The sequence below is a fragment of the Streptomyces sp. NPDC007901 genome, from assembly GCF_042959465.1.
Classification (GTDB): Bacteria; Actinomycetota; Actinomycetes; order Streptomycetales; family Streptomycetaceae; genus Streptomyces.
This window is the reverse complement of record NZ_JBIBKW010000011.1, coordinates 287,712-343,334: the sequence shown is the minus strand read 5'-3', so window position 1 is coordinate 343,334 and position 55,623 is coordinate 287,712. Positions and strand designations below refer to the sequence as shown.

Annotated in this window: 52 protein-coding genes, 1 pseudogene and 1 riboswitch (1 of these 54 cut by a window edge); of the genes and pseudogenes, 29 read left to right on the top strand and 24 right to left on the bottom strand. The window is 71.3% G+C overall.

Annotated features, from left to right (window positions below):
• Positions 1-356 precede the first annotated feature (356 nt).
• The 3 genes from ACFZDK_RS33070 to ACFZDK_RS33060 form a co-directional block, all read right to left on the bottom strand.
• The gene (locus tag ACFZDK_RS33070) at positions 357-1,034 is read right to left on the bottom strand and encodes a helix-turn-helix domain-containing protein (protein WP_390977575.1); all 678 of its coding nucleotides are present in this window, start codon (positions 1,032-1,034) and stop codon (positions 357-359) included.
• A gap of 58 nt (positions 1,035-1,092) precedes the next feature.
• A complete protein-coding gene (locus tag ACFZDK_RS33065) occupies positions 1,093-1,653 on the bottom strand; it encodes a GH25 family lysozyme (RefSeq protein ID WP_390977574.1) in 561 nt (186 codons plus the stop codon).
• A 100-nt stretch (positions 1,654-1,753) separates the two neighbouring features.
• Positions 1,754-2,797, bottom strand: coding sequence for a Ca2+-dependent phosphoinositide-specific phospholipase C (locus ACFZDK_RS33060; protein WP_390977573.1), 1,044 nt, complete (start codon positions 2,795-2,797; stop codon positions 1,754-1,756).
• 244 nt (positions 2,798-3,041) lie between these two features.
• Between ACFZDK_RS33060 and ACFZDK_RS33055 the strand changes: the two genes are divergently transcribed.
• Positions 3,042-3,941 (top strand): PfkB family carbohydrate kinase, encoded by a 900-nt coding sequence (locus ACFZDK_RS33055; RefSeq protein WP_390977572.1) that lies wholly within the window; start codon positions 3,042-3,044, stop codon positions 3,939-3,941.
• Positions 3,942-4,333: 392 nt separating this feature from the next.
• On the opposite strand, the gene ACFZDK_RS33050 is transcribed toward ACFZDK_RS33055, so the two are convergent.
• The 5 genes from ACFZDK_RS33050 to ACFZDK_RS33030 are packed head-to-tail and all read right to left on the bottom strand — an operon-like array spanning position 4,334 to position 8,524.
• Positions 4,334-4,984, bottom strand: a complete 651-nt coding sequence (locus tag ACFZDK_RS33050; RefSeq protein ID WP_390977571.1) for a VWA domain-containing protein — start codon at positions 4,982-4,984, stop codon at positions 4,334-4,336.
• Between the two features lie 14 nt (positions 4,985-4,998).
• Positions 4,999-6,177, bottom strand: a complete 1,179-nt coding sequence (locus tag ACFZDK_RS33045; protein ID WP_390977570.1) for a hypothetical protein — start codon at positions 6,175-6,177, stop codon at positions 4,999-5,001.
• On the bottom strand, positions 6,174-7,388 hold the full coding sequence (locus ACFZDK_RS33040; RefSeq protein WP_390977569.1) for a protein phosphatase 2C domain-containing protein: 1,215 nt from the start codon (positions 7,386-7,388) through the stop codon (positions 6,174-6,176). The genes ACFZDK_RS33045 and ACFZDK_RS33040 overlap by 4 nt, the downstream gene beginning before the upstream one ends.
• Positions 7,385-7,801: a hypothetical protein gene (locus tag ACFZDK_RS33035; protein ID WP_390977568.1), complete on the bottom strand. Its 417-nt coding sequence runs from the start codon at positions 7,799-7,801 to the stop codon at positions 7,385-7,387. Before ACFZDK_RS33035 ends, ACFZDK_RS33040 begins: the two co-directional genes overlap by 4 nt.
• 9 nt (positions 7,802-7,810) lie before the next feature.
• Positions 7,811-8,524 carry a hypothetical protein gene (locus tag ACFZDK_RS33030; protein ID WP_390977567.1) on the bottom strand — a complete coding sequence of 238 codons (714 nt, stop codon included), beginning with the start codon at positions 8,522-8,524 and terminating at the stop codon, positions 7,811-7,813.
• Positions 8,525-8,729: 205 nt separating this feature from the next.
• Between ACFZDK_RS33030 and ACFZDK_RS33025 the strand changes: the two genes are divergently transcribed.
• The 3 genes from ACFZDK_RS33025 to ACFZDK_RS33015 all read left to right on the top strand — a co-directional run bounded on the left by ACFZDK_RS33025 (position 8,730) and on the right by ACFZDK_RS33015 (position 12,216).
• Positions 8,730-9,464, top strand: a complete 735-nt coding sequence (locus ACFZDK_RS33025) for a helix-turn-helix domain-containing protein (protein WP_390977566.1) — start codon at positions 8,730-8,732, stop codon at positions 9,462-9,464.
• 80 nt (positions 9,465-9,544) lie between these two features.
• Complete coding sequence (locus ACFZDK_RS33020) at positions 9,545-11,896, top strand: AAA family ATPase (RefSeq protein ID WP_390977564.1); 2,352 nt, start codon at positions 9,545-9,547, stop codon at positions 11,894-11,896.
• Positions 11,897-11,928: 32 nt separating this feature from the next.
• A complete protein-coding gene (locus ACFZDK_RS33015; protein WP_390977563.1) occupies positions 11,929-12,216 on the top strand; it encodes a hypothetical protein in 288 nt (95 codons plus the stop codon).
• Here the strand turns inward: ACFZDK_RS33015 and ACFZDK_RS33010 are convergent.
• On the bottom strand, positions 12,206-13,000 hold the full coding sequence (locus ACFZDK_RS33010) for an FHA domain-containing protein (RefSeq protein WP_390977562.1): 795 nt from the start codon (positions 12,998-13,000) through the stop codon (positions 12,206-12,208). The two genes, ACFZDK_RS33015 and ACFZDK_RS33010, sit on opposite strands and share 11 nt — an antisense overlap.
• 179 nt (positions 13,001-13,179) lie before the next feature.
• On the opposite strand from ACFZDK_RS33010, the gene ACFZDK_RS33005 reads away from it, so the two are divergent.
• On the top strand, positions 13,180-14,838 hold the full coding sequence (locus tag ACFZDK_RS33005) for a protein kinase (protein WP_390977561.1): 1,659 nt from the start codon (positions 13,180-13,182) through the stop codon (positions 14,836-14,838).
• A 4-nt stretch (positions 14,839-14,842) separates the two neighbouring features.
• On the opposite strand, the gene ACFZDK_RS33000 is transcribed toward ACFZDK_RS33005, so the two are convergent.
• The 4 genes from ACFZDK_RS33000 to gcvT all read right to left on the bottom strand — a co-directional run bounded on the left by ACFZDK_RS33000 (position 14,843) and on the right by gcvT (position 19,162).
• Positions 14,843-16,210 carry an L-serine ammonia-lyase gene (locus tag ACFZDK_RS33000; RefSeq protein WP_390977560.1) on the bottom strand — a complete coding sequence of 456 codons (1,368 nt, stop codon included), beginning with the start codon at positions 16,208-16,210 and terminating at the stop codon, positions 14,843-14,845.
• A gap of 56 nt (positions 16,211-16,266) precedes the next feature.
• Positions 16,267-17,544, bottom strand: coding sequence for a serine hydroxymethyltransferase (gene glyA, locus ACFZDK_RS32995; RefSeq protein ID WP_390977559.1), 1,278 nt, complete (start codon positions 17,542-17,544; stop codon positions 16,267-16,269).
• 14 nt (positions 17,545-17,558) lie between these two features.
• Positions 17,559-17,936: a glycine cleavage system protein GcvH gene (gene gcvH / locus ACFZDK_RS32990; protein ID WP_365692053.1), complete on the bottom strand. Its 378-nt coding sequence runs from the start codon at positions 17,934-17,936 to the stop codon at positions 17,559-17,561.
• A 98-nt stretch (positions 17,937-18,034) separates the two neighbouring features.
• Positions 18,035-19,162, bottom strand: coding sequence for a glycine cleavage system aminomethyltransferase GcvT (gene gcvT, locus ACFZDK_RS32985; RefSeq protein ID WP_390977558.1), 1,128 nt, complete (start codon positions 19,160-19,162; stop codon positions 18,035-18,037).
• Between the two features lie 165 nt (positions 19,163-19,327).
• Positions 19,328-19,425: riboswitch (glycine riboswitch) on the bottom strand.
• Positions 19,426-19,587: 162 nt separating this feature from the next.
• Here gcvT and ACFZDK_RS32980 point away from each other — a divergent pair.
• From ACFZDK_RS32980 to ACFZDK_RS32935, 10 genes are all read left to right on the top strand, one after another.
• Complete coding sequence (locus ACFZDK_RS32980) at positions 19,588-20,268, top strand: AAA family ATPase (protein WP_390977557.1); 681 nt, start codon at positions 19,588-19,590, stop codon at positions 20,266-20,268.
• 67 nt (positions 20,269-20,335) lie between these two features.
• Positions 20,336-21,127: an enhanced serine sensitivity protein SseB C-terminal domain-containing protein gene (locus ACFZDK_RS32975; protein WP_390977556.1), complete on the top strand. Its 792-nt coding sequence runs from the start codon at positions 20,336-20,338 to the stop codon at positions 21,125-21,127.
• A gap of 199 nt (positions 21,128-21,326) precedes the next feature.
• Entirely contained in the window at positions 21,327-22,082 is a 756-nt protein-coding gene (locus ACFZDK_RS32970) for an enhanced serine sensitivity protein SseB C-terminal domain-containing protein (RefSeq protein WP_390977615.1), read from the top strand.
• A 354-nt stretch (positions 22,083-22,436) separates the two neighbouring features.
• Positions 22,437-23,435: an ABC transporter permease subunit gene (locus tag ACFZDK_RS32965; RefSeq protein ID WP_390977555.1), complete on the top strand. Its 999-nt coding sequence runs from the start codon at positions 22,437-22,439 to the stop codon at positions 23,433-23,435.
• A gap of 37 nt (positions 23,436-23,472) precedes the next feature.
• Positions 23,473-25,248 carry an ABC transporter substrate-binding protein gene (locus tag ACFZDK_RS32960; RefSeq protein ID WP_390977554.1) on the top strand — a complete coding sequence of 592 codons (1,776 nt, stop codon included), beginning with the start codon at positions 23,473-23,475 and terminating at the stop codon, positions 25,246-25,248.
• Between the two features lie 72 nt (positions 25,249-25,320).
• Positions 25,321-26,328 carry an ABC transporter permease gene (locus ACFZDK_RS32955; RefSeq protein ID WP_355717000.1) on the top strand — a complete coding sequence of 336 codons (1,008 nt, stop codon included), beginning with the start codon at positions 25,321-25,323 and terminating at the stop codon, positions 26,326-26,328.
• On the top strand, positions 26,325-27,416 hold the full coding sequence (locus tag ACFZDK_RS32950; RefSeq protein WP_390977553.1) for an oligopeptide/dipeptide ABC transporter ATP-binding protein: 1,092 nt from the start codon (positions 26,325-26,327) through the stop codon (positions 27,414-27,416). Before ACFZDK_RS32955 ends, ACFZDK_RS32950 begins: the two co-directional genes overlap by 4 nt.
• Entirely contained in the window at positions 27,413-28,837 is a 1,425-nt protein-coding gene (locus ACFZDK_RS32945) for a dipeptide ABC transporter ATP-binding protein (RefSeq protein ID WP_390977552.1), read from the top strand. The genes ACFZDK_RS32950 and ACFZDK_RS32945 overlap by 4 nt, the downstream gene beginning before the upstream one ends.
• Positions 28,838-28,937: 100 nt before the next feature.
• Complete coding sequence (locus tag ACFZDK_RS32940) at positions 28,938-30,329, top strand: M1 family aminopeptidase (RefSeq protein WP_390977551.1); 1,392 nt, start codon at positions 28,938-28,940, stop codon at positions 30,327-30,329.
• A 54-nt stretch (positions 30,330-30,383) separates the two neighbouring features.
• Positions 30,384-31,043 (top strand): TRIC cation channel family protein, encoded by a 660-nt coding sequence (locus ACFZDK_RS32935; RefSeq protein WP_390977550.1) that lies wholly within the window; start codon positions 30,384-30,386, stop codon positions 31,041-31,043.
• On the opposite strand, the gene ACFZDK_RS32930 is transcribed toward ACFZDK_RS32935, so the two are convergent.
• Positions 30,952-32,172: an alpha/beta hydrolase-fold protein gene (locus ACFZDK_RS32930; protein WP_390977549.1), complete on the bottom strand. Its 1,221-nt coding sequence runs from the start codon at positions 32,170-32,172 to the stop codon at positions 30,952-30,954. The two genes, ACFZDK_RS32935 and ACFZDK_RS32930, sit on opposite strands and share 92 nt — an antisense overlap.
• Positions 32,173-32,337: 165 nt before the next feature.
• Between ACFZDK_RS32930 and ACFZDK_RS32925 the strand changes: the two genes are divergently transcribed.
• Positions 32,338-33,189: an acyl-CoA thioesterase domain-containing protein gene (locus ACFZDK_RS32925; protein WP_390977548.1), complete on the top strand. Its 852-nt coding sequence runs from the start codon at positions 32,338-32,340 to the stop codon at positions 33,187-33,189.
• A 195-nt stretch (positions 33,190-33,384) separates the two neighbouring features.
• A complete protein-coding gene (locus ACFZDK_RS32920; protein WP_390977547.1) occupies positions 33,385-33,768 on the top strand; it encodes a hypothetical protein in 384 nt (127 codons plus the stop codon).
• 73 nt (positions 33,769-33,841) lie between these two features.
• Here ACFZDK_RS32920 and ACFZDK_RS32915 read toward each other — a convergent pair whose 3' ends face one another.
• The gene (locus tag ACFZDK_RS32915) at positions 33,842-34,471 is read right to left on the bottom strand and encodes a TetR family transcriptional regulator (protein ID WP_390977546.1); all 630 of its coding nucleotides are present in this window, start codon (positions 34,469-34,471) and stop codon (positions 33,842-33,844) included.
• Positions 34,472-34,593: 122 nt separating this feature from the next.
• Here ACFZDK_RS32915 and ACFZDK_RS32910 point away from each other — a divergent pair, with 122 nt between their 5' ends.
• The 4 genes from ACFZDK_RS32910 to ACFZDK_RS32895 all read left to right on the top strand — a co-directional run bounded on the left by ACFZDK_RS32910 (position 34,594) and on the right by ACFZDK_RS32895 (position 37,373).
• On the top strand, positions 34,594-34,761 hold the full coding sequence (locus ACFZDK_RS32910; RefSeq protein ID WP_355717023.1) for a hypothetical protein: 168 nt from the start codon (positions 34,594-34,596) through the stop codon (positions 34,759-34,761).
• Positions 34,762-34,794: 33 nt separating this feature from the next.
• Complete coding sequence (locus ACFZDK_RS32905; RefSeq protein ID WP_390977614.1) at positions 34,795-35,073, top strand: DUF4190 domain-containing protein; 279 nt, start codon at positions 34,795-34,797, stop codon at positions 35,071-35,073.
• Positions 35,074-35,229: 156 nt separating this feature from the next.
• Complete coding sequence (locus tag ACFZDK_RS32900; RefSeq protein ID WP_390977545.1) at positions 35,230-36,393, top strand: aminotransferase class V-fold PLP-dependent enzyme; 1,164 nt, start codon at positions 35,230-35,232, stop codon at positions 36,391-36,393.
• A gap of 122 nt (positions 36,394-36,515) precedes the next feature.
• A complete protein-coding gene (locus ACFZDK_RS32895) occupies positions 36,516-37,373 on the top strand; it encodes an intradiol ring-cleavage dioxygenase (RefSeq protein ID WP_390977544.1) in 858 nt (285 codons plus the stop codon).
• 72 nt (positions 37,374-37,445) lie between these two features.
• On the opposite strand, the gene ACFZDK_RS32890 is transcribed toward ACFZDK_RS32895, so the two are convergent.
• Complete coding sequence (locus tag ACFZDK_RS32890) at positions 37,446-37,997, bottom strand: hypothetical protein (RefSeq protein ID WP_390977543.1); 552 nt, start codon at positions 37,995-37,997, stop codon at positions 37,446-37,448.
• Between the two features lie 250 nt (positions 37,998-38,247).
• On the opposite strand from ACFZDK_RS32890, the gene ACFZDK_RS32885 reads away from it, so the two are divergent.
• Positions 38,248-39,231: an FG-GAP-like repeat-containing protein gene (locus tag ACFZDK_RS32885; RefSeq protein WP_390977542.1), complete on the top strand. Its 984-nt coding sequence runs from the start codon at positions 38,248-38,250 to the stop codon at positions 39,229-39,231.
• A 74-nt stretch (positions 39,232-39,305) separates the two neighbouring features.
• Here the strand turns inward: ACFZDK_RS32885 and ACFZDK_RS32880 are convergent, their stop codons facing one another.
• Positions 39,306-40,937 carry a multicopper oxidase domain-containing protein gene (locus ACFZDK_RS32880; RefSeq protein ID WP_390977541.1) on the bottom strand — a complete coding sequence of 544 codons (1,632 nt, stop codon included), beginning with the start codon at positions 40,935-40,937 and terminating at the stop codon, positions 39,306-39,308.
• Positions 40,938-41,160: 223 nt separating this feature from the next.
• The gene (locus ACFZDK_RS32875; protein ID WP_390977540.1) at positions 41,161-41,814 is read right to left on the bottom strand and encodes an N-acetylmuramoyl-L-alanine amidase; all 654 of its coding nucleotides are present in this window, start codon (positions 41,812-41,814) and stop codon (positions 41,161-41,163) included.
• Between the two features lie 60 nt (positions 41,815-41,874).
• Here ACFZDK_RS32875 and mnmA point away from each other — a divergent pair, with 60 nt between their 5' ends.
• Positions 41,875-43,014, top strand: a complete 1,140-nt coding sequence (gene mnmA / locus ACFZDK_RS32870) for a tRNA 2-thiouridine(34) synthase MnmA (protein ID WP_390977539.1) — start codon at positions 41,875-41,877, stop codon at positions 43,012-43,014.
• Here the strand turns inward: mnmA and ACFZDK_RS32865 are convergent.
• The gene (locus ACFZDK_RS32865; RefSeq protein ID WP_390977538.1) at positions 42,990-43,316 is read right to left on the bottom strand and encodes a DUF427 domain-containing protein; all 327 of its coding nucleotides are present in this window, start codon (positions 43,314-43,316) and stop codon (positions 42,990-42,992) included. The genes mnmA and ACFZDK_RS32865 overlap by 25 nt on opposite strands.
• Before the next feature lie 158 nt (positions 43,317-43,474).
• Between ACFZDK_RS32865 and ACFZDK_RS32860 the strand changes: the two genes are divergently transcribed.
• Both ACFZDK_RS32860 and ACFZDK_RS32855 read left to right on the top strand, forming a co-directional pair.
• The gene (locus ACFZDK_RS32860) at positions 43,475-44,014 is read left to right on the top strand and encodes a TIGR00730 family Rossman fold protein (RefSeq protein ID WP_390977537.1); all 540 of its coding nucleotides are present in this window, start codon (positions 43,475-43,477) and stop codon (positions 44,012-44,014) included.
• A 7-nt stretch (positions 44,015-44,021) separates the two neighbouring features.
• Positions 44,022-44,729, top strand: a complete 708-nt coding sequence (locus ACFZDK_RS32855) for an SDR family oxidoreductase (RefSeq protein ID WP_390977536.1) — start codon at positions 44,022-44,024, stop codon at positions 44,727-44,729.
• Between the two features lie 118 nt (positions 44,730-44,847).
• On the opposite strand, the gene ACFZDK_RS32850 is transcribed toward ACFZDK_RS32855, so the two are convergent.
• The 4 genes from ACFZDK_RS32850 to ACFZDK_RS32835 all read right to left on the bottom strand — a co-directional run bounded on the left by ACFZDK_RS32850 (position 44,848) and on the right by ACFZDK_RS32835 (position 49,017).
• On the bottom strand, positions 44,848-46,071 hold the full coding sequence (locus ACFZDK_RS32850; RefSeq protein ID WP_390977535.1) for a cytochrome P450: 1,224 nt from the start codon (positions 46,069-46,071) through the stop codon (positions 44,848-44,850).
• 157 nt (positions 46,072-46,228) lie between these two features.
• Complete coding sequence (locus ACFZDK_RS32845) at positions 46,229-47,431, bottom strand: cytochrome P450 (protein ID WP_390977534.1); 1,203 nt, start codon at positions 47,429-47,431, stop codon at positions 46,229-46,231.
• 177 nt (positions 47,432-47,608) lie between these two features.
• Positions 47,609-48,382: an IclR family transcriptional regulator C-terminal domain-containing protein gene (locus ACFZDK_RS32840; protein ID WP_390977533.1), complete on the bottom strand. Its 774-nt coding sequence runs from the start codon at positions 48,380-48,382 to the stop codon at positions 47,609-47,611.
• Between the two features lie 353 nt (positions 48,383-48,735).
• Entirely contained in the window at positions 48,736-49,017 is a 282-nt protein-coding gene (locus tag ACFZDK_RS32835; RefSeq protein ID WP_390977532.1) for a hypothetical protein, read from the bottom strand.
• Positions 49,018-49,173: 156 nt separating this feature from the next.
• Between ACFZDK_RS32835 and ACFZDK_RS32830 the strand changes: the two genes are divergently transcribed.
• From ACFZDK_RS32830 to ACFZDK_RS32820, 3 genes are all read left to right on the top strand, one after another.
• Positions 49,174-50,175, top strand: a complete 1,002-nt coding sequence (locus ACFZDK_RS32830) for a methionine synthase (protein WP_390977531.1) — start codon at positions 49,174-49,176, stop codon at positions 50,173-50,175.
• A 13-nt stretch (positions 50,176-50,188) separates the two neighbouring features.
• Complete coding sequence (gene ligA, locus ACFZDK_RS32825) at positions 50,189-52,384, top strand: NAD-dependent DNA ligase LigA (RefSeq protein WP_390977529.1); 2,196 nt, start codon at positions 50,189-50,191, stop codon at positions 52,382-52,384.
• A 212-nt stretch (positions 52,385-52,596) separates the two neighbouring features.
• Positions 52,597-54,828, top strand: coding sequence for an EAL domain-containing protein (locus ACFZDK_RS32820; RefSeq protein ID WP_390977528.1), 2,232 nt, complete (start codon positions 52,597-52,599; stop codon positions 54,826-54,828).
• Positions 54,829-54,953: 125 nt separating this feature from the next.
• Here ACFZDK_RS32820 and ACFZDK_RS32815 read toward each other — a convergent pair.
• Positions 54,954-55,447: pseudogene (locus ACFZDK_RS32815) on the bottom strand (TetR/AcrR family transcriptional regulator).
• An 89-nt stretch (positions 55,448-55,536) separates the two neighbouring features.
• On the opposite strand from ACFZDK_RS32815, the gene ACFZDK_RS32810 reads away from it, so the two are divergent.
• A protein-coding gene (locus ACFZDK_RS32810) for a DUF4267 domain-containing protein (protein WP_390977527.1) crosses the window boundary here: on the top strand, positions 55,537-55,623 show its start. 285 nt of this gene lie beyond the right edge of the window; the window shows 87 of its 372 coding nt (coding positions 1-87); it begins with the start codon at positions 55,537-55,539; its stop codon lies off the right edge, out of view.

Sequence of the window (55,623 nt, the reverse complement as noted above, 5' to 3'; positions counted from 1 at the left end):
CTCCGCCGCTACTGCTGCGCCGGAACTGCCGGGTGGGGGTGGTCCGTTCCGTGTCTGTCTGTCGGCTGCCTGCTTCGCCAGTCGGTCCGTTGCCCGCTCCGCCGCTACTGCTGCGCCGGAACTGCCGGGTGGGGGTGGTCCGGTCCGTGTCTGTCTGTCGGCTGCCTGCTTCGCCAGTCGGTCCGTTGCCCGCTCCGCCGCTACTGCTGCGCCGGAACTGACGGGCGGGGGTGGTCCGGTCCGTGTCCGTCCGTCAGCCGCCGGCTGCCTGCTTCGCCAGTCGGTCCGTTGCCCGCTCCGCCGCTACTGCTGCGCCGGAACTGACGGGCGGGGGTGGTCCGGTCCGTGTCCGTCCGTCAGCCGCCGGATGCCTGCTTCGCCAGTCGGTCCGCTGCCCGCACGGCCAGTGACTGGCGGCCCGTGACTATCCAGCCTCGCGCTCGCCACTGTTCGAGGACTCGGCTCACGGTGCGCCGGGAGGTCAGCAGCAGCCCGGCGAGGTCGTCCTGGGAGAGGCTGAGGCCGATACGGTGGCCGGGGCCGTCCGGTTCCGGGAGGCCGCACCGGTCGACGAGGTCGAGGAGGAGGGCGGCGAGGCGGGCGGGGACCGGTTCGGTGATGCCGGCGCGCTGGGCGTCGGCCTCGCGCAGCCGTCGTACCAGAGTCTGCTCCAGGGCCGCGGCGATGCCGGGGCGGGCGCGGGCCAGGACGTGGAAACGGCTGGCCGGGAGGTGCAGGAGGTCGGCGGCGGTGGCCGTGACCAGGGTGGCGGAACGGCGGCCGTTCTCCACCGAGGCCTGCTCGCCGAGGAGTTCGCCCGGGCCGCGCAGCGCGAGCAGGGCGCGGTAGCCGGCCTGCGACTGGGCGACGACCTTCACCCAGCCGTCCAGCAGTACGACCAGATGATCGGACCCCTCGCCCTGGGTCAGGAACTGCCGGTCGGCTGCGAGCGGCACCCGCGTCGCCGCCCGCAGCAGCGCCGCCCGGTCACCGGCGTCGAGGGCCGCCCAGAAGGAGGCGGGGCTGCTCACCACGGTTCACAGTGTGGCCCGGGCACCCCGCCCCGAAACCTGCCGGACGGTCCGTGGGCTCTCAATCCTCTTTCTTCGCCCAGGACTTGAGGGCGTCCTTGTCGTCGAAGTCCGCCACGTTCTTGTCGTGCGGGTCGCTGGTGTACTGGTGGAAACGCCACTTGGCCTTGATGCGGGGGTGGCCGGCGCTGACGTAGTCGGCGATCCAGAGGCCGTCGCCGGCATACGAGGTGGTGTCGATGTTCAGCCAGAAGTTCCGGTTGGTGTAGAGCACGACCCGGTGGTTCGGGCGGAGTTCCCTGACCTTGCGGATGAAGGTGTCCTTCTCGGCGTTGCTCGCGTGGGTGCCGTCGGCGGTGGTCTCCCAGTCGACGGCGAGGATCTCGCCGGCCTTCTCGGGAGCGTGTTTGACGAAGTACTCGGCCTGGGCGGTGAGGTTGCCGGGCCAGAGGAAGTGGTAGAAGCCGACGACCAGTCCGGCGTCGCGCCCGGTCTTGGTCTGGGCGGCCAGTCTGGGGTTGACGTACGAATGCCCCTCCGTCGCCTTGATGAAGACGAAGGAGAGGTCATCCGTGTCGTAACTGGAGGACTGGTACGCGCTCACGTCGATTCCGTGCAGCATGTGGGAGGCTCCCTGGGTGCCAGTGGGGTGACACGCGTTGCAGTTGCGTATTCCGTATTCCCCACCTTGGCATGGGAGATCCGCGCGGGCGCGGGAATTGTCAGCTTCGGGCCGCCACCTCACCGAGCACGGCCGCCGACTTGGTCGACCAGTCCGAGGTGATGATGCTCGCGTGGTCGGCGGCGAGCAGGGCCAGCCGGGCCGCGACCTCGGCGTCGGTCGGGCCGGTGGAGGAGATCGCCGGTGACACGCCGGCGGCGTCCGTCATGATCAGGATGTAGTGGTTCGCGGAGTAGAACGACGTGTCGTAGGCATTGTCGACGTAGGTGGCCGCGTCGCCGTCGAAGATCACGAACCAGGGCCGGATGGAGGAGTCGTAGCGGCTGGTGCGCGGGTCGCCGGCGGCCGCGCCCAGCACGGCCGGGAAGGCCTGGGCCTCGGAGATCTCCCCGGCGGCGGACAGGTCCCGCAGATGGTCGCCGTACTCCTGGTCGGTCCAGTAGTGGTCGAAGGGGTTGGCCTGTTCGACCGTGCCCGGGATCAGTTCGAAGATGAACTTGCCCTTGAGCTGGTCACGGGTGGGCCAGGCGTCGGCCTTGGCGGCCGCGTCGAGCGTGGAGTACGAGGAGCCGAGCAGGTCGGCCGGCTTGTACACGCTGCTGCCGAGCTTCTGGGAGACGAGCGTGTCGAACTCGTCGGGGCCGAGGCCGACGTTGTTGTTGAAGCCGACCTTCAGCTCGACCTTGACGACGACGGGCGCGTGGTCCGGGTGCAGCTGCTCCCAGGCGGCCATGTTGTCGAGGCAGCTGCCGAGGTCCTGGTTGCGGTTCTGGCTGTACAACTCGGCGGGGGTGTCGGCGTGTTCGCAGTTGTTGTCGTTGCCCCACGGATTGCTGTGACTGACCCGCCACCGCTTGCTGATGCTGTCCGCGTACACGTCCAGCTCCAGCAGCGAGGCCCCGGAGTCCAGCGCCTGCGCCCAGTAGGTGTACTTGTCCTTCTCGTACGCGTTGTGCGTACCGATGCCGGTGGTCGCGGAGAACTTCGCCGCGTCCGGGTCCGTGTCCGCGTGCGCGGCGGAGCCCGCCATCGCGAACAGGGCCCCGGCCGCCACGACCGCCGCCAGCCGTCTCCGTACCCGCATGACCCAACTCCCTCGGTTCGGTGGTGAGTTGGCGGCAGCGTACGAGCCGGCGGTTACTTATCGGTAGCCCCTGGGGGAACAGAGGTCCCGGGAACGCGGGGGAGGCTCAGGAGGTCGCGAAGTCCTCGTCCGTGAGGCCGAGCCGGGCCCGTACCCGCTGCCGGTCGTTGCCAGAGGGTGCGACCGCGACCTGTGGACTTTTATGTTTCCTGGCCAGGGAAAATGGGCTGCGTACACTGGCCGCGTGGCGAGGACCGAGGGGCTCTTCGTGGGCCTGTGCACCCTGGACGTCATCCAGCTGGTGGACCATGTGCCCGGGCCGGACGAGAAACTGACGGCCCGTGACCAGGTGGTCGCCGCGGGCGGCCCCGCCACCGGCGCGGCCGTGGCCTTCGGCCGGCTCGGTGGCCGGCCCCGTCTGCTCACCGGCATCGGCTCGCATCCGCTGGCCCTCGGCATCAGGGCGGATCTCGACGCGCAAGGGGTGCGCGTCACGGACCTGGCCGCCGGGCGCGCGGAGCCGCCCGCGGTGTCCTCGATCCTGGTCACCGCCTCGACCGGAGCACGCGCCGTCGCCTCGACCAACGCCACCGGGCGACAGCTGTGGCCCCCGGCCGATCCGGGTGAACCGGACGACCTGGACGCACTGGTGGCGTCCTGCGACATCGCCGAGTTCGACGGGCACCACATGGAGCTGGCCGTCGCCGTCGCGGCCGCCGCCCGCACCGCCGGCCGGCCCACCGTCCTCGACGCGGGCAGCTGGAAGGACGGCACGGACCGGCTGCTGCGCTCGATCGACGTCGCCGTGTGCTCCGCGGACTTCCACCCGCCGGGCACCGCCACCCCCGCCGACACCCTGGAGTTCCTCAGGGACCACGGGGTGACCTGGACGGCCGTCACCGACGGCGGGGCGCCGATCGCGTGGGCGGGTCCCGGGGGCGGCGGCCTCGTCGACGTCCCCGAGACCCGGGTGGTGGACACCCTGGGCGCGGGTGACGTCCTGCACGGCGCCCTCACCCATCACCTCGCCGCACCCGCCACCCTCGACGGCCCGGCCTTCAGCGAGGCCCTGGCACGGGCCGCGGCGGTGGCGTCCCGCGCGTGCGCCTCCTTCGGTACGCGGGCGTGGCTGACGGAGGGCTGACCGGCATCCGCCGGCCGGCCCTGCCGTCTACCACCTGATGACCGGACCCCCGGTGGCAGTGGCAGGGGGAGTGGCACTGGGACTGAAACCGGGACCGGGACCGGGACTGGCACTTGAACTGGCACTGGGACTGGGACTGGGCAGATCGGTGGGTGAGGCCGAGGGCGAACGGTGCGGCGACGGCGCCTCCGAGGTGCGGGAGCGTCCGTGGGTCGGGGCCACGGTCCTCATCGGGTGCGAGTCGCCGCCGTTCCCCTTCGCCGCGGAGTTGAGGACATTGCCCGTCACCTCGATCGCGGCGCCGCAGGTGAGCAGCGCCACGGCCAGCGCGGTCAGTCCGACGGAGGCGCGCGGTGCCCAGGACGACGCGGCACGCGGGTCGACGTCCCTCATCAGTCGACGTATTCCTGGGCGACCTGGACGTACTCGAAGCCCTTGACGTCGGTGGCGATCTGCATCTGACCGGTCTTCGAGGAGGCGATCAGGGTGTTGAGCAGACCGGTGATCGCCGCGCTCAGCGCCGACTCGGTGTCCGAACCGTCGGCGATGAACAGCGCCTTGGTCGCCACCTGCTCCAGCACGTCGCGCTTGGCGCCGCCGAAGCCGTAGGCGATCACGTGCGGATGGCGCGGCCAGTCCCGGTCCACCAGCATGCGGAAGGAGTGCTGCCAGCGCGCGTCGGTCGGACCGCCGTCGGTCAGGAAGAAGACCGTCGGCCGCAGCACGCTGAAGTGCTGCGCCCTCAGGTCGCTGACATCCTGTTCGATGCACTCCCGCACCCGGTCGAAGGTCTTGCCGTACTCCGTGCGCCCGCCGCAGATCACCTCGGGCATGGCCGGCACCTGCTCCATGTCCGACATCGGGATCACCACGTGCACATCGGTGGAGAAGGCGACCACACAGACCCGGGCGAACTCCGAGACGCGGGGATTCGTCGCCAGGTTGTAGTGGAGACGGGAGAGGGTCGCGTTGAGCACCGCCTCGTGCGGCTTCATCGACGAGGACGCGTCGATCACCACATAGGTGGGAAGGCAGAGTGACATGGTGCACCTCTGGGCTAGTGGTTGGAGGCGATGACGAAGAGCAGGATCACGGCCACGACGAGCACGACGATCCACACGTCGTGCGAGGTGGACGTGGGCTTCTCCACGGTGGGTGCCGTGGGCGCCGACGCCGCCTCGACGGGCGCCGGCTGGTGTTTCTCCACGGCCGTGGCGGCGCCGGCGGGGGGCAGCGGAGGCAGCCCGGTGCGCGTCGGACGCGGCACGGTCCTGAGATAGGGCCCGCTGTTCAGGGCCTGGTGCAGCTGGGCGGCCGAGGGCCGTCGCTCGCGGTCGGTCGCGAGCAGCATGTCGAGCAGTACCTCGGAGACGGCGGGCTGGTTCTGCCAGTGGGACCCGGCGACGGTGTGGAAGACGCGCGCGTCACGCAGGCCCGTCAGGCTCTTCGCGACGAGCAGTCCGAGCCGGTAGCGGTCGGTGAACCCGTCCGCGTCGGTGCCCGGCGGGGTGAGCGGGTCGGCCCAGTTCGGCTGGTGGATGTCGGGCATCTTCTTCGGCTGGCAGCCGTCGACGTCGATGAGGTAGACGGAACGCTGGTCCGGGCTCCAGAAGGCGTTGGAGAACGACCAGTCCGAGTAGACCAGGCCGAGGCTCTCCAGGATCGCGGCGAGCTCCGTCAGCCGGCGGCAGGCGTCCAGCCTGCCCGCGAAGCCGGGGGACGGCAGCCCGACACCTCGGATCGACTCGTCGGACTTCGCCAGCCAGTCGATCTCCACGAAGCGGCGCTCGCCGAACGCGCCGCGCCGCAGCTCGGCACGGTACTGCTCGGGAGCCATCGGGATCACACAGCCGACGGCCGGGTTGCCGGGCTCCTGGATCCGGGCCGCGGGCCAGCAGGTCCCGGCGTACAGGGCCGCACGAGCCGCCTCCGGCAGCGTGCCCGGAGCCGAGATCAGCAGGTCGAGCCGGTGGGCGTCCTCCGGGTGCTGGTCCGGCCGGTAGAGCTTGGCCAGCCAGCCCGGATGGTCCGTCAGCGGCCGTACGGCGACGGCCTGGCCGTTGTGTTCGGAGATCGGCTCGGCCAACGGCCCGAGCTCGTCGACGCCCACGGTCCGGGGCAACGCCCAGCCCCGCGGATCGACTGCCGGGCCGTCGCCGTGGCCGTCGCTGTCGCCGTGGCTGCCGCCGTCGCCGACACGGTCGTCGGCGCCGTCGAGGAGAGGCGGTTCTGTCATGCCCGGCCACCGTTCCACACCACGACGGCCGTACGGTCGTCCAGGCACTGCGGTGCGTCGAAGCCGACGTCGGCGGTGAACCGGGTGGCCGGGACCGGCGAGCGCCAGGCGTTCGCGAAGTACGCGTTGACGTTGCCGGCCGGGTCCGCCCACGCGTCGCCGATCCCGTCCGTGACCAGGGCCAGGGCGGCGCCGGGGGCCAGCGAGACGTAGTGGTCCCTGGCCAGTTGCGGTGTGTCCGGCAGTTGCCCGGCGACCTCGTTCGAGACGACCGTGGCCGCACGGTCCTTGGTGTCTCCGGCGGATGTCCGCCACAGCGGGAGGCGCGGATCGAGTGTCCAGGCCGAACTGTCGCCCAGCCACGCGACCCAGGCCTCCGCGACGCCGTTAGCGTCCGGTTCGGCGAGCACCGCGGTGATCAGCACGGTGGCCACCTGCGAGGTGGCGACGCCGCGCCCGGCCGCGTGCGCGGCGACCGATTCCGCGATCCGCCCGTACAGTTCCTTCCCGTCGAGGCCGCCGAAGCCCCGCGTCTCGAGTTGCTCGCGCAGCAGGGTGACGGCCTGGCTGGAGGCCGTGGTGGCCCCGGCGTCGGACCAGGCCGCGCTGGACAGGCCGTCGGCCACGGCGACGATCGCGTACCGGCTGTCCCGGCTCCGTCCGATCCGGTAGGAGTCCTGCCGCGGCTCGGCGGGCCGGGCGCAGCGGTGGCCGGGCCCGATGACGGAAGCCGCGCGGATGGCGAAGGCACCGACCGTGGCCTCGTCGGCGGCGATCCCGTTCTGTACGGTGCGCTCCGGCAGCAGCCAGGGATAGCCCTGGGCGCGGGCGCCGTCGCCGAAGCGGGGAACGCTCAGGTCGGTCGGCCGCTCGCGCAGGATCGGCTGGGACCTCGGGGGCTGGGGCTGGGACCGGGGCTGCGCCACCGCCGTTCCGGTGACGTAGCGGCAGACCGGAGCCGTCGTAGGGGACTGGGCTTCCTGTTCGAGCCGGTCCCGCTGCCGGGCGAGCGTCGCCACGGACTCGGATCCGAGTACGGCCGCCGCGCCGACGACACCCACCGCCGCCAGGGCGAACACGTTCACGAACGGGCCGTACTGCCGATGTGGCGTGCCGACCTCGACGAAAGCCCCGATGACGACGGCCACGAGCAGCGCCGCCCGTACTCGTCCGTTCATCAGGCCGTCCCGCCGGCCGTCGTGCCGGCTCACGGCCGTTCCCCGGAATCGCGGGACGTCGGCCCGGCGGCGAAGTACTGGGTGCCGTGCTGCACCGCGAACACCTCAGCCGAATCGGTGGCGGAATTGACCTGGATCGCGATGTCGGGCCTGTCCGGTGTTCCCAGCGAGGCCAGGGCCCTGACGTCCTGGGCGAACTCCGGGTTCCGGTCGAGCAGTTGGGACAGGGCCTCGGTCCAGTAGTGCACGGACCCGGAGTCGACCGCTCCCCTCGCGGCGGTCGACTGCCGGTCCAGCGCCACGGACAGCTCGTCGCGGCGGCCGCCGCGAGCCCGGGCGAGGATGCCGCTCATCAGCCGCTTCGCCTCCTGCCAGAGATCGGTGCCCACTGCGGTGACCAGAGCGGTGGCGCCGCTCGCGGCCAGCTCGGCTAGTTCCTCGTTCATCGGTGCGTATCAACCCCGGTCGTTGCGGCGGATGTACTGGTTGCCCCGGTGGACGGCGAAGGCCGTGCCGTTCCCGCTGGCCTGGACGAGCTGCTCCGCGCTCCGCGGCCCGGGTTCCGAAGGCCGCTCGCCGGAGCCGGAGTCCCGGCCGGGATCGACGCGCGGCCCGACCGGGCTGCCGGGGTACCAGAGCCAGGCCCGCGCGGCGTACTCCTTGACCCGGACGTCCGCCGCGGTGAAGGCGTCGGCCTCGAGCCCCTCGTAGCCGTGCCCGACCGTCTCCTCGTAGAAGTGCTGCGAGAGGATCGCGGCGACCGGGGTGCCACTGGTACCGGTGAGGGTCGCGTGCCGCAGCGGGGCCGAGTCGAGCAGCCGGGCCAGCACCTCGAAGGGGGCGCCGGAGACCGTGCCCTCCGGGTCCACCAGGATCTCCCCCGCGTGCACCGCGGCCCGCAACCGCAGTCGGGCGTCCACGGGGGCCCGCCGGTTGTGCTCACGGATCCGCGCACTCAGCTCCGGGAGCAGCGGAACCAGCAGTCCGGCCTTGGGCAGCGCGGCCGGGGCGACGAGCTGGAAGCCGTCGCCGGTGTCGACGTACGCGAAGTCCCGCGCGTCCAGATCCGCCACGTCCAGGGCGTCGGACAGCGCGGTGCGCAGTACGCGGCGGATCTCCTGCTGCCGTTGCTGACCGCGGCCCGCGGAACCGGCGATGTCGCAGGTCAACAGGGCTCGGTATGGATACCTCGGATTCACAGTTCCTCCGCGATCACGACGGGGGCAGGCACTTCGACTGATCGATGTGCCGACGTCCCGGTCATCCGATGTCGACAAGATGATGGACGCGACCGTAGAGGAGGGGTCCCCGGGTAGACCGGCTACTAATACGGCTTGTGCGGCTTCGGCGGCACGGGGAAGAGAGGTGTGGCCGATGAGCAACACACGGGTGCGCGGGGCCGTGGCCTACTGGCCGCCGGCCGGGCTGCTCGGCCGGGTCGACGAGGCCGACCGCGCGATCCTCATGGGACTCGGCCACGGCGTGGCCTACCCGGCGGGTCAGATCACCATCCGCGAGGCCGACACCTCGGACTTCGCGCTGCTCCTGCTCGGCGGCATGGTCAAGGTGACCGCGCGGGCGCAGGACGGCCGCGAGGCACTGCTGGCCGTGCGGATGGCCGGGGACCTGGTCGGGGAGTTCGCCGGGATCGACGGCCAGCCGCGCGTCGGCACCGTGACCGCCTGCGGCCGGGTGCTGGCCCGCTACATCCTCCGCTCCGAACTCCTGGAGTGCACGAAACAGCACCCCACCATCGGACTCGCGCTCAGCGCGAGCGTGGTGGCCAAGCTGCGCACGGCGACCGGCCGGATCGTCGACTTCACCGGGTGCGACGTGCTCGGACGGCTGGCCAGGATCCTGCACCACCTGGCCGTCACCTACGGGCCTCCCGGCCGGAACGAAGCCCGTCTCCCGCTGTCCCAGCCGGAGATGGCCACCCTGGTCGGCGCGGCCGAGTCGTCGATCCACAAGGCCCTGCGCGCGCTGCGGGACTCGGGCGCGGTCGTGACCGGCTACCGCAGGATCACGATCCTCGACCTGGATCGCCTCGCCCGGATCGCCGTCGCGGCCGGGCCCGCCGGATCACCGGCGATCTCGCCGAACACGTAATAGCGCCGGGTTCGCAGGACGGGCCGGCGCCAGCATGGCCGAGTGCCGGGACCCGGGCGTTGGAGAGGACGGGGAAGCAGATGCCAGAGAACAACGGTGCTCCGGAGGCTTCCGGGGGGATCCGGGTCGGCGACGTCTCCGGAACGGTGGTCGTAGGCAGCAACAACACCGTGAGCATCGTGCAGGGGGCGCCCTTGCGGGATCCGGTCAAGCGCCGGCCGATCTCCCAGCTGCCGCGGTCCGCCGCCGAGCCGCTGATCGGCCGGGCCGGGGACGTGCGGATCCTGCGAGAGGCCGTCGAGACACGGCAGTTGGTGCAGGTCTGGGGCGCGTCCGGGGTCGGCAAGAGCGCGCTGCTGCGCCACCTCGCGCGCGAGCTGCCACGCGGGCCCGAAGGCGCCGCCTATGTCGAGGCCGGCGGACGTACGGCCGACGACCTCGCCCAGGCGATCTTCGACATCAGCTTCGACGCGCCGGACTACAAGCCGTCCCTGGAGGTGCTGAAAGAGCATCTGAAGACCCTGCGGCTGCGGATCTACCTGGACGACGCCGGACTCGACGAGAAGGACCTGCGCCGGCTCTTCGACATGGCCGAGCAGTCCACGTTCGTCTTCACCTCGCAGCAGCGGTCCGCGGTCGACGGCGTGCACGCGATCCGGCTCGACGGGCTGACGGCCCCGGCGGCGACGGAACTGGTGGCGGCGCTGCTCCCGCGCGCACTGGGGCCGGAGGAGGCACGGATCGTCCCCGCGCTGTGCGACGCGGTGGACGGCAACCCGCTGCGGCTGCGGCGCATCGCCCTGTCGGCCGCGACCGGCAAGGGCCTGCCGGGCATCGCCGACCTTCCCGAACTGCTTCCCGCGCTGCTGAACAGGCTCGGTCCGCAGGAACGCGACCTGCTGTACCTGCTCGGGTCGCTGTCCGGCGCCGAGCTGGCCGCCCGGCACCTGAACGAGCTGCTCGGCCTGCCGGACGCCGACGCGCTCGCCGTCGGTCTGGTGCGACACGGTCTGCTGCTCGCCTCGGAGACCGGCTACAGCTGCCCGCCGGACGTCGCCGAGTGCGTGCTGAACGTACGGAAGACGGTGTTCCCCGCCGATCGGCTCTGCCGGGCGCTCACCACGTGGGTCGAGGCGAAGGACACCACCCCCGACGACATCGCGGCCCACTTCCAGGCCCTGGACGCGGTGGTGCTGCGGGCGGAACGGAGCGGACACGCGCCGCTCGGCGCGGCGCTGGCCCGTGCCGCTTCGCCGAAGCTGGCGCTGTCCCGGCAGTTCGACGCCTGGGGCAGCCTGCTCGGAGCCGGTTGGTCGGCGGCGCGGAGCGCGGGCGACAAGGACGGCGAGGAGTTCTTCCTGCACGAGGCCCGCACCCGCCGCAGAGCGCTCGGGCGGGCCGCGCAGACGACGGCGCTGGTGCTGGAGGCGGAGGTCCTGTGGCGGGAACTCACCGCCCTGCACGCGCATTCGGCGGGCCAACAGGCCGCCGGCGCGGCATCGGCCGTCACTCCGCCGGCCCATGCGCTCACCCCGCCGACGCATGCGGTCACCCCGACGCACGGCGCGGGCGGCACGCACGCCTTCACCCACTCGACCGTGCCCACGCCCGCCCCTTCGGCCCCCGCGCACGCCTCCGTGCCGGGGCATGCGGCGAGGCCGGTGATCGATCTGTCCCATGCCTCCCCGCAGCCGCATGTCGCCGCCCATGCGACCGGCGCACACTCGGCCGCACCGATACCGAAGCGGATCGACCTCTCGGCGCACTCCTCCGTTACCCACTCGCCGCACGCCGCGGGCACCGCCCCGACCGCGGGCCACACGGGGCTGTCCGCCGCCGGTGCGGCGGGCGCCAAGGGCGGAATGTCGGCACTCGCCCTCGCCTGCGCGCTCGGCGCCGTAGCCGTGCTGGGCGTGGGCGCCGCGGTCTACGCGAACGACCAGCCGAACCCGTCGCCGGCCGTCGCGTCGAGTTCCGTCAGTACGTCGGGCTTCAGCGACGGTACTTCGTCCGCGCCCACCGTCGATCCCGTGTGCGCGGCCGGGATCCCGGATCTGATGCCGGAGATGCGGCAGTTCGACACCGACGCCTCCCTCGCGTCCGACGAACTCGACTCGTACAACAGCGCCATTGAGGACTACAACTCGGGCCTGACGTCCACGGCTCCTGACAAGAGCGCGTTGCTCTCCGACCTCAACACCGCCATCAGCGACCTTCAGACCGTCGAGTCCACGCTTCAGGAGGCCATCTCGCAAGCCCAGGACAGTTCCGTGGAATCAGATCTCAACGACATGCTGACGTCCGTCCAGCAGATGGAGAGCCAGTACCAGACGTACGCGAACGATCCGGAAGGTTCCGTGATCGACACGTCGAGTCAGGCCTCGGCGTTGGGTTCGGCCGCAGCGCGTCTGCAGACCGACTGCGGCGAGTGACCCCCCCCGAGACCGACCAGGAAAGGCGGACCATGCCCGCGGAATCCACCCACGGAGACATCCACATCGGGGATGTCTCCGGCACCGTCATCATGGGCGACAACAACCACGTGACAAACACGACGCACGGCCCCGAGCAGCCGCAGCCACACCAGCAGAACGCGGCGGAGGACCAGGCAGCCGTCTTCGCGGTCGAGCACGGCACCATGCACGTCACGTACAACGCCGGAACCGAGGGCGAGGCAGAAGGCCGAGAAACGCCGTGTGCCCCGGCCGACGACCGGCCGGGGCACGCACCCTGCGTTCCGCTCAGTCCCTGACGGCGAGCAACTCCAGGTCCTGGGCGCTCAGCGTCGCCGTCTTCAGCAGTTCCCTGATCAGGTTGACGCTGAGCGTCGAGCCGACCGGCTCGCCGACCTCGTCGCGCAGCAGTCCGCGCACCCCCCGGCGGTGCAGCCGTTCGCGGACGTCCTCGACGGTGTTCGCGACCGACTTGTAGGTCCAGGACTTGGTCACGTACGGGGAGGCGTTGACCAGACGGGCGGTGTCCTCCCAGGCCAGCGGGAGCGGGAAGGCGTCGTGGCCCTCCAGGTAGCGCCGGGCGAGCGCGGTGAGCACCAGCCGTTCCTGCGGGGAGAGTTCGTAGACCGTCTCGGGGTCCACGGTCTCCGCACCGCTCGTGGAGCGAGGGTGCCGGTCGTCCTCGTCGACGACACGGACCTCCACCAGATGGGAGCGCTGCCTGGACGAGTTGATCACCAGCGGGGTGTACCCGGACTCCATGAGCCGCTTGTGGCCGGTGAGCATCAGCACCCCGTCGGGCAGTTCGATCGGCAGATTGCCGGTGTTGACCAGCCACCAGTCGCCGTCCGTGCCCGTGCAGGTGAACACGCCGTGCCGACGGCTGACGGTCGGGTCGTCGACGCCGACCGGCACGTGCACGTCCTCGCGGTCGCGCCCGAACAGCAGGGTGTACCGGCGCGGCGGCACGGCGTACCCGCCCTCCGCACCCAGGACGAAGATCGTCCCCGGCGGCGCCGACGGCACCCTGTCGGAGGGGCTGCCCGGCGGCAGTATCTGGGGTGGGAAGTCTCCGTACGCCATGTCGCATACCTCCGGCTCGGCTCGCGTCAGTGTAGGAACGCACCGCGGGGACCGGTCCTCCCGCGGACGTGTATGCCGGGCGGGGGGCGCGGGCGATGGCGCTGTCAACTCGTGTTGCACGGCCCTGACTTGCTCGATAGCCTGCCCGCCGTGAACGCGAGCGGTCGGGGAAACTGCTGATGATGGATGGCACGGTCGCCGAACCGCTCGGTCCGGACGATCCGCAGGAGATCGGCAGCTTCAACATCATCGGCCTGCTCGGCGTCGGCGGCATGGGCGAGGTCTATCTCGGGGCGTCCGGCAAGGGCTACGCCGCTGTCAAGCGCGTTCGGCCGCGGCTGGTCACCAGCGAGCGCTTCGAACGCGAGGTCGGCATCCTCTACCGGGTCCCGGCCGGGGTCGGGCCACGGGTGCTGGCCAGCGACGGCACCGCGGAACGCCCCTGGTTCGCCACCGAGTACGTACCCGGGCTCACCGTGGACGAGGCGGTCCGGCTGCGCGGCCCGCTGCCCGCCGGGGCACTCTGGCTGCTGCTGGCCGAGACGGCCGCGCACCTGTCGGCCGTGCACGCGCACGAGATCGTGCACCGCGATGTCAAGCCCGGCAACGTCATGCTGGTGCGCGACGGCGTGAAACTGATCGACTTCGGCATCGCGCGGGCCGCGGACCAGGCCCGGCTCACCAGGAGCGGCGGCGGCTACGGAACGCAGGGGTTCTCGGCACCGGAACAGCAGGCCGGAGACGAGGACGTGGCCGCGCCCGCGGACGTCTACGCGCTCGGGGCGCTCCTGCTCTTCGCGGCCTCGGGCCGTACGCCCGGCGTCGTCCCCGACGCCGAGCCGCTGCGTGCCGTGGACGCCGACCTCGCCGCCCTCGTCGCGTCCTGTCTCGCGACCGGCCCCGGAGCCCGCCCCACCGCCGCCGAGGTGCGGGAGGCGGCCCGCCCGCACCTGCCCGCTCCCGCTCCCTCCTGGCCTTCGGAGGTCATGGCACGCATCGCCTCGCGGCGTGCCTTCGCCGCGACGCCGGTCGACAAGCTGGAGACCGTTCCGCCGCCGGACCGGGACGCGGATGCGACGCCCGGGACCGGGTCCCCGTCCGCCGCGTCACCCCGCCCCCCGCGCAGACGCCTGCTCCTGATCGCGGCCGCCGCGGTGATCGTCCTCGGCGCCGTCGCGGCGTTCGTGTTCACCCCGTCCCTCACCTCGCGGAACGGCGCGGCGCGATCGTCGTCCGGCAGTGCGTCGGACGCCGTCGAGCCCGTGGCCGGGACGGAGCGGACGTCCTCCGCGAGCCCGAGCCGTTCGGCCTCGCCCACCGCCGGGTCCGCACGCCCGACGCCGACCGCCCCGGGCGGCACGTCCGACACGTCCGGCACGGACACGATCGTCCCGCCGAGCGCGTCCGGCGCGCGCTCGTCCTCCGGCCCCGCCACGACCCCCACGGCCGACGCGTCCTCGGCGGCCGCCGTACACGTCACCTCGTCGTCGATCAGCGGCGTCAACGGCAGCGACGACCCGGCACAGGTCAAGGGCTCCGAGGCGGACACCTCCTGGGTCGGCAACGACGCCGCCTGCTCCGCCTGGCTGGACGACAACGGCTCCGGCGAGCTGGCGGGCGTGCTCAACACCTCCCTGAACCAGTCCTGCGGCGCGGAGCTCTACCGCAACGACGGCGTCGCGTACACGTTCCAGGCCGACTGGGGCGCCGCGAAGACGAGCTTCGTCCCCGATGTCGGCCACACCATGTGGATCTGCGTCTGGAACGCGAGCGACCGGTCCGACGAGCAGTGCTCCGCCCGGTTCGGCATGAAGGGCGTCACCCCCGTCAAGCAGTGAGCCCTCAGCACTCGATGATGTTCACCGCCAGCCCGCCCCGGGCCGTCTCCTTGTACTTGACGCTCATGTCGGCGCCGGTGTCCTTCATGGTCTTGATGACCTTGTCGAGGGAGACCTTGTGGGAGCCGTCGCCGCGCATGGCCATGCGGGCGGCGGTGACGGCCTTGACCGCGGCCATGCCGTTGCGTTCGATGCAGGGGATCTGGACCAGGCCGCCGACCGGGTCGCAGGTGAGGCCGAGGTTGTGCTCCATGCCGATCTCGGCCGCGTTCTCGACCTGTTCCGGGGAGCCGCCGAGGACCTCGGCGAGCGCGCCCGCCGCCATCGAGCAGGCCGAGCCGACCTCGCCCTGGCAGCCGACCTCGGCGCCGGAGATGGACGCGTTCTCCTTGAAGAGCATGCCGATCGCGCCGGCGGCGAGGAGGAAGCGGACCACCCCGTCCTCGTCGGCGCCGGGCACGAAGTTGATGTAGTAGTGCAGGACGGCGGGGATGATGCCGGCTGCGCCGTTCGTGGGGGCGGTCACCACGCGGCCGCCGGCCGCGTTCTCCTCGTTGACGGCCATCGCGTAGAGGGTGATCCACTCCATCGCGTGGGCCAGCGGGTCGCCCTCGGCGCGCAGCTGGCGCGCGGTCACGGCCGCCCTGCGCTTCACCCGGAGCCCGCCCGGCAGGATGCCCTCGCGGGTCATGCCGCGCGAGACGCAGGCCCGCATCACCTGCCAGATGTCCAGCAGACCCGCGCGGATCTCCTCCTCGGTGCGCCAGGCCCGCTCGTTCTCCAGCATCAGCGCGGAGATCGACAGACCCGTCTCCTTCGTCAGGCGCAGCAACTCGTCACCGGTGCGGAAGGGGTACTTCAGGGCCGTGTCGTCCAGCACGATGCGGTCCGCGCCGACCGCGTCCTCGTCGACGACGAAGCCGCCGCCGACCGAGTAGTACGTCTTGGAGAGCAGCTCGGCGCCCTGCGCGTCGTACGCCCACACGGTCATGCCGTTCGCGTGGTACGGGAGCGCCTTGCGGCGGTGGAGCTTGAGGTCGTTGTCGAACGAGAAGGGGATCTCGTGCTCGCCGAGCAGCGACAGGCGCCCGCTGGTCTTGATCGTCTCGATCCGGTCGTCCGCCGTCGCCACGTCGACCGTGCGCGGGGAGGCGCCCTCCAGGCCCAGCAGCACCGCCTTCGGGGTGCCGTGGCCGTGGCCGGTCGCGCCGAGGGAGCCGTACAGCTCGGACCGTACCGAGGCGACCGACTCCAGGAGCCCCTCGTTGCGCAGCCGGCGGGCGAACATCCGGGCCGCGCGCATCGGGCCCACGGTGTGGGAGCTCGACGGGCCGATGCCGATCGAGAACAGGTCGAAGACCGAGATGGCCACGGGAACTCCTTGGAAAAGGGCGGGGGCGCACGTCGTCGGGCGCCCCCACCAGGGAACTACTTGTCCAGACCGGGGTAAAGCGGGTGCTTCGCCGTCAGCGCCTCGACCCGGGTCTTCAGGGCCGCCGCGTCGGCCGCCCCGAAGGGAGAGGGCGCCTTGAGGGTCTCGGCGATCACGTCCGCGACCTCCGCGAAGTCCTCGGCCGTGAAGCCGCGGGTGGCCAGCGCCGGGGTGCCGATCCGCAGACCCGAGGTGACCATCGGCGGCCGCGGGTCGTTGGGGACGGCGTTGCGGTTGACCGTGATGCCGACCTCGTGGAGCCGGTCCTCGGCCTGCTGCCCGTCCAGCTCGGACGCGCGCAGGTCGACGAGGATCAGGTGTACGTCCGTACCGCCGGACAGGACGTTCACCCCGGCCTCGCGGGCGTCCGCCGCCGTCAGCCGCTCGGCGAGGATGCGCGCACCCTCCACCGTACGACGCTGGCGCTCCTTGAAGTCCTCCGAGGCGGCGACCTTGAAGGAGACCGCCTTCGCCGCGATCACGTGCTCCAGGGGGCCGCCCTGGAAGCCCGGGAAGACGGACGAGTTCAGCTTCTTCGCGAAGGCCTGCCTGGCGAGGATGATGCCGCCGCGCGGGCCGCCGAGGGTCTTGTGGGTGGTGGAGGTGACCACGTCGGCGTAGGGCACCGGGTTCGGGTGCAGGCCCGCCGCGACCAGGCCGGCGAAGTGCGCCATGTCGACCCACAGGTACGCCTCGACCTCGTCGGCGATCCGCCGGAACTCCGCGAAGTCCAGCTGGCGCGGGTACGCCGACCAGCCGGCGATGATCACCTTCGGGCGGTGCTCCTTGGCGAGCCGCTCGACCTCGGCCATGTCGACCAGGCCGGAGTCGTCGACGTGGTACGCGACCACGTCGAACTGCTTGCCGGAGAAGTTCAGCCGCATGCCGTGGGTCAGGTGGCCGCCGTGGGCGAGGTCCAGACCCAGGATGGTGTCGCCGGGCTGGGCCAGCGCGAACAGGGCAGCCTGGTTGGCGGAGGCACCGGAGTGCGGCTGCACGTTGGCGTACTCGGCGCCGAACAGCTCCTTCACCCGGTCGATGGCGATCTGCTCGGTGACGTCGACGTGCTCGCAGCCGCCGTAGTAGCGGCGGCCCGGGTAGCCCTCGGCGTACTTGTTGGTGAGGACCGAACCCTGGGCCTCCATGACCGCGACCGGAGCGAAGTTCTCCGAGGCGATCATCTCCAGGGTGGACTGCTGGCGCACCAGCTCGGCGTCGACCGCGGCGGCGACCTCCGGGTCGAGCTCGTGCAGGGACGTGTTCAGGACGGACATACCTCTACGACTCCTCAGCCGGCGGTGAAGGCGGTGTACTCGTCGGCGGAGAGCAGCTCGGCCGGCTCACCCGTGACGCGCACCTTGAACAGCCAGCCGCCCTCGAAGGGGGCCGAGTTGACCAGGGAGGGGTCCTCCACGACGTCCTCGTTGACCGCGGTGATCTCGCCGTCGACCGGCGAGTACAGGTCGGAGACCGACTTGGTCGACTCCAGCTCGCCGCAGGACTCGCCCGCGGTCACCGTGGCGCCGACCTCCGGGAGCTGGACGAAGACGACGTCACCGAGCGCGTTGGCCGCGTGCTCCGTGATGCCGACCGTTGCCACGCCGTCCTCGGCGGCCGACAGCCACTCGTGCTCCTTGCTGTAACGCAGCTGCTGGGGGTTGCTCATGGCCTGAATTCTCCTGTACGCGGGGGAGTGCTGGTGAAGGGGGGACTGCTGGAGGCATGCGTGACCAGCGGCGATGTGCGCAGGGTCACGCCCGGTGGCTACTTCTGGCGCTTGTAGAAGGGCAGTGCCACGACCTCGTACGGCTCGTGGGTGCCCCGGATGTCCACGCCGACGCCCGCCGTGCCGGGCGCCGAGTGCGCCGCGTCGACGTAGGCCATGGCGATCGGCCTGCCGAGGGTGGGGGAGGGGGCGCCGGAGGTGACCTCGCCGATCACCTCGCCGCCGGCGACCACGGCGAACCCGGCGCGCGGGATCCGGCGGCCCTCGGCGACCAGGCCGACCAGGACCCGCGGCGGGGTCCGCTCGGAACGGGCCGCGGCCGCGGCGAGCGCCTCGCGCCCGACGAAGTCGCCCTCCTTCTCGAACTTCACCACCCGGCCGAGCCCGGCGTCGAAGGGGGTCAGCTCGGTGGTCAGCTCGTGCCCGTACAGCGGCATGCCCGCCTCCAGGCGCAGGGTGTCCCGGCAGGACAGCCCGCAGGGCACCAGGCCGACGCCCTCGCCGGCCTCGGTCAGCGCCTGCCACAGCGCCACGGCGTGCTCCGGCTTCACGAACAGCTCGAAGCCGTCCTCGCCGGTGTAGCCGGTGCGCGCGATCAGCGCCGGGACCCCGGCGACGGTGCCGGGCAGCCCGGCGTAGTACTTCAGGCCGTCCAGGTCGGCGTCGGTCAGCGCCTTCAGGATCCCGGGCGACTCCGGGCCCTGGACGGCGATCAGGGCGTACGCGTCCCGGTCGTCGCGCACCTCGGCGTCGAACCCGGCGGAGCGCTCGACGAGCGCGTCCAGGACGACCTGGGCGTTGGAGGCGTTGGCGACGACCAGGTACTCGGTCCCGGCCAGCCGGTAGACGATCAGGTCGTCCAGGATGCCGCCGTCGGCCCGGCAGATCATGGTGTAGCGGGCCCGGCCCACGCCGACCGAGGCGATGTTCCCGACCAGGGCGTGGTTCAGCAGACCGGCCGCCTCCGGACCGGTCACGGTGATCTCGCCCATGTGGGAGAGGTCGAAGAGCCCGGCTCGGGTCCGCACCGCGACATGCTCGTCGCGTTCGGAGCCGTAGCGCAGGGGCATGTCCCAGCCGGCGAAGTCGGTCATGGTCGCGCCCAGCGAGCGGTGCAGGGCATCGAGCGCGGTACGGCGCGGTCCAGCGGAATCGGTACTGCTCATCGGTCGTTCGTCTCCCAAAGGTCCCGGGGGTTCCAGGGCATGACAGGCGGGGCTGTCCTCCCCATCTGTCATCGGAACCTGAGAGGTTCGCCCTGACCACCTTCGTGATCACGGCTTGCACCTTGGGTGGGGCCACCGACATGGCGGCCCGCTTTTCAGATGTGCCTCGCCCGCGCGGTAACGGGGCCTGAGAGATTCAAGGGAGGGACTTGCTCCTTCGGCGCCCCAGTGAAGGCTGCTGGGGACTCTCCCGCGCGGATTCAAACGGCCGGTATGCAGTTGGCGGCCACATCATTGCATGCCGGGCGGAGCTTTGTAACGGGGCTGTGGCCGGACGCGAACGGAACCGCGAGACACCGTGCATTACCTTCTCTTTACATTAAGTGGGGAGAACCTTTCCTGAACCCCCGGGGAGGACGATCACGGTGACACGGACCACGGCATACGCGACGACGACAGGCCTCGCCCTGCCCGGGCAGCCGGCGGCCCCCGCCCGCGAGCGGTGCGGCGACCTCCCCATGGCCCCGGTCGTCCGCGACCTGCGCGAGCGCGCCGGCCACAGCCCGCACGGCCTGCTCTTCGGCCCCCGTGACCTGGTCGTGGTCACCGGGCTGCCCGGCAGCGGCAAGTCGACCCTGATGCACCGCACCGTCCAGGGCATCCGCATCGACTCCCAGGACACCCGCGACCGCTGGGACGCCCGCCTGGCCCGCTTCCTGCCCTACGCCCTCTACCGCCCGCTGGTCCGGCTCGCCCACTACGCCGGACTGCGCCGCGCCCTGGGCACCGGCGAGGGCGTCGTGGTGCACGACTGCGGCACCCAGGCCTGGGTGCGCGACTGGCTGGCCCGCGAGGCCCGCCGCCGCGGCGGCACCCTGCACCTGCTCCTCCTGGACGTCACGCCCGGCACGGCCCTGGACGGCCAGCGCGAGCGCGGCCGGGGCGTCTCCCGGTACGCCTTCCTGCGCCACCACCGGGCGGCCGGCCGGCTGCTGCGCGCGGCGGAGAAGGGGAAGCTGCCCGAGGGGGTCGGCGCCGCGGTGCTGCTCGACCGGGACGCGGCGGACGTGCTGCACCGGATCGCCTTCGCGCGCCGAACGGACTGATGGACTTGTCGGCGCCACCCGCTAGCCTTTCCAGCCTCAGCAGTGGTTTCCAGCAGGCGGTAGGCAGATGGACTTCCCGGCGGACATTCCCGCGGACTTCCCGGCACAGGCACACCCCCACCCGCACGGCGGTTGGCCCGGCAACGAACTGGAGGAGGTGCTGTCGGCCTCCCTCGGCGTGCCCGCGGCGGCGGCCCGGCTCATCGAGGTACTGAGCCGCAGCTTCCTCTGGATCCCGCTGCCGGAGGGCGGCGGCCCGCACAGCGGCCCGCTGGACCTGCCCACCACGGAGATCGAGGGCCAGGTGTACGTCCCGGTCTTCAGCTCCGAGGAGCAGTTCCGGCTGGTCGTCGGCTCCCATCTGTCGTACACCATCGCCCCCGCCGTCGAGTTCGCGCGCGGCCTGCCGCCGCAGGTCGGCGTCGCCGTGAACCCCGGGGGAGTGGTCGGCCTCCCGCTGCCGCCCGAGGCGGTCGCCGAGCTGTGCCGCACCGGGCGCACCGAACTGGACGGTCCCGCCTCGGGCGGCCGGGTCCGCCTCTTCGAGCCGGACTGGCAGGACGACCCGATGGACTTCCTGGCCGCCGCGGCGGCGGAGTTCGCGGCGATCGGCGTGGTCGCCACGGCCCGCCGCTGCCTGGCCGCGGTCGAGACCGCCGACCCCGTGATGTTCGTCGGCGTCGAACTCTCCCAGTGGGAGGGCGACCTGCGCGCCCTGCCCCTGGAGGCCCTCGGCCGGGCCCTCGGCCGAGTGCCAATGAGGTGGCCGGTCAACCTCGTCCTGCTCGACGTGGCCGACGACCCGGTAGGCCACTGGATGCGGGAGAACGTCCGCCCCTTCTACCAATACGGTCACTGAAACGCCCCGCCAGGGGCCCGGAGCTGTACCGATGTGCGGCTCCGCCGCGTGGGCGCGGCCAGCTACAGCCAGACCCGCACTCGCGCACGCACAACAGGTCCCGAGCCACTGGGCGCTTAAGCTGTCACCACACGCGGGGCAACTCTTCGAAGGGGCGGTACGACAGGTGAGCGCGAGCCTCAGCGGCAGCGTCGAGCACATGCTGCGCCAGGTGACCCCCGGGCGCTACGACGCCTACGAGGCACTCCTCCGCGCCCTCGCCACGCCCTCCTCCGGCCAGGTCTGGATGCTGCTCTGGCACGGCCAGTCCGGCTCCCCGGACGCCCAGTACGGGAACATGGAGGTCGACGGCCACGGCTACGCCCCCTGTGTGACCTCGGCCCAGGAGCTCTCCGCGAGCGGCTGGAACCGCTCGTACGAGGTGGTCGACGGCGTCGACGTGGCCCGCACCCTCTACCCCGACCACTACGGCCTCTGGCTCAACCCGCACGCCCCGGGCGGCGGCGTCGGCATCCCCTGGCTGGACCTGCGCCGGATCGCGGCCGGCCTGGACCGCCAGCCGGCGGGGCCGTTGCGGCTGACGGAACCGGCGATCGAGGTCCCGCAGTTCTACGCGCTCCTGTCGCAGAACGCCCACCGCACCCCGGCGGTCCGCTCGCTGCGGCGTGCCTGGGTGCAGCCGGCGCTCGGGGCGCCGTATCTCGCGATCGGCCTGGACGTGTACGACACCTCGCCGCCCGCCGTCGACTCGGTGCGCGCGATGATGCAGCAGTCGATCGGGGCGGTGCCGGACGGGCTGCCGGTGTCGACGGTGGCGATGACCGACGAGTACGACCCGGTCGTGATGTGGATGCGGGCGACGGCACGCCCGTTCTACGACCGGGAGGCGCACGCGGCGTTGCCGCCGGCGCCGATGGCCGGGTACGGCTACCCACCGGCCCAGGGCGGTTACTGAGCCGACCGGGCGCTCCGTCCGGGGCGGCTGAGACGGTTCACAAGTTTTACGTGACGAACACATTTCTCCGCGCGTAGATGACGATGGAACGTTCCGTTCCGCCCGGATTGACCTCTTTGTCCCAACTGACCCGCGTCCGAGGGGCGTTACCCATTGTTCGGATAACGGAATCCCCCGGACTGCATCACGGTTGCGCATACTTTCTCCGCCAGATCTGGCGGGTGATCGCGGCGACGCTGAAGACTCGCCAGTCAGACATGAGGTTGGTTTAAACCTCATGATCGAGCAAGTCGACAAAGCCGCAATCCGCGGCTGGCGTAGGCCGGTCACCACCGGCGAGAGGGGTCGCTCACCGTGACCGCACCGATCGAGACCACCGGGGCGGCAGCCGAGGCACAGCCGGAGGCTGTGCTGGAGGGTGCCGGTAAGGGGCAGATCGAGGGTCGTTCCCTCGGGCAGATCGCCTGGTCCCGGTTCAAGAAGGACAAGGTGGCCGTCGCGGGCGGCGTCATCGTGATCCTGCTGATCGTCGTCGCGATCCTGGCCCGTCCCATCCAGGCCCTCTTCGGTCTCGACCCCAACGCCTTCCACCAGGAGCTGATCGACGCCAACACCTCGCTGCCGACCGGCGGCTGGGGCGGGATGAGCCTCGATCACCCGCTGGGCGTGGACCCGAAGTTCGGCCGTGACATCGCCACCCGCATCCTCGAGGGCTCCTGGGTGTCGCTGGTGGTGGCCTTCGGCTCCACGATCCTGTCGAACGTGATCGGCGCGATCCTGGGTGTCGTCGCCGGCTACTACGGCGGACGCGTGGACTCGGTCATCAGCCGGCTGATGGACACCTTCCTCGCCTTCCCTCTCCTGCTGTTCGCCATCGCCATCTCCGCCACCCTGCAGGGCGGGGCGTTCGGCCTGAACGGACTGCCGCTGCACCTCAGCGTGCTGATCTTCGTCATCGGCTTCTTCAACTGGCCCTACCTGGGCCGGATCGTGCGCGGCCAGACCCTCGCCCTGCGGGAGCGCGAGTTCGTCGACGCCTCCCGCGGCATGGGTGCCAAGGGCCCGTACATCCTGTTCCGCGAGCTGATGCCCAACCTGGTCGGCCCGATCATCGTCTACTCGACGCTGCTGATCCCGACCAACATCCTCTTCGAGGCGTCCCTCAGCTTCCTCGGCGTCGGCATCCAGCCGCCGCAGGCGTCCTGGGGCGGCATGCTCCGCGAAGCGGTGACGTACTACCAGGTCGATCCCGAGTACATGATCGTGCCCGGCCTCGCAATCTTCGTGACCGTGCTGGCGTTCAACCTGCTCGGTGACGGTCTCCGCGACGCTCTCGACCCGCGCAGCCGCTGACGCCTGCAGCCATCGAGAGCCCGAAAAGTTTCCGACAATGGAGGGGAACCCGCCCATCATGCGAAGGTCAGCGCTGGCCGCGATCGCGGCCATCGGCTCCGCCACCCTGCTGGTTGCAGGGTGCAGCAAGGCCGATGACAACAAGGACGGCAACGACGGCGGCAGCTCCGCCGCGGCCAACGCCGCCACCAAGGGTGTCGTCAACGCGTCCGACAAGAAGGGCGGGACGGTCACCTACGAGCTGTCCGACGTCCCGGACTCGTTCGACCCCGGCAACACGTACTACGCGTACATGTACAACTTCAGCCGGCTGTACGCCCGCCCGCTGATGACGTTCGAGCCCGGCCCCGGCTCCAAGGGCAACACCCTGGTCCCGGACCTCGCCGCGAGCAAGGGTGTCCCGAGCGACGGCGGCAAGACCTGGACGTACAAGCTGCGTTCGGGCCTGAAGTACCAGGACGGCACGGCGATCACGTCCAAGGACGTCAAGTACGCCGTCGAGCGCTCCAACTTCGCGCGTGACGTGCTCTCCCTCGGCCCGAACTACTTCCAGCAGTTCCTGGTCGGCGGCGACAAGTACAAGGGCCCCTACAAGGACAAGAGCGCCAAGGGCCTGTCGTCCATCGAGACCCCGGACGACACCACGATCGTCTTCCACCTGAAGCAGGCCTTCCAGGAGTTCGACTACCTGGTCTCGGCCCCGCAGACGGCCCCGGTCCCGCAGGCCAAGGACAACGGCGTCGACTACGTCAAGAACATCGTGTCCTCGGGCTCGTACCAGTTCCAGAGCTACCAGGACGGCAAGCAGGCCGTGCTGGTCCGCAACAAGAACTGGGACCCGAAGACCGACCCGCTGCGCAAGCAGCTGCCGGACAAGATCGTCGTCAACCTGAAGGTCAACGCCGAGACGATCGACAAGGACGTCCTGGCCGGCGACGCGATCGACCTCGGCGGTACGGGTGTCCAGGCCGCCACGCAGGCCCAGGTGCTCACCGACTCCGCCAAGAAGGCCAACACGGACAACACCTACGGTGGCCGTCTGGTCTACATGGCGATCAACACCAAGGTCGCGCCGTTCAACAACGTCTCGTGCCGCAAGGCCGTCGAGTACGCGATCGACAAGGTCTCGGTGCAGACCGCCGAGGGCGGCCCGATCCGCGGTGACGTCGCCACCACGGTGCTGCCGCCGGACATCCCGGGCTACTCGAAGGCGGACGCCTACGCCACCACCGGCAACAAGGGTGACGTGGCAAAGGCCAAGGAGCAGCTGAAGGCCTGCGGCAAGACGTCGATCAACACCAACATCACGGCCCGCTCGGACCGCCCGCAGGAGATCGACGCCGCCACGGCGATCATCAACTCGCTGAAGAAGGTCGGCATCAACGCCAGCCTGAAGCAGTACCCGTCGGGCAAGTACTTCACCGACTACGCCGGTGTGCCGAAGTTCGTCAACAAGCAGAACGTCGGCCTGATGATGATGCAGTGGGGTGCCGACTGGCCGTCCGGCTACGGCTTCCTGCAGCAGATCCTGAACGGTCAGGCGATCAGCCAGTCCGGTAACACCAACCTGTCGCAGTACGACAACAAGTCGGTCAACGACCTGCTGGCCAAGGCGATCGGCACGCAGGACGACACCGAGCGCAACAGCATCTACACGCAGATCGACAAGCAGACCATGGACGACGCGGCCCTCGTGCCGCTGACCTACTTCAAGGTCCTGCTGGCCCGCCCGACCACCTTCACCAACCTGGTTTCCACGGCGGCCTTCAGCGGTCAGTACGACTACCTCAACATCGGCGTAGCGTCGAAGTAGCAGCCCCGGAAGGCAGGTGAAGGCATTGGTGCCCGCGGGCCGAGAGGCCCGCGGGCACCAGCGCCGATCCCCGTGATCTCGTACATCCTCCGTCGGACGCTCGCAGCGGTGATCCTGCTGCTGGTCGTCTCCGCGGTCACCTTCGCCATCTTCTTCGTGCTGCCACGACTCGCCGGGCAGACCGCTGATCAGCTGGCGCAGCAGTACATCGGCAAGAGCCCGTCGAAGGCGGACATCGCCGCGGTCAAGCACAACCTCGGTCTGGACCAGCCCGTCTACGTTCAGTACTGGCACTTCATCAAGGGGATCGTCTCCGGCGCCACCTATGACCTGGGCCCGACCACGGTGCACTGTGACGCGCCGTGCTTCGGCTACTCCTTCAAGACCCACCAGGCGGTCTGGCCGCAGCTGACCTCCCGGATGCCGGTGACCCTGTCGCTGGCCGCCGGCGCCGCCGTGCTGTGGCTGATCTCCGGCGTGGTGATCGGCGTGATCTCCGCGCTGAAGCCGCGCTCCTTCTTCGACCGCGCCTTCATGGGCGTGGCCCTCGCGGGCGTCTCGCTGCCCATGTTCTTCACCGGCAACCTGGCGATCCTGCTCTTCACCTACCAGTGGCCGATCTTCGGCCGCACGTACGTCCCGTTGACCGAGAACCCGGCACAGTGGGCCAACACCCTGATCCCCGCCTGGTGCTCGCTCGCGCTCCTGTATTCGGCCATCTACGCGCGGCTCACCCGCTCGGGCATGCTGGAGACGATGAACGAGGACTACATCCGCACGGCCCGCGCCAAGGGCCTGCGCGAGCGCAAGGTCGTCGTCCGGCACGGACTGCGCGCCGCGCTCACCCCGATCATCACCGTCTTCGGCATGGACCTCGGTCTGCTGCTCGGCGGCGCGGTGATCACCGAGACCGTGTTCTCGCTGCACGGTGTCGGCCAGTACGCGGTGCAGGCCATCGACGACAACGACCTGCCCCCGATCCTCGGCGTGACCCTGCTCGCCGCCTTCTTCGTCGTGATCGCAAATCTCCTGGTGGACCTGCTCTACGCGGCCGCCGACCCGCGGGTGAGGCTCTCGTGACCGAACTCTCCAAGACCGGCGCCGCGGTGGGCGAGCCCACCCCGTCCCAGGGCTCCGACGCCTTCCTCGAAGTCCGCGACCTCAAGGTGCACTTCCCGACCGACGACGGCCTCGTCAAGTCGGTCGACGGGCTCAGCTTCTCCCTGGAGAAGGGCAAGACCCTCTCCATCGTGGGCGAGTCCGGTTCCGGCAAGTCCGTCACCTCGCTGGCCATCATGGGCCTGCACCGGCTCGGCGCCCGCGGCAAGAACGTGCAGATGTCCGGTGAGATCTGGCTCGGCGGCAAGGAGCTGGTCAGCGCCTCCCCGGACGAGGTGCGCCGGCTGCGCGGCCGCGAGATGGCGATGATCTTCCAGGACCCGCTGTCCGCGATGCACCCGTACTACAAGATCGGCGACCAGATCGTCGAGGCGTACCGGGTCCACAACAACGTCAGCAAGAAGGTCGCCCGCACCCGCGCCATCGAGATGCTCGACCGGGTCGGCATCCCCGAACCCGCCAAGCGCGTCGACGGCTACCCGCACGAGTTCTCCGGCGGTATGCGCCAGCGCGCCATGATCGCCATGGCCCTGGTCAACAACCCCGAGCTGCTCATCGCGGACGAGCCGACCACCGCCCTCGACGTCACCGTCCAGGCGCAGATCCTCGACCTGATCCGCGACCTCCAGAAGGAGTTCGGCTCCGCGGTCGTCCTCATCACCCACGACCTGGGTGTGGTGGCCGAGATCGCCGACGACGTGCTGGTGATGTACGGCGGCCGGTGCGTGGAGCGCGGACCGGTCGACGAGATCTTCGAGAAGCCGCAGCACCCCTACACCTGGGGCCTGCTGGGCTCGATGCCGCGCATCGACCGCGAGACCTCCGACCGGCTCATCCCGGTCAAGGGACAGCCGCCGAGCCTCATCAACGTCCCCTCGGGCTGCGCCTTCCACCCGCGCTGCCCGTACGCGGACCTTCCCAAGGGGAACGTCACCCGCACGGTCCGCCCCGAGCTGCAGCAGGTCGACGGCGGCCACTGGTCCGCCTGCCACCTCTCGGCCGAGGACCGGACGCGGATCTGGACCGAAGAGATTGCGCCGAAGCTGTGAGCGACACGAAGAAAACCGATGAGGCGGTCATCCCGCAGCAGGCGCCGGCTCCCGAGGAAGCGTCCGGGAAGGCGTCCGGTGAGCGGGAGGTGCTGCTGAAGGTCGAGGGCCTGCAGAAGCACTTCCCGATCAAGAAGGGCATCCTGCAGCGGCAGGTGGCCGCGGTGAAGGCCGTCGACGGTATCGACTTCGAGGTGCGCAAGGGCGAGACCCTGGGCGTGGTCGGCGAGTCGGGCTGCGGCAAGTCGACCATGGGCCGGGTCATCACCCGCCTCCAGGACCCGACCGGCGGCAAGGTCACCTTCGAGGGCCAGGACATCACGCACCTGTCCACCGCGAAGATGCGCCCGCTGCGCCGCGACATCCAGATGATCTTCCAGGACCCGTACGGCTCCCTGAACCCGCGTCACACCATCGGCTCCATCGTCTCCGCGCCGTTCCGGCTGCAGGGCGTCGAGCCGGAGGGCGGGGTCAAGAAGGAGGTCCAGCGGCTCCTCGAACTGGTCGGCCTCAGCCCCGAGCACTACAACCGCTACCCGCACGAGTTCTCCGGCGGTCAGCGCCAGCGCATCGGCATCGCCCGCGCGCTCGCCCTGAAGCCGAAGCTGGTCGTCGCCGACGAGCCCGTCTCCGCCCTGGACGTCTCCATCCAGGCGCAGGTCGTCAACCTCATGGACGACCTCCAGGAGGAGCTCGGCCTCACGTACGTGATCATCGCCCACGACCTCTCCGTCGTCCGGCATGTCTCGGACCGGGTCGCGGTGATGTACCTCGGCAAGATCGTCGAACTCGCGGACAGCCCCAAGCTGTACGAGTCGCCGATGCACCCGTACACCAAGGCCCTGATGTCGGCCGTGCCGGTGCCGGACCCGAAGCGCCGGGGCCAGAAGAGCGAGCGCATCCTGCTCCGCGGTGACGTGCCGTCGCCGATCGCCCCGCCGTCCGGCTGCCGCTTCCACACGCGGTGCTGGAAGGCGACGGAGATCTGCAAGACGACCGAGCCGCAGCTCCTGGAACTCCGCCCGGGCCAGCGGGTCGCCTGCCACCACCCGGAGAACTTCGCCGACCAGGCCCCGCAGGACACGGTCCTGCTGACCGCGGCGAAGGAGGCCTCGGAGCTGGTGGGCGAGGCGGTCCTGGAGGAGGAGGCGAAGACGTCGGCGGCGATCGCGGCAGAGGTCGCCGAACCCGAGGTCGCCGAACCCGAGGTCGCCGAAGCCGAGGTCGCCGAGGCCGAGGCTCCCGAGGCCGACGCTTCTGAGGCGGACGCCTCCGACGAGGACGCCTCCGACGAGGACGCCTCCGACGCCGAGGAGCCGGAGGCCGACGCGCCCGCGGCTGACGCGTCGTCCGAGACTCCCGCCGCTTCCGACGCGTCCACAGAGGCGTCACCGAAGTCACAGGAGTCAACCGACAAGTAGCCCATGACACAACTAGGTAAAGTCATGTACATGTCTTTACCGAGGGGCGCAGAGTCGACCGTGTCCGTCTACTGACCGGCACGCTCGAAAGGGACGACTCATGCGCCTCTCCCGTTCGGCACGTACGGCGGCCGTCGCAACCGCGGCGGCCGCCTCCTTCGTCATCGCCGCCGCCCCCGCCCCCACCCCGGGCGCCGACGGCATCGGCGACCCCTACTTCCCGCAGCTCGGCAACGGCGGTTTCGACGCCCGCCACTACGACCTCGACGTGGCCTACGCCCCGGACACCGGCCGCCTGGACGGTCGTACCACCCTCACCGCCCGCGCCACCCAGAACCTCTCCTCCTTCGATCTCGACCTCCAGAAGCTGGAGGTCACGAAGGTCGAAGTGAACGGCACACGCGCCGAGTTCACACGCACCGGCGACGAGATCACCGTCACCCCGAAGGACGCCCTGCGCAAGGGCCGTGACTTCACCGTCTCCGTCACCTACGGCGGGATACCCGAGCCGCTCAACGGCCCCATCGTCTTCGGCTCCGACTACGGGTGGATGAAGACCGCCGACGGTGTCTTCGTCGCCTGCGAGCCCAACGCCGCCTCCACCTGGTTCCCGTCCAGCGACCACCCCTCCGACAAGGCCACCTACGACATCCGGATCAAGGCGCCCGAGGGCCTGACCGGCGTCTCCAACGGCCGGCTGGTGTCGACGTACGACAAGGGCGGCTCGACGTACGCGCACTGGCGCGAGTCGAAGCCGATGGCGACCTACCTCGCCACCGCCACCATCGGGAAGTTCGACGTGCGGACCGGGAAGACGCCCTCCGGCATCCCGATCTACGTCGCCATCGACCCGGTGCTCGCCAACAGCAACAACGTCGACGTCTACGCCGTGACTGCCGCTGCCACCGACTACTGGTCGCAGGTCTTCGGGCCGTACCCCTTCGAGGAGACCGGGGCCATCGTCGACGACATGCCGGAGGCGGGGTTCTCGCTGGAGGTGCAGAGCAAGCCGGCCTACTCGGCGGTGCGCAGCGAGTCGACGATCGTGCACGAGCTGGCCCACCAGTGGTTCGGCGACTCGGTGAGCGTGGCGCAGTGGAAGGACATCTGGCTCAACGAGGGCTTCGCCACCTACGCCCAGTGGCTGTGGGCGGAGCACCAGGGCACCCGCTCGGCCCACGACTCCTTCCTGGCCGGCTACAACTCCCGGGCCGCCGACAACCCCTTCTGGCAGATCACCGTCGCCGACCCGCAGCGCGACACCATGTTCGCCTCGGCCGTCTACCAGCGCGGCGCGATGACCCTGCAGATGCTGCGCGAACGGATCGGCGACACGGCGTTCTTCAAGCTCCTGCCCGCCTGGACGAAGCTGCACCGCTACGGCAACGCCGACACGGCCGACTTCATCCGGCTCGCGGAGAAGATCAGCGGGCAGCAGCTGGACGACCTGTTCCAGACCTGGCTGTTCACCACGGGGAAGCCGACCCTGTAGGCCGTGGGCCTGGCTTTGTAAGGTGAACGCACCCTGACAGGACACAATGTCAGGGTGCAGCTCCAGCAACTCTTCTCTCCCTCCGTCCAGCACACGCTCGATGTGATCGGTATCTTCGTCTTCGCGATCTCCGGCGCGCTGCTGGCCGTCCGCAAGAACTTCGACATCTTCGGCATCGGCGTGATGGCCGAGGTCACCGCGCTGGGCGGAGGGATCTTCCGGGACGTGATCATCGGGGCGGTGCCCCCGGCCGCCTTCACGGACCTGGGGTACTTCATCACCCCGCTGATCGCCGCCCTGGTGGTGTTCTTCCTGCATCCGCACGTGGAGCGGATCCAGTCGGCGGTCCTGGTCTTCGACGCGGCCGGCCTCGGCCTGTTCGCGGTCAGCGGCACGACCAAGGCCTACTCCTACGGACTCAACCTCACCGCCTCCGCCGCCCTGGGGCTCGCCACCGCGGTCGGCGGCGGCGTGCTCCGGGACGTGCTCGCCAACGAGGTTCCCTCGCTGCTGCGCTGGGACCGCGACCTGTACGCGGTCCCGGCGATCGTCGGGGCGACGACGGTGGTGCTGTGCATCCACTACGACGCGCTGAGCCCGTTCACCAGCGGGTTCGCGGTCGTCACCGCTTTCGTGCTGCGCCTGCTCGCGATGCGGTACCACTGGCGAGCGCCGCGTGCGTGGAACCGGCGCTCGACGGTTCGAGAGGAGTAGTCCCGGACCGGACATGGCTCTGGCCCATGTTGACCGTGAGCCACTCGAAGACCGTCTGTACCTGGGGCCGCCACAGGGCCATGTTGTGGCCGCCGTCGCTGCGCGGCAGGTACACCACGTGGACGGTCGTCGGGGCCTTGGCGATCTGTTCGAGCGCCACGGCGGCCTGGTAGCCGTCACCGGACTCGCCGGAGAGGTAGAGCGCGATCCGGGGCGGGGTGGCCGCCTTCCTCAGCAGCAGATAGGGGTTGTTCTGCTCGCGCAGGGTGATGCTCTGCGCGGCGAGTGAATTGCGTTCGCCGATCGGGTCGTTGTAGCCGGACAGGCTGATCGCCGCCCGGTAGCGGTCCGGGTGCGCGACGGCCAGCTTGACCGCGCAGTGCGCGCCGGCCGAGTAGCCGGCGGTGGCCCAGCCGGCGGGGGCGGGGGCGGCCCGGAAGTTGTCGGTCACCATCTTCGGCACGTCGATGCTGAGCCAGCTGTCGGCGTTGACCGTGCCCGGGATGTTGGCGCAGCCGGTGTCCACCCCGGCCAGCAGGTTGGTGCGCGGCGCGACCAGGATGAAGGGCGCGACCCGGCCGCTCCGCATCAGCGGTTCCAGCTGCGAGGTCACCTTCATCGAGCCGAACCAGGCCTTGGCCGAACCGGGGTAGCCCGGCAGCAGCTCCACGACCGGGAACCTGTGGTTCTTGTACTTCGGCTCGTTGTACTGGGGTGGCAGCCAGACGTAGACCTCGGCGTTCACCCCGGAGATCCGGCCCTTGAGCTGGGTGACCCGCACCCCGCGCATGCCCGGTCCGCTCGCCGCGGTGAAGGACTGCCTCACCTTGGGCAGTGTCTTCAGCGCTATGCCGCCGGTACCGTCCCGGCCGAGGTTCGCGGCCTGCTGGACGTGGTCGCCGGTGCCGAGCAGGTCGGCCCAGTTGTCGTACAGGTTGTTCTGGTTGTTGACCAGCACGAAGATCAGGGTGACCGCCGTGCCCTGGGCGAACAGCAGCATCAGGACCCGGGCCGCCGTACGCACGGCCTTGGGTCCCCGCATCCTCGACCACAGGAAGAGCGGCAGTATGAGGGCGACCACGGACAGGACGATGGTCGTGTAGAGGAACGGAGTCCCGGTGAGGCTCATGCCCCCATAGAGGGGAATCCGGAGCCCCGGGTTACGGACGTGTCCGGACACTTACCTAGAAATTGCCGGAACCTCACTCGGCGGAGGGATCCTTTACCAGCCGGTCCGTTGGTATGTGGATCACAAAAGCTACCGCTTAGTAATTTCCTATTGTACGGTTCAGGCATGCCAGAAGCAGCATCCACGCGGGCCGTGATCGGCGACAGCGAGTTCGACCGCGACACCGCGGTGACCCGGCGCTCTCCCGGGGTCTACGACATCGGCCTCTCGGCCGGCTGGACCATCATCAACGCCGTGAACGGCGGCTATCTCCTCGCCGTGCTGGGCCGGGCGCTCGCGGACACGCTGGCGCACCCGGACCCGTTCACCATCTCCGCGCACTACCTGACCGCGTCCCAGCCGGGCCCGGCCGTGATCCGCACGGACACCGTCCGCACCGGCCGCACCCTCTCCACCGGCCAGGCCTCGCTCTTCCAGTACGACGACGAGGGCCGCGAGGTCGAACGCATCCGCGTCCTCGCCTCCTACGGCGACCTCACCACCCTCCCCGACGACGTCCGTACGACGGCCGTCCCGCCCGTGTTCCCGGCCATGGACCAGTGCTTCGGCCCCGAGGACGGTCCGACGCCGGTCGACGGCAGTTCGGCCATCACCGACCGGCTGATGCTCAAGCTGGACCCGTCCACCCTGGGCTGGGCCCTCGGCGCCCCCTCCGGCAAGGGCGAGATGCGCTCCTGGTTCGGTCTCGCGGACGGCCGTGACCCCGACCCGCTCTCCCTGCTCCTGGCGGTGGACGCGCTGCCGCCCACGGCCTTCGAGATCGGCCTGAAGGGCTGGGTCCCCACGGTCGAACTGACCGTCCACGTCCGCCACCGTCCCGCACCCGGCCCGCTGCGCGTCTCCATCGCCACCCGCAACCTGGCCGGCGGTTTCCTGGAGGAGGACGCCGAGGTCTGGGACAGCGCGGACCGATTGGTCGCCCAGTCACGGCAGCTGGCCCGGGTCCGGCTGGGCTGACGACCCCGTTCTGTCACGGGCTTGTATCAGCGAGTAGACAGCGATCGCCCGGGAAGGCGCAGGTCAGCGCGGTGTCTTGGGCTGTCCTTTACCCGAATCACAGGCTGGGGACAGTGCGGCCCCAAGAACGCCCTAAGCGCCGTTGGTTGAGTGCCACGCCTCAGGACTCCCTCATCCTTTATGGAGTTGTCTCTCATGAAGCGTGTACGTCTCGTCCCCGCGGTCGCCCTGCTCGCCGTGTCCCCACTGCTGCTGACCGCGTGCGGCTCGGGCGACTCGTCGTCCTCCAGCAGCGGCAACTCCGGCCAGTCGCAGTCCTGTCAGCAGCCGTCCGGGATGCCGACCGGCAACGCCTCCGGCATGCCGAGCGGTGCCCCCTCCGGCGCGCCCACGGGCAACTCCACCGTCAAGCCGACCGGCACCCCGACCGGGATGCCGAGCGGCGGTCCCGGCGGCGGCGGTCAGGGCGGCGGCCCCGGTGGTGGCCAAGGCGGCGGTTGCGGTGGCGGCCAGGGCGGCGCCGGCGCCGGCGGCGCGGCCCCCAGCGGCGCCCCGACCCAGCAGGCGACGAAGAGCTGACCGCAGAGGTCCTACGACAGGGGCGGCGCATCCGGACCACCGGATGCGCCGCCCCTTCGCGCTGCCCGCCCGGTCAGTCCAGCCAGTGCTGCCGGCCGAGGCTGATCAGCCGCAGCTGACGGGTCGCCACCCGGGTCACGCGCTGCCGCTCCGCGTCCGAGGGGTCCGGTGACTCCAGGGACTCCAGGAACAGGGAGGCGGTGATGAGCATCTGGTCGACGTAGAGGTGGGCGAGCATCAGCAGGTCGTCGTCGCTCCACCCCGCGGCCTCGGGGTCCTTGGCCAGCTCGGTCTTGACCTCCTCGGCGAACCGGGCGAGCTGGCTGCGGATCTCCTCGCGCACCGGCTGCACCCCGCCGTGCCGCTCCCGGGCGATGAACCGGACGTGCGCCGGATGGGCGGACACATAGTCGGCGATCAGCCGGACCGCGTGGGTGATGCGCTCCTCGCCGGGCTTGGAGACCGTCGTACGGACCATCGGATGCAGGCTGCCCAGGGCCTCGTCGACGAGCGCGACGCCGAGGTCGGCGGTGGAGCGGAAGTGCCGGTAGAAGGCGGTCGGGGCGACGCCCACGGCCCGGGTGACCTCGCGCAGTCCCAGGCTGCTCAGGCTCTGCTCCTCCAGCAGGGCGAGCGCCGCGTCCAGGAACGCCTGGCGGGTCTTCTGCTTCTGGGCCTGTCGGATGCCGAGGGTGTGACTCATGTCATCCAGTTAACAACTGTTCTCTGGAATTGGAAAGCCGTGCGAGTTGCTAGACTCAAAGTCAGTGAACAACTGTTACTACAACCGTTCACCCAAACTTAACGGAGGGGGGATCCCATCCCATGTTGTTCCTCGTCGCCGCACTCATGCTGCTCGGCGTGGTGCTGGGCACCGTGGCCCACGCACCGCTCGACGTCACCGCAGGGCTGGCCGCCGTGATCGCCGTCTGGCTGGCCGTCTTCGCGCTCCGCGAGCGCCTCGCCCGCCGTCGCCGCACCTCGGCCAACTGACCGTCCACCACGACTCCCAGGAGCTGAGTCATGCTGCACCTCACCGCCCCGGCCACCACCCGCCCCGAAACCCGCACCCGCACCCGTGACGCCGACGGCATGGCCGTCGCGTCCTTCATCCTCGGCCTCCTCGGCCTCCTCGTCCTCAACATGTTCCTCGGCCCGATCGCGATCGTCCTGGCCCTGGTGGCCCTGTGGCGCGGCACGAGCCGCAAGGGCCGCGCGTACCTGGGCCTGACCCTGGGCATCGCCGACCTCGCGGTCCTCGCGATCGCCATGGAGATGTCGAACACGGTCTCCTGGAGCCTGTAGAGGGATCGTTGTGAGCCCCGTGAGGGGCAGCGCCCCGTCAGGGGCGCGGGGAACTGCGCGACCAGCCCCGCACGGCCGGCAGCGACCCACCGGCCCGAGCGTGCCACGGCGCCCCTCGGTTCTGCGGCGGAACCCCCACGTAGAATCGACGTCACCATGGCCTACCTCGACCACGCCGCCACGACCCCGATGCTCCCCGAGGCGGCAGAAGCGCTCACCGCCGCCCTGAGCGTCACCGGCAACGCGTCCTCCCTGCACGCCTCCGGCCGCAAGGCCCGCCGCACGGTCGAGGAATCCCGGGAGACCCTCGCGGAAGCGCTCGGCGCCCGCCCCAGCGAGGTCGTCCTCACCTCCGGCGGCACCGAGGCCGACAACCTCGCGGTCAAGGGCCTCTACTGGTCCCGCCGCGACGCCGACCCCGCCCGTACCCGCATCCTCGCCAGCCCCGTCGAACACCACGCGGTCCTGGACGCCGTCCACTGGCTCGGCGAACACGAGGGCGCGACGGTGGAGTACCTCCCCGTCGACACCTACGGCCGGGTCCACCCGGACACCCTGCGCGAGGCGATCGCCCGCAACCCCGACGACGTGGCCCTGGCCACCGTCATGTGGGCCAACAACGAGATCGGCACGGTCATGCCGGTCCGCGAACTCGCCGACGTGACCGCCGAGTTCGGCGTCCCCCTGCACGCCGACGCGGTCCAGGCCTTCGGCCAGGTCCCGGTGGACTTCGGCGCCTCGGGCCTCGCCGCGATGACCGTCTCCGGCCACAAGGTCGGCGGCCCGTACGGCATCGGCGCCCTCCTCCTCGGCCGCGAGTACACCCCCGTACCGGTGCTGCACGGCGGCGGCCAGGAACGGCACGTCCGCTCCGGCACCCTCGACGTCCCGGCGATCGCCTCCTTCGCGGTGGCGGCCCGCCTCGCCGCCGAGCGCCGCGAGTGGTTCGCCCGGGAGATCGGCGCCCTGCGCGACCGGCTGGTCGACGCCGTCCGTACGGCCGTACCGGACGCGATCCTCGGCGGGGACCCGGTGGACCGCCTCCCGGCCAACGCGCACTTCACCTTCCCGGGCTGCGAGGGCGACTCGCTGCTGCTGCTGCTCGACGCCCAGGGCATCGAGTGCTCGACGGGCTCCGCGTGCACCGCCGGTGTCGCCCAGCCCAGCCATGTGCTGCTCGCCACCGGGACCGACCCGGACCTGGCCCGCGGCACCCTGCGCTTCTCGCTCGGCCACACCTCCACGCAGGCCGACGTGGAGGCGGTCGCGAAGGCGATCGGCCCGGCGGTGGAGCGGGCCCGGGCCGCCGGACTGAGCTGAGAGCAACACGCGGAATCTGCCCCAACTCTGTTCCAAAGAGGGTGAGTTGAGGGGTTCTTCCCCAGCAAGCTCACAGTGCGTGGCCATGGCCCGCCTCAGCCCGTTCCCTAAGTTCTCCAGACATGACAGACAACGCCTCTGCCTCCGGGCAGACCCCCGAGCCCCTCTCCTCCGACGACTCCGCCGCCCAGGCCGGCGGCCGCCACCGCGTGGACAACACCATGAAACGGCGGCGTGTGCTGATCGGCGGCGCCACCATCGCCGCGGCCGGCGGGCTGATGGCCGCGGGCCTCGCCTCCGCCGACACCACCACCTCGGAGGCCGGCTCCGACGCCACGACCGCGACCAGCGACGCCTCCTCCGGCGTCTGCACCCTCAACGCCGAGGTCACCGAGGGTCCCTACTCGCTCGAGGGTGCGCTCGTGCGAGAGGACGTCCGCGAGGACAAGGAAGGCGTCGAGGTCCAGTACACCTTCACCGTCGTCGACCAGGCCAACGACTGTGCCCCGCTCGCGGACGCGCTGGTCGAGATCTGGCACTGCGACGCGCTCGGCGAGTACTCCGGCTTCGTCGGCAAGAACGGCCACACCGAGACCGACGACGGCACCTTCCTGCGCGGCGGTCAGATGACCGACTCCAACGGCGAGGTGAGCCTGATCTCGATCTGGCCGGGCCACTACGTCTCCCGGGCCGTCCACGTCCACATGCGGGTGCACACCGACGTGACGCTGACCGACGACTCGTACACCGGTGGTTCGGTCGTCCACACCGGTCAGCTCTTCTTCGACGCGGACATCAACACCGAGGTCCAGGCGAGCTCGCCGTACTCCGACAACACCACCGCGGAGACCCAGCTCGACGACGACACGATCTACGACGGCGGCGGTGCCTCCTCCGGCCTGCTGACCCTGACCGCACTGGGTGACAGCGTCTCCGACGGGTACAAGGCGACGCTCACCGTGGGTGTCAGCACCTCCTGAGGCCGACGGGCCCGGAGTTCGCCGACACCGCCGGCCCGGTGACCCACCCGTCAGGGGCACCGGGCCGGCCGGTCAGCCCAGCTCCCGGGCGAGCGCCCGCAGGTCGTCGTCATCGGCGAGGCGGTTCTCCCGGGCCATCAACTGCTTCACCTGATCGAGCAGTTGGTCCAGGGCGGCCGGCGGCAGGTCGATGCCGAGAGCTGCCGTCCGGTCGGCCAGGGTGTAGGGGCCGCTGTCCGGGGTGAAGGGGATCCGCCGCTCGTTGCCGACCAGGGACGGCTCCACGCAGTTGTGGAGCAGCGGGTCGACCGCGGTCTCCTGGGTGATGAAGTCCAGACCGCCCCAGCAGAACGCGTCCGGACCCGTGATCGGATGGTTCCAGGCGGTCCGACAGCCCGTCACCTCCGCCCCCAGCCGGGCGAGGTGGGTGAGTTCCTCGGTGCGGATGCCGGTACGGACGCCGTAGACGGCCTCGAAGGCCAGGGCGGTGGCGGCGAGATCGGCGTTGCCGGGGCCGCCGCAGTAGCCGTTGACCGACAGTTCCACGGCGGTGGCACCGGCCCGGACGGCGGCGATCGCGCAGCCGACGGCCAGCCCGAAGGTGTTGTGCGGATGCAGGCCCACCGCGACCCTGCGCGGCGAGGTCGACGCAGGCCGACAAGGGCCGCGGCAAAGGCGCGCACTTTACGTTCCGTTGAACGGCCGGTCACGCGGTGCGCTGCCCCCCTGGATACCGCGTGACCGGCCTCCCCAGCCATCGAGTCCCTTGAACTGAAAGGCGGTACGGCATGACCCGGCACGTCCGTATGCGGGCCGCCGCGGCCGGTGGGCTGCTCCTCGCCGCCGCGCCGCCGCGCTGCCGGCGCTGCCCGCCGTGGCCGCCGACGGCGGCTGCGTCCTCGCGTACACCCTGACCGGCTCCGCGGCCGCCGCCACCAACGCCCGGCACGTGGTCACCGCCGACGTCGACGGCGACGGGGTGCTCGACGTGGTCGCCGCCAACCTCGACGCCGACTCGGTGACGGTCCTGCCGGGCGCGGGGGACGGGACGTTCGCGGCGGGCAGCACCTACGCGGTGGGGACCCGGCCGTACCAGACCGTGGTCGCGGACTTCGACGGCGACGGCCATCCTGACCTCGCGACCGCCGACTTCGGCGGGGCCCAGGTGAGTGTGTTGCTCAACTCCGGTGACGGCACCTTCCGTACGGCCTCGGCGATCGACGTGTCCGGGTCGCCCCGGGCGCCGGCCACCGGGGACCTCAACGGGGACGGTACGGCCGATCTGGTGGTCGCCGAGCAGCAGACCAGCACCGTGCGGGTGCTGCTGGGCGACGGGGACGGCACCTTCACCGACGCGGGCCAGGCCGCCACCGGCAGTCAGCCGCACGGTGTGGCCGTCGGGGACTTCGACGGTGACGGCGATGCCGACGTGGCCACCGCCGGCGTGGGCAGTGCGGGGGTGAGCGTGCTGCTCGGCGACGGCACCGGAGCCCTGGGGGCCGCCACCTCGTACGCGACCACCTCCCGGCTCTACTCCCTGGCCGAGGGCGACTTCGACGGCGACGGCACCTTCGCCGCGGCCACCACCTACGCCGCGCCCGCGCTGCCGGTCGCCGTGGGCGCCGCCGACCTGGACGGGGACGGCACCACGGACCTGCTGGTCTCCTCGCTGAAGGGGAACTCGGTCACGCCGTACGCGGGCGCCACCACGGGCACCCTCACCCAGCTGACCGACGTGCCCGCCACCGGCGCCTACGACGCGACGGCGGCCGACCTGGACGGCGACGGCGTCCGCGACCTCGTGGTGGCGGACAGCACGGGCGGCCGGGTCGATGTGTTGCGGGGGGCCTGCCAGTGACCGGAACCTCACGAACGGCTGCCGCCGGCACTTCCACTGCCGGCGGCAGCCTCCCCGAGAGGCCGGTCTCGCGACTAGCCCTCGGTGACCATGAGGGACGCCATCATCCCCTCGTCCTCGTGCTGCAGGAGATGACAGTGCAGCATGTACATGTAGGTGTCGTCGGAGAAGTCCGTGAACTCCATGGCGATCTCGATGGAGCCGCCGCCGACCACCTCGTAGGTGTCGTACCAGCCGAGTTCGACGCCGGTCGGATCCTCGCCGTTGACGGAGATCAGCTGATACGGCACGTCGTGCAGATGGAAGGAGTGCTCCAGCTGCGTGCTGTTCTTGATCGTCCAGATCTCCTTGGACCCCAGCGTGGTGCTGATCATGGCCATGGAGGACATGCTCGTGCCGGCCGAGCCGTTGATCAGCATCGTCGTGCCGGACTGGCCGAGGGTGATGGTGCGCGCGGTGAAGTCGCTGGTGTCGTACCGGTCGATGGTCCGCAGTGAGCTGGGCAGGTCGTCCGGAGTGTCGCTGCCGCTCGCGGTGACGGACAGGAAGTCGTACGTGCCGCTGCCGCCGCGCACCCAGCCGGTGGTGACGACCGCCTGGAGGGTGACGTCGTCCGAGAGGTCCATGACCATCTCGGCGCGGGCGCCGGCCACCAGCCGGATCTCGGTGACGTCGGCCGCCGACGCCAGGTAGCCCTGGTCGGTGGCGATCTGGGTCATCGTGCCGCCGTCGCTGCGCTGGATGGTGATGATGTCCGACGGCGAGGCGTTGAGCAGCCGGAACCGGGTCCGGGTCTTGGTCGCGGTGAAGGTGAGGGTGGTGTCGTCGACGTTGGTGCCGTTCACCAGCAGCGGGAAGTTCAGGCCGTTGGTGAGGTAGCCGGTCAGGTCGTACTTGATGTCGCCGTCGTCGTCCACGGCCAGGCACTGGAAGATCAGCGGGATGTCGTCCGTGCCGTAGGTGCTGGGCAGGTCGGCGCTGGTGGTGTCGTCGCTGTCCTCGACGATGATCATGCCGGCCAGGCCGTGCACCGCCTGCTTCGCGGTGGTGCCCAGCGCGTGCGGGTGGTACCAGAGCGTCATCGGCTCGTCCTTGACCGTGAAGGTCGGCGACCAGGTCTCCCCGTCGGAGAACGCGACCTGCGGACCGCCGTCCATCTTGGCCGGGACGTGCGCGCCGTGGAAGTGGACCGTGGTGTCCTCGCCCAGGCTGTTGGTGATGTTGAGGACGTTGACGTTGCCCTTGGTCCACTTCATGGTCGGGCCGAGGAACGACTGGTTGTAGCCGGCGGTGGTGCTGGTGACACCGCTGATCACCTCGGCGCTGCCGGTCTGCGCCTCCAGCGTGAAGGTGGTGGTGCTGTCGGAGGTGGTGCCCTCCAGGAGGTCCGGGACCGACAGGGTGGCGGTGTTGGTGGCGGCGCCCGCCTTGTTGCCGCTCGCGTCGGTCAGCAGGGCGAAGGTCGCGCCGGCCGCGCCGACGGCGCCAAGACCGACCCCGGCCATGCCGCCGAGGAACTTCCGCCGGTGCACGCCCTTGCCGCGCTTGACCGTCGCGTCCTTGGAGTGCTCGGCGTCGGTGACGCGCTCCGCCTTGGAGTGCTCCGGCTTGGCGTGGTCCGCGCCCTTGGCCCGCCGTCGCCTGCCGCGGGTTTCCTGCTCTTCGCTGCCCTCCGCCTCGAAGGCGGGATCTGTGGTGTGGGTCATGGCCCCGGATGTTTGACCTGGGGACTGTGTGAAATCTGAGGCGAAGTTAGGAGTCAACCGGGGGGGCTGTGAGGCGGCCATGGACGCTGATAATGCTTAACTCCCTTGAAAGCAGGCGGAGTTGATCAGGCGCAGCTGGCGCCCCGGGTGCGGGACGCAACGGACACAGGCGCCGCGCAGGGCATGCACATGATAACGATTGAGTCACAGGTGGAACTGGGGGTCAGGCCTGTCCGACCCGCCGGACAAGCCCCATGTACCGCTCCCAGTCCCAGTGCTTCCCCGGGTCGGTGTGGTCCGTCCCCGGCACCTCCACATGCCCGATCACATGCTCGCGGTCCGCCGGCATGCCGTACCGCCGGCATATCGCGGCCGTCAGCCGGGCCGAGGCCGCGTACATCGCGTCGGTGAAGTCCTCCGGGCGGTCCACGAACCCCTCGTGCTCGATCCCCACACTCCGCTCGTTGTACGACCGGTTCCCCGCGTGGAACGCCACGTCCAGCTCACGGACCAGCTGGGTGATCCGGCCGTCCTTGCGCACGATGTAGTGCGCCGCCGCCCCGTGCGCCGGGTCCTGGAAGACCTTCACCGCGCTCGCGTAGCCGCCCTGGGTGACATGGACGACCACCCGGTCGATCCGGTAGTCGTCCGGCCGGTCCGCCGTCCGGTAGTTCGCCGGGGACGCCGCCCTCCACCGCGCGCCCCGGAAATCCACCGCGCCCGCCACCCGGGCCTTGCGCACCCCCGGCAGCCGCCAGTACATCCGGGTCAGCTCGTCCCTGGTCAGCGCCGCCGTGCCCACCGCGGCCGCCGCCCCGCCGACCAGCAGCGCCCGCCGCCCGAGCCGCCGGTCCTGATCACCCGTTCTCTCCCCCATGCGATCTCCAACGGATACTCGCGGGCTCCGGTTCCCGCGCCCCCGTACTCTGGAAGGGCTATGACTGATGACACCCCGCAGCGCACCCGCCCCCTCCGCGTCCTCGCCGCCATGTCGGGCGGCGTGGACTCCGCCGTCGCCGCCGCCCGCGCGGCCGACGCGGGCCACGACGTCACCGGCGTCCACCTCGCGCTCTCCGCGAACCCCCAGTCCTTCCGCACGGGCGCCCGGGGCTGTTGCACCATCGAGGACTCCCGCGACGCCCGCCGCGCCGCCGACGTCATCGGTATCCCGTTCTACGTCTGGGACCTCGCCGACCGCTTCCGCGAGGACGTCGTCGAGGACTTCGTCGCCGAGTACGAGGCCGGCCGCACCCCCAACCCGTGCCTGCGCTGCAACGAGAAGATCAAGTTCGCCGCGCTCCTGGACAAGGCGCTCGCGCTCGGCTTCGACGCCGTCTGCACCGGCCACTACGCGAAGATCGTGACCCTCGCCGACGGCTCCCGCGAACTGCACCGCGCCTCCGACATGGCGAAGGACCAGTCGTACGTCCTCGGCGTCCTGGACGAGAGGCAGCTCGCCCACGCCCTCTTCCCGCTCGGTGACACCCTCACCACCAAGGAGGAGATCCGCGCCGAGGCCGAGCGCCGGGGCCTCGCGGTCGCCAAGAAGCCCGACTCGCACGACATCTGCTTCATCGCCGACGGCGACACCCAGGGCTTCCTCGCGAAGCGCCTCGGCAAGGCCGAGGGCGACATCGTCGACGAGACCGGCACCAAGCTCGGCACCCACGAGGGCGCGTACGGCTTCACCATCGGCCAGCGCAAGGGCCTGCGCATCGGCCACCCCGCCGCCGACGGCAAGCCGCGCTACGTCCTCGACATCTCCCCGGTCGACAACACCGTGACGGTCGGCCCCGCCGACGCCCTCGACGTCACCGGCCTCACCGCGATCAAGCCCCGCTGGTGCGGTACCGCCCCCACCGCCCCCGGCGTCTACACCGCCCAGCTCCGCGCCCACGGCGGCGAGACCGAGGTGAGCGCGGAACTGGTCGACGGCGAACTGCGTGTCACGTTCACCGACCCGGTCCGGGGCGTCGCCCCCGGCCAGGCGATCGTGCTCTACGACGACACCCGCGTCGTCGGCTCGGCCACGATCGCCTCGACCGTCCGACGTCAGCCGGTGACCTCCACCTCGTAGAAGCAGAGGTGGTCCTTGATCCGCGCGACGTCCTCCTTCGGCTCCGGATACGCCCAGACCAGGTCCGGCGCGTCCGCCAGCGACCAGTAGGAGGCGGTCCCCTTGAAGGGACAGACGGTGTGCGTCTCCGACGACGTCAGCAGATCGAGCCGCACGTCCTCGGCGGGAATGTAGTAGCGCGGGGGACAACCGGTCTCGTGCAGCACGAGCGCCCGGTCGCTCTCGGCGAGAACCAGATCGCCGTGCGTCACCCGCACGTGCCGGTCACTGTCTTCGATGGTGATCGTGTGTCCAGAGGCCATGTAGGGCTGACACCGACAGACGGCTCCTTGTTCCCGAGGGTGGAGCAACCCCCTGCTTTCAGGGGCGCGGGGCTGTATCGATGTGCGGCTCCGCCGCGTGGGCGCGACCAGCCACACACGGCCCGCAGCCGCCATCCGGCAATGCCTACCCTGACCCCATGCGAATCTGTGTCTTCCTCTCCGCAGCAGATCTCGACGACCGCTACACCCGCCCCGCCAGAGACTTCGCGACACTGATCGGCAAAGGCGGCCACTCCCTGGTCTGGGGCGGCTCGGACACCGGTCTCATGAAGGTCGTCGCCGACGGCGTCCAGGAAGCCGGCGGCAAGCTGACCGGCGTCTCCGTCGACTTCCTCGCCCACAAGGCCCGCCCCGGCGCCGACGAGATGGTCATCGCCGCCGACCTCGCGGAACGCAAACGCCTCCTCCTGGAGAAGTCCGACGCCGTCGTGATCATGGTCGGCGGCACCGGCACGCTCGACGAGGCCACCGAGATCCTGGAGCTCAAGAAGCACGGCCACACCGACAAGCCCGTGGTCCTGCTCAACACCGCCGGTTTCTACGACGGCCTCAAGGAACAGTTCCGCCGCATGGAAGCGGAGGGCTTCCTGCCGCGCCCCCTGTCCGAGCTGGTGTTCTTCGCCGACGAGCCCGCTGCCGCGCTCGCGTACCTGGAGGCGGACCCGAGCGCCAGCTGATGCGAGCATGGCCTCCATGGCAACTCATGTGATCACCGGTGCCGGTTCCGGCATCGGCGCCGCCGTGGCCCGCCGTCTGCACGCGCGCGGGGACGAACTCGTCCTGCACGCGCGCGACGCGGGCCGCGCGAAGGAACTGGCCGCCGAGTTCCCCGGCGCCCGCACCCTGGTCGGCGACCTGGCGGACCCCGACAAGCTCTCCTGGGCGTTCTCCCACCAGTCGCTGCCGGACCGGGTCGACTCGCTGCTGCACATCGCGGGCGTGGTCGACCTGGGCGGGATCGGCGAACTGACCCCGAAGTCCTGGCGCCACCAGCTCAACGTCAACCTGATCGCACCGGCCGAGCTGACCCGCCACTTCCTGCCCCAGCTCCGCACCACGCGCGGCCACGTCATCTTCGTGAACTCCGGCGCCGGCCTCAACGCGCACGCGGGCTGGTCGGCGTACGCGGCCTCGAAGCACGGGCTGAAGGCGCTGGCCGACTCCCTGCGCCACGAGGAGCACGGCAACGGCGTCCGGGTCACCTCGGTCTACCCCGGCCGCACGGCGAGCCCCATGCAGGCCAAGGTCCACCAGCAGGAGGGCAAGGAGTACGACCCCGCCCGCTGGATCGACCCGGAGTCGGTCGCGACCACGATCCTGACGGCGCTCGACCTGCCGGGGGACGCGGAGATCAACGACCTCACCGTGCGCCCCGGCCCGCTTGCTGGCTAGGCGCTCCGCTGGAAAAGCCGCGATACGCAGTGTGTCGACTGCGGCGCCGTCGTGGCTGGTCGCGCAGTTCCTCCCCCAGCCTTCGGCCGGGGGTACCCCCAGCGCCCCTTCGGGGCGCTCACCGCAGGACCAGCCGCCCGTCAAAGTTCTCCGGCACCGGCGCGAACCGCAGGGCCATCGTGACCGCCTCCGGATCCGCCACGGTGAGCCGGTAGCGCGTGCACAACAGGTGGCACAGGGCCATCAGCTGGACGATCGCGAGGTTCGCGCCGACGCACTTCTTCGGCGCCCAGCCGAACGGCACATAACTGGCGCGGTCGGCCGGTCCGTGCGGCGCGCCGGGCAGGAAGCGGTCCGGGTCGAAGACGTCGGGCCGCTCCCACACCCGCTCGTCGCGGTGGATCAGATGCGGGCTCAGCAGATACCACTGGCCCGGCTCCAGCCGCGTGCCGCCCAGGTCGAACCCGAGCGTGGAGCGGCGCACCAGCAGCAGCGGCGGGCTCCACATCCGCAGCACCTCCTTCACGAACCGGTACGTCACCGGGGCCGCCCGGGTGGGCGCCGTACGGAACTCCACCGGGTCCACGGCGCCCAGTTCGGCCTCCAGCCGGCGCTGCCACTCCGGGTGTCGGACGAACTCGTACAGCAGGCTGGCGAGGGCGGTCCCGGGCGGGCCCCCGATGGCGGTGAGGACGGTGGTCACCACGTCCAGCGCGCGGTCCATGCCCAGTTCCGGCAGCAGGTCCACGAACGGGTCGGCGAGGTCCGGCTCGCGCCCGCGCCGACCGAGGGCGCGCTGCCGCAGGACCCGGCGCACCACCAGCCCGGCCCGCACCTGGACGGCCACGTGCCGCAACTGGTGCAGGACACCGCCCGGCACGGGCGACACCAGCCGCGCCAGCTTCATCTCCAGGTCCCGGCGCACCACTTCGGCCTCGCCCGCGGTGAGCCCGCCGAGCGCGACGGGCAGCAGCGAGCGCAGCGCGAGGTCCTGCATCAGCAGGGTCAGGTCGGTGTCCTGCCCGGCCCGCGCGTCCAGCACCCGCTCCATGCGCCCGATCAGCAGTCCGTGCTGCTCCGCCGTCGCCAGGGCGTGCAGTCGGGTCAGCCAGGTCGCGCGGATCCGGCTCCACCGCACCTCGGGGCTGCGCCGCCGGCGCACCATGTCGACCAGGCGGTCGTGCAGGACGAACCGGTGCCAGTTCGCGGCGCTGACCCGGCGCGCCGCCTCCGGCTCGAAGACCCCGAGCCGCTGGTCGTCGACCCAGAAGATCCCGTCCTCCTGCGCGCTGCGCAGCCGCAGGGAACTCAGGAAGTCCTCGGGGTGCTGCGGGGTGGTCATCGTGGGCGTCCCCTCCTGGGGGCGCGGGGAGCCGGCCGTACGGCGCCTCCCCGCGCCGGTCCGGTCAGATGTGGTGGTACAGGTACCAGAACTGCCCGTACGAGCGACGGACGTTGAGGACCGACTTCGTCTTGAGGTACAGCGCGCGCATGCTGGTTCACCTCCTCTCGGGACAGCCGTCGGGACGGCTCAGCACCGCGGTGAACCGCGGCGGAGCCAGCGCCGGACCCACCTGGGGCCCGCCGCCGTCAGAGGTGACCGACACCCGCCAGTCACGGGTCAGGAGTCCGACGAGGTCCTCCAGCAGCCGTACGGTGACGGTCGCGCCGGCGCAGGTGTGCGGACCGTGCCCGAACGGCAGGTAGGCCGCGTCGGGCGCGCCCTCGGCCCAGCGCTGCGGGAGGAACTCGTCGGGCCGCTCCCAGTGCCCGGGGTGCCGGTGCACCAGATAGCTGCACACCATGAGCCGGTCCCGGGGCGTGACGCGGGTCCCGCCCAGTTCCTGCGCCCGGGCCGGGGTGCGGGCGAACAGCCAGGCCACCGGCCACAGCCGCAGCGCCTCGCGGACGATCCAGCCCGGTTCCGTCGCGGCCCGGTCCGGGTGCGTGCCCAGCAGCAGGACCGCCCAGCCCAGCGCGAACCCGACCGACCCGACGGTGGCGAACAGGAAGGACAGATAGACCTCGACCAGCTCCGCGGGATCCGCGTCGGGCCCGCCCCCGCCGACGACGACGTCGAGCAGGTCGCGCGGCTCCGCCGGGCCGCCGGGCGGACGCGGCGCCCGCTGCCGGGCGCGGACCTCCGTGCGCAGGACGCGCAGCGCACGGCGGCGGAACAGCAGCCGGGACGGGGCGGGGCGGCGCCGCCGGGCACCCGCGAGGACCGTGCGGGTGACGATCGCCGCCACGGTCGCGCGCACGTGCGGCGGTGCCTGCGGGTGCAGCAGCACCTCGCCCAGATGCCGTTCGACGAGCCGGTTCCCGGCGTCCGGCCACTCGCTGCGCGGCGCCAGCGACTCGGCGACAAGCCCGGGCAGTTCGGCCCGCCGTTCCCGCAGGTGACGCTGGATCAGGCCGCGGGCCGCGCGGCCGATGGCGATCTGCGCGGAGCGCGGCCCGAAGACCCCGCGCCGGTGGTGGTAGAAGTCGGAGGTCTCCGCGACCACGCCGTGCCGGTTGCCCAGTACCGCGCGGGCCGCCTCCGGCTCGGCCACGCACACCGCCCCGCCCAGCGCCGAGCGCCACACGTCGGGGCCGCCGCCGAACTCCGCCGTCAGCAGGGCCAGCGGGTCGCCACGGCGGGCGGCCGGACCGGCGCCGACGCCGTTGCCGGTCACGGGACGTGCGGACGACGACGTCATGGGTGTCCTCTCCGAGGGGTGCCGGGGACCGGCGTCCGGGTGAGCCGCCGGAGGCCGGGGCTCCGGTGCGGGGCGCCTCGGTCGGCGGACCCAGCCTGGGTGGCGGGCCGCGCCCTGTCGCCGGTTGTGCCGTTGAGCGGAACGGCGGGCGCGCTGTCCGGCGTCCGGTGTCCGGCGTCAGGGGCGGCGGCCGAGCCCCGCCGTGATGGCCGACGCCGCGCGCCGGGCCGTGTCGGCGAGGCGCTCAAGCCGGTGGTCGGGGCCGGTCAGCACGCTCAGTGCCGCCACCGGCACGCCGTCCGCCGCGTACACGGGCACGGCGGCACAGCACACGCCGGTCAGCACCTCCTCGTGGTCGTAGGCGGCTCCGGACTCCCGGATCCGCCCGGCCTCGTCCGGCCAGGCCCGGGGCAGCGGGCCGGGCGCCGCTCCGGGGCGGGCCCAGGCGGCCAGGACCTTGCCGGCCGCCGTGTACCAGGGCCAGACCGGACGGTCGTCGGGCAGCGGGCGCGGCACGTCCGCGGTCGTCGTCCAGTCCAGGACCAGCGTCTGGCCCCGGTGCAGCACGGCGAGTTCGGCCGTCATACCGGTGACGGCCGTCAGCCGCCGCAGCGGCCGCCGGGCGGCCGACCGCAGGCCCGGGTACGGCTGCCAGCCCTGGCCCAGCCGGAACATGCCCGGTCCGATGCGGTAGCGGCCCGCGCTCCGCTCGACGGCGCCCAGTTCCGTCAGCTGGTCGAGCAGCCGGTACGCGGTCGTCTTGGGCAGACCGCACACGGCGGCCAGCGCGCTGACCCCGACGTCCTGCTCCTGGTCCAGGGCGTTCAGCAGGGCGAAGGCGCCTTCCAGGACACCGCGTCCGGCCGTCGCGGACAGCGGTCCGGCCGCAGCCGCCGACTGCCCCGGCGAAGGTGCCGAGGCCGTCGCGGTCGCACTCTCCGATCGATGCACGTGTCAACCCCCGTTTTCACGTGTGAGCCCCGTCCGGTCTCCGGTCGGGGTGTGGTCATGGGCGCCACACGCCGACGAACCGGCGCGAAACCGCCCGGACCAGGGTGGAGGCCGTGCATGGGCCGAATATTTGTCGAAACCTTGTCGCCCAGCCCGCCGACGTGAGGAGACCGCGCACGCGGGTGGGGCGGGGCGGACGGGGGGTGGACGTCGGCCGGACCGTGCCGGTCGAGGCGCGCGTAGATCGGGTGCGGGGCGGGGCCCCGCCCGAGGGCGCACGCCGCGCCCTGTGCGCGCCCGTCGCCCGCATCCGGCGGCTCGCCGCACGTCTCGACGACAGCGGCGAGGGCCGATCACCGCTGCTGCGCCGCACCGGCGGTTACCAGCTGGACCTCGACCCCGACCAGGTCGCCCCGCACCGCTTCCGGCGCCTGGCCGTGACCGCCCGCAGGGCCCCGGCGTCGCCCGCCGGTCCCCGCCCGCGAACCCACGGCGGCCTCCGCCCGCGAACCCACGGCGGCCTCCGCCCGCGAACCCACGGTGGCCTCCGCCCGCGAACCCACGGTGGCCTCCGCCCGCGAACCCACGGTGGCCTCCGCCCGCGAACCCACGGTGGCCTCCGCCCGCGAACCCACGCCGGCCTCCGCCCGCGAACCCACGGCGGCGCGCCCTCCCCCTCTTCGGCGAACTCGGCCTCCCGGTGGCCGACGCCCTGCTCACCAGGATCGGCCGCTCACCCCGGAGGACGCCCGCCCGCACACCGCGCCTCCCGGCCCGCTTAGGCTCCTCACGTGAACGCAAACACCGTCTTCGGCGCTGCCACCGGCGTCGGCTCGCTCCCCGGCACCGACGCCCGGGAGGCCGCCAAGACCGCGACCGGCAGCTTCGAGGACTTCCCCTTCCTGCCCGAACTGCCCGCCCGCGGCCCCGGCGCCGACATGATCGGCCGTACCGCGGGCCTGCTCGTGGAGCTGTACGCGCGCGTGGAGCCCAGCGGCTGGCGGATCGGCGACCGGCCGGGCCGGGACACCCGGCGGGCCCGCTCCTGGCTGGGCGAGGACCTGGACGCGCTGGAGGAGTTCACCCAGGAGTACGAGGGCCCGCTCAAGGTGCAGGCGGTCGGCCCCTGGACGCTGGCCGCCGCCCTGGAGCTGAGGAACGGCGAGTCGGTGCTCTCCGACCCCGGCGCCTGCCGGGACCTGGCCGCCTCCCTCGCCGAGGGCCTGCGGCTGCACCTCGCCGAGGTCCGCGCCCGGATCCCCGGCGCCCGTGTGGTCCTCCAGCTCGACGAGCCGTCCCTCACCGCCGTGCTGCGCGGCCAGGTCAGGACGGCCAGCGGCTACCGCACCCACCGGGCCGTGGACCGCCAGCTCGTCGAGGCAACCCTGCGCGAGGTGATGGGCGTCCATGCCGACGGCCCGGTGGCCGTGCACTCCTGTGCCCCCGACGTCCCCTTCGCCCTGCTCCGCCGGGCCGGCGCCGCCGCCGTCTCCTTCGACTTCTCACTCCTCACCGAACGTGACGAGGACGCCATCGGCGAGGCCGTCGAGGGCGGTACCCGGCTGTTCGTCGGTGTCGTGCCCGGCACGGACGCCGCATTGTCAGACCCTGCCGGTAGCGTCATGGGTGTCAGGACGCTGTGGCGCAGGCTGGGGCTGCGGCCGGGGCTTCTCGCGGAATCCGTCACGGTCACCCCGTCGTGCGGACTCGCGGGCGCTTCCCCCGCGTACGCCCGGCAGGCGCTCGCCCACTGCGTCAGGGCGGCGAGATCACTCGCGGACAACCCAGAGTAACGGGAGGAACACGGTGGCCGGCGACCAGCAGCAGGCTCAGACGGCGGTGCCCGCCGAGGCACGGGAGAAGCACGCGCGGCTCGCCGAGCAGATCGAGGAGCACCGCTTCCGGTACTACGTGAAGGACGCCCCCGTCGTCAGCGACGCGGAGTTCGACACCCTCCTCAAGACGCTGGAGGCGCTGGAGGACCAGCACCCCGAGCTGCGCACACCCGACTCGCCGACCCAGAAGGTCGCGGGGTCGTACGAGACGGAGTTCACCTCGGTCGAGCACCGCTCGCGGATGATGTCGCTGGACAACACGTTCAACGACGACGACCTCGCGGCCTGGGCCGAGCGGATCCACAAGGAACTGGGCGACCAGGAGTACCACTTCCTGTGCGAGCTCAAGGTCGACGGCCTCGCCGTCAACCTCACCTACGAGCACGGCCGCCTCGTCCGCGCGGCGACCCGCGGTGACGGCCGCACCGGCGAGGACATCACGCCCAACGTCCGTACGATCGCGGAGATCCCGGACCGGCTGCACGGCGAGCGGGTCCCGGACCTGGTCGAGATCCGCGGCGAGGTCTACTTCCCGATGGAGAAGTTCGCCGAGCTCAACGAGCGCCTGCTCGCCGCCGGTGACAAGCCGTTCGCCAACCCGCGCAACGCGGCGGCCGGTTCACTGCGCCAGAAGGACCCGCGGGTCACCGCCTCCCGCCCGCTGCACATGGTCGTCCACGGCATCGGTGCCCTGGAGGGCTTCGAGGGCCTGAACCGGCTCTCCGAGGGCTACGCCCTGCTGAAGACCTGGGGGCTGCCCACCTCCCCGCACAACCGGGTGGTCGACGACCTGGACGGGGTGCGGGAGTTCATCGCCTACTACGGCGAGAACCGGCACTCCGTGGAGCACGAGATCGACGGTGTCGTCGTCAAGCTCGACGAGATCCGTCTCCAGGGGCGGCTGGGCTCGACCGCGCGGGCGCCGCGCTGGGCGATCGCGTACAAGTACGCGCCGGAAGAGGTCAACACCAAGCTCGTCGACATCAAGGTGGGCGTCGGCCGCACCGGGCGGGTCACCCCGTACGCGCAGGTCGAGCCGGTCACGGTGGCGGGCAGCGAGGTCGAGTTCGCCACCCTGCACAACCAGGAGGTCGTCAAGGCCAAGGGCGTGCTGATCGGCGACACTGTGGTGCTGCGCAAGGCCGGTGACGTCATCCCGGAGATCCTCGGCCCGGTCGTCGACCTGCGGGACGGCACCGAGCGGGAGTTCGTGATGCCGGCCGAGTGCCCCGAGTGCGGCACCCCGCTGCGGGCCATGAAGGAGGGCGACATCGACCTCCGCTGCCCCAACGCCCGCACCTGCCCCGCCCAGTTGAGGGAGCGCGTCGCCTATCTCGCGGGCCGCGAGTGCCTGGACATCGAGCACTTCGGCGGGGTGGCCGCGGCCGCCCTCACCCGGCCGCTGGAACCCGCCGACCCGCCGCTGGTCGACGAGGGCGACCTCTTCGACCTCACGGTGGAGAAGCTGCTGCCCATCAAGGCGTACGTCCTGGACCCGGACAGCGGGCTGCCCAAGCGCGACCCCAAGACCGGCGAGGAGAAGGTCGTCACCGTCTTCGCCAACCAGAAGGGCGAGCCCAAGAAGAACACCCTCGCCCTCCTGCAGACCATCGAGGAGGCGAAGACCCGCCCGCTCGCCCGCTTCCTCAACGGCCTGTCCATCCGGCACGTCGGACCGGTCGCCGCGCAGGCGCTGGCCCGCGAGTTCCGCTCCATCGAGCGCATCGAGCAGGCCACCGAGGAGGAGCTGTCGAACATCGACGGCGTCGGCGGCATCATCGCGACCGCGCTCAAGGAGTGGTTCGCGGAGGAGTGGCACCGCGAGATCATCCGAAAGTGGAAGGCCGCTGGAGTCCCGCTGGAGGACGAGTCCACCGGCGAGGACGAGGGACCGCGTCCCCTGGAGGGCCTCACCGTCGTGGTGACCGGAACCCTGGAGCACCACACCCGGGACGGCGCCAAGGACGCACTGCAGAGCCGCGGGGCCAAGGTGACGGGCTCCGTGTCCAAGAAGACGTCGTTCGTGGTCGTCGGTGACAACCCCGGTTCGAAGTACGACAAGGCGATGCAGCTGAAGGTCCCGGTTCTGAACGAGGACGGATTTGTCGTCCTTTTGGAGCAGGGACCGGACGCCGCGGCCGAAGTAGCCCTTCCGACCGAGGAGTAGCGGTTGAAGGCCACCCGTTCGGCGCATACCAGATGCATACGGGTGGCCGGGGCGCAATCGGGCAACCGTCGACGACCGCTGCCCGTGAAAGCCTTCTGCGGCCTACTGTTGGGATGTGCGCCTGCCGTGCCCAGCTGCGGTCGGGGCATTCCCGTGCTCTGACGGGCACGGACCGCATGGCGTGGGCACCGCCGGCTGTGAGAGGGACGGGAATGGAACCGACCGAGAGCACCGCTCCGGGCGCGCGGCTGCCGCTGCGCCGCCGGGCGTACGCGTGGCGGGAGAGCCGCTGGGCGGTGCGCGGCGACCGGCGCCCGGGCCTGCCGGTGGTGAGCGGCGCGGCCGACGCCCGCGACCCGCTGCCGCTGGCCGCCGTCGAACCGCCGCCCGACCTGGCCGGCAGCGAACACGACCGGCACCTGTCCTGGCCCGCGCTGCCCGCCGGGGTCGTCGCCGCCGCCGCGTTCACCCTCGGCGCGGGCTTCTACCGCGCCTTCACCGACGACCACGCGCTCTTCCCGTCCGGCACGGTCGGCTGGTCGCTGGCCGTGCTGACCGGCATCATCGTCGGCCACCTGGTACTGCTCGGCCGCGCCCGCTGGTGGGGCGGCACCGGCTCCGGCGCCGCCCTCACCCTGGCCGTCCTCCTGCTCTACGGCTGGGTGCCGGCCGGCATGGTCAGCCTCACCGTCGTCGTCCTGGTCGGCATAGCCAGGCGCCACCGCTGGCGGCAGGGCGTCCTGCACGGCGCGGTGGACATCCTCGGCATCGGCGCCGGCGCGCTGGTGCTCGGCGCGTTCGGACGCGTCCCCACCGTCGAGTCGCCCTGGGACCCGGCCGGCTGGAGCGTCGCCACCGCCCCCCAGGTCGTGCTCGTCGCGGTGGCCTATCTCGCCGTCACCCGCGCCCTGCTCTGGTACCTGCACGCACCGCGCGGCGGCGGAGTGCCCACCGTCGCCCGCACCGCCCTCATGCGCCAGGGCCTGGTCGCCGTCGCCCTGCTCGGCATCGCCCCGCTGATCTGCGTGGTCGCCGTGGCCCAGCCGCTGCTGCTCCCGCTGTTCTCCATCCCGCTGGTCGCCCTCGACTCCACCCTGTGGATAGCCCGGGCCCGCGCCGAGGAGCAACTGCGCGACCCGCTGACCGGACTTCCCAATCGGCAGTGGCTCCTTGAGCGGATCTGGACCGCCCTCGACGACGCCGAACGCATCGGCGCCCGCTCGGCTCTCATGGTGATCGACCTCGACCGGTTCCGTTCGGTCAATGACACGCTCGGTCATCTCGCCGGTGACCGGCTGCTCCTCCAGATAGCCGACCGGCTGCGCGCCGCACTGCCGCGCGGTGCGGAGGCGGCGCGGCTCGGCGGCGACGAGTTCGCGGTGTTACTGCCGGTCGCCGACTCCACGACGTCCGCGACACGGGTGGCCCGCGGGCTGGTCACGGCGCTCTCCTCGCCGCTCGACCTCGACGGACTCACGCTCGTCCTGGAGGCCAGCGCGGGTGTCGCCGTCTTCCCGGACCACGCGCTCGACGCGGAGGGGATGCTGCGCCGGGCGGACGTGGCGATGTACCAGGCGAAGCGGGACCGCACCGGCGTCGAGGTGTACGAGTCCAAGCGGGACTCCAACACCCCGGACCGGCTGGGACTGTTGGGAGACCTGCGCCGCGCCCTCGACGCGCATGAGGTGCAGCTGCACTACCAGCCGAAGGTGCGCTTCGACGGCCAGGTGGCCGGTCTGGAGGCGCTGGTGCGGTGGGTGCATCCCGAGCGGGGGAAGGTGCCGCCGGACGAGTTCATAGCGATCGCCGAGTCGTCCGGGCTGATGCCCCATCTGACGGAGTACGTGCTGGAGACCGCGCTCGCGCAGGTCGCCGTGTGGCGGGCGCAGGGGCTGCGGGTGCCGGTGGCGGTGAACGTCTCGCCGCGTGACGTCCACACACCGGGGTTCGCCGGTTCGGTGGCGGCGCGGCTGGCCCGGCACGGGGTGCCCGCGGGGGCGTTGCAGCTGGAGATAACGGAGCATGTGCTCCTGGAGGACCCGCAGCGGGCCGCCGACACCCTCGCGGGGCTGACCGGGCACGGCGTGAAGATGTCGCTGGACGACTTCGGGACGGGGTACTCCTCGCTGGTGCATCTGCGGCGGCTGCCGGTGAGCGAGCTGAAGATCGACCGGTCGTTCGTGGCCCGGCTCGCCATCGACAACGAGGACGCGGAGATCGTGCGCTGCACGGTCGACCTCGCGCATTCGCTGGGGCTGCTGGTCGTCGCGGAGGGCGTGGAGGACGACGAGACGTGGGAGCGGCTGCGGGATCTGCGGTGTGACGCCGTGCAGGGGTGGCTGGTCGCCGCGGCGATGCCGCCGGAGGAGGCGACGGCGTGGTTGCTGGCGCGGGGGTCGCGGGGGTGGCAGCGGCCGCGGGCGGCTCTGCCGGCGGCCGAGTAGCCCACCGTTGTGGGGGTGCGGGCGCGTCGGCGGCTGCGGGTGGGTTGTGGCTGCTCGCGCCCGCGCGGCGGAGCCGCATATCGGACACAGCCCCGCGCCCCTGAAAAGCAGGGCGCTGGGCGGCCCTATGGAGTTACAAAGTGGCCGATCAGTAGCCTCAGGCGTTCCTCGTGGGCGTTCTCCGGCAGGCGGCCGCTGCGGGTCAGGGCTGCCAGGCCGTGGAGGCCTGCCCAGAAGGTCTCCGTGAGGATGGTGTGGCGAACGGCAGGTTCACGTGGTGGGTGAACATCGCGTCGTAGAACCCGGGGCGCCGGTGGGCGAAGGACGTGCAGGTCTCCGCGACCGCCGCGAGTGACTCCTTGGTGCCCTTCGCCGCCTCGCGCGCCGCGCGCAGCTCCACCGCCCGGTCCGCGAAGCCCTGGACCGCCACCGCCGCCATGAGGGCGTCCTTGCCCTTGAAGTGGCTGTAGAGGACGGGCTGGCTGTACTCGGTCTCGGCGGCCAGGCGCCGGGTCGTCACCGCGTCCCAGCCCTCCGACTCTGCCAGTTCCCGCGCGGCCGTGACGATCAGTCGCTCCCGCTCTGCCCGCTCGCGCTCCCGGCGCTTCTGGATCGACACGCTCTTCGGCCTAGCGACGCTAGCCAATCTGTCGATGCTCTGCTAGCTTCGCTGTAAGTCCTAGCGTTGCTAGAAAGAGGAGGCATCCCATGACCGTCACCGCCTACACCCTGGCCGTCCTGCTCAACCTGTTCTGCCTGTTCCTCGGCTACCGGTTCCTGTTCCAGCCGGGCCCG

What these genes read in the sequence shown, in the direction of transcription:
- ACFZDK_RS32865 (WP_390977538.1), bottom strand. Translation starts at nt 43,316, where the DNA reads ATGGCCTCTGGACACACGATCACCATCGAAGACAGTGACCGGCACGTG.
- ACFZDK_RS32895 (WP_390977544.1), top strand. Translation starts at nt 36,516, where the DNA reads ATGACAGACAACGCCTCTGCCTCCGGGCAGACCCCCGAGCCCCTCTCC.
- ACFZDK_RS33065 (WP_390977574.1), bottom strand. Translation starts at nt 1,653, where the DNA reads ATGCTGCACGGAATCGACGTGAGCGCGTACCAGTCCTCCAGTTACGAC.
- ACFZDK_RS33010 (WP_390977562.1), bottom strand. Translation starts at nt 13,000, where the DNA reads ATGGCGTACGGAGACTTCCCACCCCAGATACTGCCGCCGGGCAGCCCC.
- ACFZDK_RS32925 (WP_390977548.1), top strand. Translation starts at nt 32,338, where the DNA reads ATGCCAGAAGCAGCATCCACGCGGGCCGTGATCGGCGACAGCGAGTTC.
- ACFZDK_RS32915 (WP_390977546.1), bottom strand. Translation starts at nt 34,471, where the DNA reads ATGAGTCACACCCTCGGCATCCGACAGGCCCAGAAGCAGAAGACCCGC.
- gcvH (WP_365692053.1), bottom strand. Translation starts at nt 17,936, where the DNA reads ATGAGCAACCCCCAGCAGCTGCGTTACAGCAAGGAGCACGAGTGGCTG.
- mnmA (WP_390977539.1), top strand. Translation starts at nt 41,875, where the DNA reads ATGACTGATGACACCCCGCAGCGCACCCGCCCCCTCCGCGTCCTCGCC.
- ACFZDK_RS32920 (WP_390977547.1), top strand. Translation starts at nt 33,385, where the DNA reads ATGAAGCGTGTACGTCTCGTCCCCGCGGTCGCCCTGCTCGCCGTGTCC.
- ACFZDK_RS33060 (WP_390977573.1), bottom strand. Translation starts at nt 2,797, where the DNA reads ATGCGGGTACGGAGACGGCTGGCGGCGGTCGTGGCGGCCGGGGCCCTG.
- ACFZDK_RS32940 (WP_390977551.1), top strand. Translation starts at nt 28,938, where the DNA reads ATGCGCCTCTCCCGTTCGGCACGTACGGCGGCCGTCGCAACCGCGGCG.
- ACFZDK_RS32845 (WP_390977534.1), bottom strand. Translation starts at nt 47,431, where the DNA reads ATGACGTCGTCGTCCGCACGTCCCGTGACCGGCAACGGCGTCGGCGCC.
- ACFZDK_RS33015 (WP_390977563.1), top strand. Translation starts at nt 11,929, where the DNA reads ATGCCCGCGGAATCCACCCACGGAGACATCCACATCGGGGATGTCTCC.
- ACFZDK_RS32875 (WP_390977540.1), bottom strand. Translation starts at nt 41,814, where the DNA reads ATGGGGGAGAGAACGGGTGATCAGGACCGGCGGCTCGGGCGGCGGGCG.
- ACFZDK_RS32860 (WP_390977537.1), top strand. Translation starts at nt 43,475, where the DNA reads ATGCGAATCTGTGTCTTCCTCTCCGCAGCAGATCTCGACGACCGCTAC.
- ACFZDK_RS32880 (WP_390977541.1), bottom strand. Translation starts at nt 40,937, where the DNA reads ATGACCCACACCACAGATCCCGCCTTCGAGGCGGAGGGCAGCGAAGAG.
- ACFZDK_RS32900 (WP_390977545.1), top strand. Translation starts at nt 35,230, where the DNA reads ATGGCCTACCTCGACCACGCCGCCACGACCCCGATGCTCCCCGAGGCG.
- ACFZDK_RS32975 (WP_390977556.1), top strand. Translation starts at nt 20,336, where the DNA reads ATGGACTTCCCGGCGGACATTCCCGCGGACTTCCCGGCACAGGCACAC.
- ACFZDK_RS33005 (WP_390977561.1), top strand. Translation starts at nt 13,180, where the DNA reads ATGATGGATGGCACGGTCGCCGAACCGCTCGGTCCGGACGATCCGCAG.
- gcvT (WP_390977558.1), bottom strand. Translation starts at nt 19,162, where the DNA reads ATGAGCAGTACCGATTCCGCTGGACCGCGCCGTACCGCGCTCGATGCC.
- ACFZDK_RS33020 (WP_390977564.1), top strand. Translation starts at nt 9,545, where the DNA reads ATGCCAGAGAACAACGGTGCTCCGGAGGCTTCCGGGGGGATCCGGGTC.
- ACFZDK_RS33035 (WP_390977568.1), bottom strand. Translation starts at nt 7,801, where the DNA reads ATGAACGAGGAACTAGCCGAGCTGGCCGCGAGCGGCGCCACCGCTCTG.
- ACFZDK_RS32850 (WP_390977535.1), bottom strand. Translation starts at nt 46,071, where the DNA reads ATGACCACCCCGCAGCACCCCGAGGACTTCCTGAGTTCCCTGCGGCTG.
- ACFZDK_RS32930 (WP_390977549.1), bottom strand. Translation starts at nt 32,172, where the DNA reads ATGAGCCTCACCGGGACTCCGTTCCTCTACACGACCATCGTCCTGTCC.
- ACFZDK_RS32970 (WP_390977615.1), top strand. Translation starts at nt 21,327, where the DNA reads ATGCTGCGCCAGGTGACCCCCGGGCGCTACGACGCCTACGAGGCACTC.
- ACFZDK_RS33025 (WP_390977566.1), top strand. Translation starts at nt 8,730, where the DNA reads ATGAGCAACACACGGGTGCGCGGGGCCGTGGCCTACTGGCCGCCGGCC.
- ACFZDK_RS32820 (WP_390977528.1), top strand. Translation starts at nt 52,597, where the DNA reads ATGGAACCGACCGAGAGCACCGCTCCGGGCGCGCGGCTGCCGCTGCGC.
- ACFZDK_RS32910 (WP_355717023.1), top strand. Translation starts at nt 34,594, where the DNA reads ATGTTGTTCCTCGTCGCCGCACTCATGCTGCTCGGCGTGGTGCTGGGC.
- glyA (WP_390977559.1), bottom strand. Translation starts at nt 17,544, where the DNA reads ATGTCCGTCCTGAACACGTCCCTGCACGAGCTCGACCCGGAGGTCGCC.
- ACFZDK_RS32855 (WP_390977536.1), top strand. Translation starts at nt 44,022, where the DNA reads ATGGCCTCCATGGCAACTCATGTGATCACCGGTGCCGGTTCCGGCATC.
- ACFZDK_RS33050 (WP_390977571.1), bottom strand. Translation starts at nt 4,984, where the DNA reads ATGTCACTCTGCCTTCCCACCTATGTGGTGATCGACGCGTCCTCGTCG.
- ACFZDK_RS33045 (WP_390977570.1), bottom strand. Translation starts at nt 6,177, where the DNA reads ATGACAGAACCGCCTCTCCTCGACGGCGCCGACGACCGTGTCGGCGAC.
- ACFZDK_RS32960 (WP_390977554.1), top strand. Translation starts at nt 23,473, where the DNA reads ATGGAGGGGAACCCGCCCATCATGCGAAGGTCAGCGCTGGCCGCGATC.